Consider the following 57005-nt stretch of genomic DNA (forward strand, 5'->3'; position numbering starts at 1 on the left):
ACTTGAATTTGTGGCCTTCCTCTTAGGCGGAATCAACTTCATCACGACCACCATGAACAGCCGTGCGCCGGGCATGAAGTGGTATGACATTCCCATTGTGGTCTGGATGATCGTCATCGCGAGCATCCTCTTCATGCTGTCGGTGGGGCCGCTTCTTGCCGGTGCAGTGATGCTACTGTTCGACCAGACGCTGGGGACTGGGTTCTACGATCCGGCCCGGGGCGGTGACCCGATCCTCTGGCAGCATCTCTTCTGGTTCTTCGGTCACCCGGAAGTGTATGTCGTGCTCCTTCCGGCAATCGGCATCACGGTCGAGGTCATGGCGACCTTCGCCCGGAAGAAGATCTTCGGATACAAGCTGGTTCTGTACACAGCCGTCGCGACGGGTGTACTGAGCTTCTTTGTCTGGGCCCACCATCAGTTCATCGCCGGCATCGACCCGCGCATGGCGAACGTCTTCACGATCACCACGCTTCTGATTTCCGTGCCGATCGCAGAGATGCTCTTCGTGATGATCGCGACGTTGTACGGAGGTTCGATCAGGTTGACTACCCCGATGCTCTGGGCGCTCGCCTTCATGGCCGAGTTCCTCATTGGAGGCGTGACGGGAATCTTCCTCGGTGCCAGCGGCGCGGATATCTACTTCCACGACACCTATTTCGTTCTGGCGCACTTCCACTACACGTTCTTCCCGATCGCGATTATCGGATCGTTCTGCGCCTTCACGTATTGGTTCCCGAAGATGTTCGGGAAGATGATGAACGATACCCTGGGCAAGATTCACTTCTGGGGTACGGTCATTCCGTTCAACTTCATCTTCATCCCGCTTTTCGTGCTCGGGATGGGTGGCCAGCACCGTCGCATCTACAACTATCAGCACTTCCCAGAGCTCGCGTCTGCGGAGATGTACAACCTCCGTGAGATCGCGACCTACGCTCTGTTGGTCATGCTCACCTTCCAGCTGGTCTTCTTCTTCAACTGCATCAAGAGTTGGATGAACGGAAAAGCGGCGGGTAGGAACCCATGGCAGTCCAACACATTGGAGTGGACCACCGAATCGCCACCGCCGCACGGCAACTGGCCAGTCGATGAGATGCCGAATGTGTACCGGGGCCCGTACGAGTACGCGCATCCGGATCGTGAAGAGGATTACTGGCCCCAGAACGAACCATCCTGATGAAACCCATCGCAACTACCCGTAGCGCGACAGGCGTTCCGACAGGTCGTTTGGCTGTCTGGTGGCTACTCGCCTCAGAAGTCGTGATTTTTGGTGGTCTGCTCGGTGCCTATCTCATGATGAGATTAGGACATCCCGAGTGGGCAGACGCCGCGATGCACACGAACACATGGATCGGGGCTACCAACACCTTCGTGCTGCTTACGTCCAGCTTTACGGCGGTGCTTGCGCACCAAGCCGCGGAGAAAGGCGACGGTAAGAAGGCAGCTGGGCTGCTCGTCCTGACGATCGGGGGGGCGCTGACCTTCCTGGCCATCAAGTCGTTCGAGTGGTACACCGAGATCTCTCACGGCTACACGATCACGGCGAACAACTTTTGGTCGTTTTACTACACGGCTGCGGGCCTGCACGCGCTCCACGTGATCGCGGGTGCGATCATCATGGGCTTCGTGGCGTGGGATGCATTTCGTGGAAAAGAGCTGCAACGAGTCGAGTTGATCGGGATCTATTGGCACTTCGTCGATGTGGTCTGGATCTTCCTGTTCCCACTTCTCTACATCGCGAAGTAGGGGGCCGATATGTCTGAAGAAAACCAGAACCAAGGTGACGACGGCCAGCACGATGGGGGCCACCACGTCAACTACGCAAAGATCTATGTGATCTTGCTGATCCTCTTCGCGATTAGCGTCCTGGGTCCGTTCATTGGCGAGATCACGGGTATCACCCTGATCACACTCATCACGGCGTTCGGTATCGCGTTCGTGAAGGCGAATCTCGTCATCCAGAACTTCATGCATCTCCGTTGGGAGAAGAAAATCATGAAGTGGGTGCTCATGGCCTCGCTGGTGGTCATGGCGCTCTTCGTGGCCGGTGTGGCACCTGACGTGTACAACCACGAAGGGGACAACTGGGAGAATCTGGCTGCCAAAGCTGCCGTCGCGCGGGGTATTCCCGGCGGTGAACACGACGCGGAAGAAGAACATGAGGAAGAGGAGCCGGCTGCCGAGGTTGTTACCGCTGGCTTCAACGCTGCGGGCTCGTACGCGATGATCTGCGCATCCTGCCATGGTGCAACCGGTTCCGGTGACGGTGCGGCAGGTGTGCTGCTCGATCCATCGCCGGCAAACTTTACGGACCCGACTTTCTGGTCGACCCGTGATGACGCGAGCATCAAGACCGCCATTCGTGACGGTGGCGTTGCGGTGGGGGCCTCCGCGCTCATGGCGCCATGGGGCGCGCTTTATGACGACGAGCAGCTCGACGCGATGGTCGAGTATGTGAAATTGTTCAACCCCGGTGGTGAGTAGGTCCTAGATGTCCACGCAGGCAGCCACACTTCCAGTCGAGCAGCGTCCCGACCCAGTTAAGCGTCCCGAGATGATCGCGGATGGTGTATTGGGAATGCTGGTGTTCGTGTTCACAGAGATCATGCTCTTTGCGGGTATGATTTCGGCACACGCCATCGTGCGGTCCCAGACTGCCGGGCAGATGTGGCCTCCATACGGACAGCCGCGTCTTCCCGTTGAACAGACCGCCGTCAATACCGCGGCCCTTATCTTGAGCGGTGTCGTGTTGCTCCTGACGCAGTTCGCATACCGAAAGTCCTCTACGCGTGCGATGATGCCGCTCGTGATCGCGATGCTGCTCGGAGGCTTCTTCGTCTATTCGCAGGGCACGGAGTGGATTGCGTTGCTCAGTGAGGGACTGACCCTCACGTCGAGTGTGTACGGTAGTTTTTTCTATCTGATCGTGGGTGCGCATGCTCTGCATGCGGTTGCAGCGCTCCTCGGAATGGGATGGGCGACATACGAGTTAAAGGAAGGACGCCTGACGGCGGCTCAACTCGGCACTGTTGCGACCTTCTGGTACTTTGTAGTACTGGTGTGGCCGGTCCTTTACCTGAAGGTCTACCTATGAACCGTGCCTGGATCCCTGTTATCGCCCTAGTTCTGCTGGCTGTCGTTCCCGACGCAGCGGAAGCCTGCGCAGTGTGTTTCGACGCCAAGGACGAGAATCGCCAGGCCTTCCTGGCCACGACCGCGTTCATGTCCCTACTTCCGCTTAGCATGGTAGCCGGGGCCGGAATGTGGATGCGGAAGCGATCGAAAGAGATTGACCGGGAGTTGGAAGACCAGGACTAGGTCAGCTCTCTGAGCACGCCAGCAGGTTCAGGTCCCGGTCAGTACGGTCCGCAGTTCCATTCGAAGTCCGGTGATGGTGACCAGCACCCACGCCGGAAGTTCTCCGAGATCCAACGGAAGAAGGGCGCCCTCCGTGACGTCGACGCCCAGGATACAGACGTCCGTTTAAAGGCGATTCTAGCCTCCATACCCGGAGCGATCTTGGGCGGGGCGCTCGGGTACTTCTTGGCGGTCAAGTTCGGCTTCGGTCTATGGATCGTCCCAGTCTGCATCGTGGTGTTTGGGCTGACGATGACGCTCTCCACCCTGACCATCGTGTATCGGGCCGCCAAAGCCGGTCAGGTGATCTATGCGCCCTCCGGGAACTCCACGCCGAGAAAGAAGGAGTACTCCTACGCGGAGTCCCTCGGCATGCGTGGGGAGTATGAAGACGCGGTGTCGGCTTATGAGTTGATCATCCTGGAAGAGGATGCGTTGGATCCGACACCGTACCTTCGGATCGCTCGTATCTATCGTGACAAATTGGAGCGTTTTGAGGATTCAGCTCGCTGGTTCAATCGAGCGCTCCGTGAGTCGACGATGCGCGTGGGTCTTACCATGCTCACGCGGAAGGAGCTCGTCGAACTCTACCGCACGAAACTGAACCTTCCGCAAAGGGCCGCGCCCATGCTTGCTCGTATCGCTGAAGAAGCAGCGGGTACGCCGGAGGGAGAATGGGCGTCGGGAGAACTCGCCTTCGTTAAGGAGCAAATGCGCGCGGAGGAAGCCTCCTGAACATGACGGAGCAAAAGGACCCGATGAGCGCGGGCTTCTTTGCCAAATTCTACGCGCCTCTCATCGCGACCAGCTTTCTGCTGACCGCGACGAACCCATTGGTGGCGGCCGCCTTGGCGCGCACCTCGGACCCTGCGGCTTCTCTGGCAGGCTACGGCGTGGCGTTTGCCCTAATAGGAGTGTTGTACGCACCGCTGCTGGTTGTCCAGCAAGTCACGGCCGCGCGGCTCCTCGAAGGAGGGGATATTCGGCCGGTGAAACGCTTCGCCTACGGGATGGGCGTCATCATGTCCGGTGTGGCCGCGGCGGTGGCCTTCACGCCTCTTGGGGAGCTGATCCTAGAGGGTGTCGTCGGCGTCCGAGATGGGATTCTAGACGAAGCGATCTCGGCTATGACCGTGTTGTGGCCGGTCCCTTTCCTGACCGGGGTTCGAGCGTTGCATCAGGGGCGCCTCGTCGCTGGACATCGAACCCACCCCATCGCGACAGCGACCGGTGTTCGGACTGCGGTCCTGGCCGTTGTCGCGTTCGCTCTGACTACGACCCAGGCAGGTGCGTGGCTGGGTGGTTTAGCCTTTACCGCTGGAATCGTGTTCGAAGCGGGGATCGTCGCGTTCGCTCATGCCCCGCTTCCTGAGGTTCCAGAGAAGACAGCCACAGAGTCGAAGGGAGAAGATCGACTATTGTCGTTCTCCACGCCGCTCATGCTGAACGTGATGTTGTGGTGGAGCACACCGTTGATCATCACCTCGTTTCTCGCGCGCACGCCTGAGCCCGACTGCTCGATTGCGGCGTTCACGGTAGTCGAGGCGGTGGCGTGGTTCCTGACCGCTCCGGTAGGTCAGCTCCAACACGCTTCACTAGCATTGGTGGATTGTCAGGCCGCTCATAACAAGGTCCGGAGATATGCAGCGGGGCTGGCCGTGGGGGTGACGGTCCTACTCGTGGTCCTCTCCGTTCCGGCGATCCGTGAGTGGATCTTATGGACGGGCTTTCGGTTGGATCCGTCTCTACTGGAGCCAGCAGGCCTCGCGTTCCCTGTGGTGGCGCTCTACCCGGTCTTGTACGGGCACCGCCAGTATCATCAAGGACTGTTCGTACGTGCCGGCTGCACGGGGCTGGTTGGTCGGGGTGCCGTGCTTCGGGTCGTCGTGGTACTCGCAGCTGGCGCGATTCTGCTCGGCCCTATGGGGCCGAACGGTGCACGTATGGGCGTCACGATCGCGGTCGTTGGACTCTTGGCGGAAGTCGTCTTCTTGGATCTGATGAGTAGGCGGCGCGCACTGCCTCTACTCGAGAAGATCCGGCTGGGAGCCGCGGCCGACTAGTTGCCGGTCACGCTCCAGCCGGTGATTCGGATGTCGAGCCGGTGATTCGCTCGTAGCCCCGCGATCCCGTGCGGCCGAGCCTCGGACACGATCATCGAATGCGCCAACTGGCTATTGATGATGAAGTTGATCTGCCCGTCGGCGGCCTCGATGGTCATCGTGTTCTCGGGCTCGTCGCCCTCTGCCAAGACCTGCATGACCCCGTCGTGCGGTGTCCAGTCCACGATGGTCTCGGTGATTTCTCCGACCCTGCGCTTTATGAGGTAGTCACCGGTGGGGCGCACGAGAAAGTACGTGTATTCCAACTCGGGTCCGTCGAGCTCACGCCCGCCTACGAAGACGCCGTAGGCTTCACGGTACCCGAGGGGCGCCCCGTATTGAGTGAACGTTGCATCGATTCGGAAGTTGCCGCTGTTCACTGAATCGGCGGTGTGATATGCGATGCCCGCGGGTCCCGTCAGGATCCGAACGGCGTCATCCTCCTCCGTGACCTGAAAGTCGCCGAGGTCACTGCGCTGGCTATCGAGTCGGAACTGGTAGGCGGTTTCGTCCACGACCGTTTCGGCATCGGCTGCCTCCACATCGCCTTCACCACATGCCGCGATGACGAGGGCGAGCACGCATGTGCTCCACGTGATCGGACGCCTCACGACATCCTCCGGCGCTTGTTCTTCATGAAGTCCATCATGATGTGCTGACCTAGTGTCATGGTGTTGGTGAAATACGCCTTCCCGCGAGCGATTTCCGAGACCTTCTGTACGAACTCCACCAAATAGGGGTCACTTGCCAGCATGAAAGTGTTGATCAGGATGCCGGATTTCCGGCACGCTGCCACTTCCTGAAACGTCTGTGCCAGGATGTTGGGGTCCAGGCCACCCGAGTTGGTGTAGACCCGCCCGTCCGGGAGCGTCATGGCGCTCGGCTTCCCGTCTGTGATCATGATGATCTGTTTCATGTCCTTCTTTTGTGAGCCCAAGATCCGCCGCGCGATCTTGAGTCCTTCCGCAGTGTTCGTGTGGAACGGGCCAACCTGAGCCGTCCCGAGTTGAGACAGCGGAATCTCCTGTGCCGTGTCCCCGAAAGTGACCACTCGGAGCGAATCGCCCGGGAATTGGGTTCGGATCATATGTGACATCGCGAGGGCCACGCGCTTGGCGGGCGCGAACCGGTCTTCACCGTACAGCACCATGGAGTGGGAGATGTCGAGCATCAGCACCGTGGCGCACGAGGACCTGTACTCGGCCTGGTGCACCATCAAGTCACCGTAGTTGAGGTTCAACGGGACGTTCAGTCCTTCCCGCTCAATGGCGTTCTTGAGGGTCGCGGGAATGTCGAGGTTCATTGAGTCCCCGAACTCGTAGGGCTTCGAAGCGGCCTCTGCCTCGATACCTGTCGAGAGGTGTGGCGTGTCGTGGGATCCGGCGCTCGCCTTTCCGATGGCTGAGAGTAGGCTTTTGAGAGCTCGATATCCCAGGAAGTCCATTCCTTTCCCGGTCAGGTTGAATTGCACCTGTTGGGCGGCCTGTTTGGCCTCGTCGATGTTGCCCTGCCCGGTGACGTCGTAGGTCGAGCCGGGGATCTGGGGACTCCCGGTTTCCAAATTGATGTACCCCTCTTCGACCATCCTCTGCACCAGGTCGTCCAGGAGTTCAGCGACCTGCTTCTGGATCGCCTCGTCGCCTTGGCCCTCACCGCGTAGCTCGTCGATCATCTCGGGCGTGAGCTGTCCGCCCTCTACGAGGGCTTTGAGGAGCGCGTTCTTGAGCGCATCTGTCGAACTCTTGTCCTCGTCGCCCGACCAGCCCCAATAGGGGTGATAGTTTGGGCCGCCCGCGAATCCCCCGTCCATCAAGAAGTCGGACAGGTTTTCGAGCAGCGACTCGATGTTCAAGGCATCGAGCCATTTGCCCTTGTATTTGGAATAGGTCGTGAAGCGCATGATTGCTGGTTTGCGAGTGGCCTCCACACTACGCCCGGCCGTAGCTTCTCGCCATGAAATTAGAAGCCTGCTCGGCGCTGCTCGCTCACTATGATCGGGTTCAGCGTGATCTCCCATGGAGGGGGGAGACCGATCCTTACCGAATCCTCGTCTCGGAGGTCATGCTCCAGCAAACGCGGGTCGACACGGTGCTTAGATACTACGACCCGTGGCTCCGGCGGTTCCCGGATGTTGAGACGTTGGCCGTTGCCGATACAGACGAGGTCCTGAAGGAATGGGAAGGTCTCGGGTATTATCGCCGGGCCCGCAACCTACACGCGGCAGCGCAGGTGGTCCGCGCCCGAGGTGGCGAGTTTCCGCGCTCGTACGGTGCGTTGTTGAGGCTTCCCGGGGTCGGGGAGTACACCGCCGGGGCTGTTGCGAGTATAGCGTTTCAGGAACCCGTCCCGGCTGTAGATGGGAATGTTCGGCGTGTGTTGGCTCGATGGTACGACGAGGAACTGCCGACGGCAGCCTGGCTTCGGGAGAAAGCGACCGCCCTCGTGCATGTAGAGCGTCCCGGCGATTGGAATCAGTCACTCATGGAACTTGGGGCGACGATTTGTACGCCACGAGCACCGAAGTGTGCGGAGTGCCCAATGGCGAAATGGTGCGCGGCCAATACCGCTGGGACCCAAGCATTCCGTCCTGCTCCGGCCCGAAAGGCTCGGGCGAAACCGGCGTCCTTCTTGCTCGCCGTCCTGGAGGCGGATGGTGCCGTGCTACTGACACAAAGGCCGGATGAGGGCCTGTTGGCGGGCATGTGGGCGTTCCCTGAACGGTTACTTGTGGACGCACCGGAAGACCTCGGGGACCTCGACGCACTAACCGCCGAGGTGGCTGCAACGCTCGGTGCTGAACCGGTTGGGCCCGGTCGTGGCCTACAGACTGTTGGGCACCGTTTCTCACATATTCACGCTAGGTATAAACCCTGGGTTGTTTCGGTGCGAGCGCCCGTTCTACGGGACGGATATTCGTGGGTACGGCCGGGTCAGATTGATGGCCTCGCGGTCCCCGTCGCGCAGCGGAAGGTGCTTAGGCAACTGGAGATGGAGCTGGCATGAAGATCGCCGACATGACTTGGATGCAGGTCGAAAAGTACCTCGAGTCGGATGACCGCTGCGTACTGCCCCTTGGTAGTGTCGAACAGCACGCGTATCTGAGTCTTGCTGTGGACGCGATTCTTTCTGAGACCGTCGCAGTCGACGCGGCCGAACCCACGGGCGTGCCGGTATTTCCGGCTGTGGCCTACGGGCTGACGCCGTATTTCATGGGGTATCCCGGCACGGTCACTCTGACCCCGGATACGTATGGGCGCGTGCTTCGAGAGATTCTGAATAGTCTGGAGCATCACGGCTTTCGCCGAATCGTTGTAGTGAATGGCCATGGCGGAAACCGGGACGGCAGACCCGCGGTGGACGAATGGGCTGGGGAACGTCCCCACGTGTCGCTGCGTTGGCACGACTGGTGGGCCGCGGCAGACACGATGGCTTCCGTGCGTGCCATCGACTCTGAGGCGTCGCATGCGTCCTGGATGGAGGGCTTCGCGTGGACGCAGGTTGAGGGGGTTGAACCACCTACCGGACACAAGGCGGCCGTCGACCTGTCCGACCGTGAGGGCCTCTCGGCTTCACAGCTCCGTGAACGGCTCGGTGATGGTTCGTTCGGCGGCTACTACACGAGGCCGGAGGAGGACCTTCAGCGCGTCTGGTCCGTTGCGGTAGCCGAAACTCGACAAGTGATTGAGGGGAACTGGTAATGGAGATCGGATTCGCTGGGCAGACAGTTCTTGTTACAGGTGCCGCGCATGGCTTCGGTCGCGCGATTGCTGGGGCCTTTGGGTCACGCGGCGCCACGGTCTTCGTGTGTGACCTAGAGGCCGACGGACTGACGCAGACCGTCAATCTGGTGGGGGACAACTGCCACGGTGCTGTGGTCGATGTCAGCGACCGGAAGGCGGTTGGGGAGTGGGTCGGTGCCGCGGCGAGCATGACCGGGCGTATCGACGTGCTGGTGAATAATGCCGGGGGCGTGCTCGGGCAGGTCGGTCAGCCGCTGGAGCAGGTCACTACCGAGGAATGGCAGGCGATTCTGGCGGTCAATCAAACCGCTTCGTTTTGGACGTCACAGGCGGTCGCGCCACACATGAAGGAAGCCGGTCGCGGACGCATCGTGAACATTTCCAGCGGTGCAGGCCTGGGGGTGAGTAAGACAGGCATCCAGGCCTATGCGTCTGCCAAGGCCGGACAGATTGGATTGACCCGGCAGCTCGCGCACGAACTCGGGCCGTGGGGCATCACCGTGAACAATATTGCGCCCGGCTTCGTTCGGTCGAATCCGACCACGGAGCGTCAGTGGGACTCGTACGGTCAGGCCGGCCAGGAAGATCTCATTTCAGAGGTCGCCTTGAGGCGTTTGGGCACGCCGGCGGATATTGCCCACTCGGTGCTGTTCCTGTCGTCCGAGTACGCCAGCTGGATCACTGGTGCGGTGCTACAGGTGGACGGCGGGAAGTGATACTTCCCGCGGGGCCGCGCTAGGCCTCTTCGGAGAGGTCAGGCCAGACCGCCTTCTTTGTCGCACGAAAGAGTAGGGATGTCTCGACGCGCGCGACCTCAGGGAGGCTGGTGATTGCATCCAGCGTGAAGTCTCTCAGATGGTCCATGTCCTGTGCCACTGCGTGTGCGAGGTAGTCGTTCCTTCCAGTCAGGTGGTAGAGCGCCACTACCTGGGGCAACCGAATGGCGGTCTCTTCAAAGTGCGCGACGGCTGCGCGTGTATGCCGCTTCAGCTGCACGGAGACGAACGCCTGTACACCGATCCCAAAGGCTGCTGGGTCGACCGCGGCATGTGCCCCCATCAGAATTCCGCGGTCGGACAGCCTGCGCACTCTCTCGAGGCAAGCGGATTGTGAGAGCCCGACGGCTCCGGCCAATTCTTTGTTGCTGGTCCGCGCATCTTCGGCGAGGAGGGTCAGAATGTGTCTGTCGATTCGGTCTGCCATGGAGACTGAGCCTTGTGGCCGAATAAAATGCGGACAAATACCTATCTCTAAACATAATGCACATAATTACTCCACGATAACGGAATCATATGCCATCGTCCTGGTCTTTCGATCGGGCGCTACGGATGGCATTGGCTGACATTGGAGGGTTGATATGAGGCTCGAGACTCGCGCGGTGAGAGCCGCGCGCGGCCAGGTTGTAACGGAGTCGCCGTTTGAGAAGGGTCAGCCGCATGTGCCTCTCATCGACCTTTCAACGACGTACACTTTCGAGAGGTCGTCGGCAGTTGCCGAATCAATGGACGCGCTGATCGAAGGGGCGGGTGAAGCACCCAACCCGGTTTACGCGCGTTTGCGGAACCCGACCGTTGCCGGCTTCGAGAACGCCCTCGCGGATCTAGAGAGCGCAGAAGCTGCGGTGGCCTTCGCGAGTGGCATGGCCGCGATCACGGCGATGGTGCTGGCGGCCGGTTCTGAAGCCGCTCCCGACGGGTGGGCGAGAGGTAGGCACATCGTGGCGATCCGGCCCATCTACGGCGGCACGGATCATCTTCTCGCTACCGGAATACTTGGTACCGAGGTGACGTGGGCAGAGCCGGACGAGGTCGCCGAATCACTGCGGGAGGACACGTGCCTCGTCCTCCTTGAGACGCCGGCTAACCCGACGCTAGCCATGGTAGACATCGCAGGCGTCGTGTCCCAGGTGCGAGCGACAGAGAAACGTTTCGGATATCGGATCGCGGTGGCGGTGGACAACACTTTTGCCACCCCGATCCTTCAGCGCCCGCTGGAACTCGGTGCAGATCTGGTCGTGCACAGCGCCACAAAATTCCTTGGCGGTCATGGGGACGTGATGGGTGGTGTGGTAGCGAGTTCGGAAGATTGGGCGAAGCCGCTTCGGCAGACCCGCATGATCACGGGCGGCGTACTGCATCCGTTGGCAGGATATCTCCTCCACCGGGGGCTTCAGACTCTCCCGGTCCGCGTCGCTGCACAGCAGACGTCCGCCGGCATCATCGCTGCGAGACTGGCTGGGCACCCGGAAGTTACCGAGGTCCATTACCCGGGTTTGAACGGTGACCGATCTGAGGAGCGACTTCTCCGGACACAACAAAAAGGCTCAGGCTCGTTGCTCGCGTTCCGCGTTCGTGGAGGTCGAGAGGCGTCCGAGAGGGTGATGGAGTCCCTCGACTTGATCTCCCGCGCAGTGTCGCTGGGGTCTGTTGATACCCTCATCCAAGCACCGGCAGCGCTCACGCATCGGGTGGTTGACCCTGAGAGCCGCGAGGCAGCCGGGGTGCCGGAGGATCTACTGAGACTGTCTGTAGGCCTCGAAGCTGTGGACGACCTCTGGTTCGACCTGCATCAGGCACTCGAACAGGTGCGCCGTGAAAGGCCGCACTGGGAGTCGTCCATGCCACAGTCCGAATCGGGGATTTCCGAGGGAGTGGGCGCCTAGTCTAGAGCGGTTGCCCGCTGAACGTCTACGATCCAAGCAGGCGTGTCGTCGAGGTACATCTTCAAGGCCGGGATTCGGACCTTGTAGAAGCGTGCGTTCAGACCTTGGAAGATCAGGGTCCCAATGATTACGGCGACGTAAACCAACTGTGTGAGCTCCTGAACTAGCTGGCCGGTATCCGAGCCGAGTAGGTCTGTGAGCTCCGCCATCTGGGGGTCGGGCCTGGCGGTCACGCTGTAGATGCTCCAAAGGCAGTAGCCGACGATCAGCACCAAGAAGCCGATCTGATTCCGCCACAGGAGTTCGAGTCCCTCGACGTCGAGTGCCCGTACAGCGGTGCGTCCCTTGAACTCGTTCCGAGCGACCACAGCGAGTCCGACGCCTATGATCAGGCTCGTGAGGCTGAAGAGCCCAAACAGCAAAGAGACACCGGCGAATAAGCCGATCGACCATCCGTTGAATGCGGCGACCTTCGCGGCCTTCATCACATGTTTGATCTGTTCACCGGCCTCCTGAAGCGCCTTCTGTTCTTCAGGCCCAATCGGATTGTGGTCGACCATCGCTACAGGTCCAAGCCGCCCATCGGATCGAACCCCTGATAGCCCGGCCCTGGCTCGGGCGAGCGGTGTGGAGCCCGAACGTATCCACCGCTGTTGCGGCTGATCCGTCGTTGGGCGACGAGTGCCTCTAGCACGAGTTCACACGCGGCGGCTCGTACTCCGTCACTCACAGCTGTCGGGGCGAGCCCGACGTTTTCGATCATCTGCAGAAGCCCTGGGACGGTTTCGAACCCTTTGACACACGCGGAGCCCGACGAGTCCTCTCCGATCTGCAATGCGCCACCGGTCTCGAAGTATTCGACGATGTCGTCTACGTCGGCGCCACCCGCGCGTACATCGAACGTGTGTGAGGACGCCTGTTGAATGAGCTCTCGGGCGATCTTGTCCGCGCCGTGGAGCTCGCCCTCGTACTCGAGCTCCAACTTCCCTGTGATGGCCGGCAGTGCAGCATAAAGGTCGGACACGCGCGGGACGGCCACGTCTTCACCATGGCGCAGCGCCCGCCGCTCCGCATTCGAAACGATGGTCTCCATCACAGTGATGGGCAGGCGCTGACTCACTCCGCTTCGGTGATCGATGCGTTTGTCGTCGCGCGCCAGGAAGGCGACCCGTTCGACCGTCTCTTCGAGGAAGTCCGGGATCTCGACACAGGAGTCGGCGCGAGCCAACCATGCTTCCTGCCGCGTGATGGCGATGCCCGTCTCGAGTTCCTGCGGATAGTGCGTGCGCACCTCGGCGCCGATCCGGTCCTTCAGCGGTGTGATGATCTTTCCGCGGGCCGTGTAATCCTCCGGATTGGCGGTGAAGACCATCATGACATCGAGCGCCAGACGGACGGGGTACCCCTTCACCTGCACGTCCCCCTCCTGGAGGATGTTGAAGAGGCCGACCTGGATCTTGCCCGCGAGGTCCGGAAGTTCGTTGATGGCGAAGACACCACGGTTGGCGCGAGGCAGGAGCCCGTAGTGGATCGTCATCTCGTCGCCCAGAATATGTCCGCCGCGAGCCGCCTTAATGGGATCCACGTCGCCGATCATGTCGGCAATGGTCACGTCCGGAGTGGCGAGTTTCTCCACGTATCGGTTGTCGCGTCCTACCCACTCGATGGGCGTCCGGTCCCCATGTTCTTCAATGAGTAGGCGTCCATACTTCGAGATAGGCGCGAGCGGATCATCGTTCACCTCGCTGCCTTCGAGGATTGGCACTTCCTCGTCTAGGAGCGTGACGAGCTGACGCAGAATCCGACTCTTCGCTTGGCCTCGCAGACCGAGGAGGATGAAGTCGTGTCGCGCGAGTACTGCGTTCACGATCTGAGGGACGACGGAGTCTGTGTATCCCTGAATTCCAGGGAAGAGTTCTTCGCCGGAGCGCAGCTTCCGGACCAGGTTCGACCGCATTTCGTCCTTGGTCGTCCGGGTCTGGTAGTTCTGCGCCTTGAGTTCACCGAGCGTCGTAGCCCGATCGCTCATGGAATGCTCCTGGTCTGTTCGGAGGGTCAAGCGAACACCAACGGTAGATGTATCCCCGCTTCTTGGCGACAGGTCCGTCAGGCCCTCTCCTATACGGTGTGCTCACCGACCTCCGTCTTCGCGAGAGTTCCGGGCATCAGGCGCTGGACCAGGCGGGTCAGGCCATGGCGGGCTGATCCGCCTTTTTGTTGAGCTGCATTTGTTGCCTTCACGGTGGCACGGGCATTTGCGATCTTCCGGTGCTAGCCAGGTATCCTGCTTTCACGGAGCACAGCATGTCCGAGGGCACCAGCGTCCTCCGCACGACCGTCCGTCCTGCCAACCATCAGCCGCCGCTTCCGCGGGATCGTTTCATTGTCGAGGAGCAGCCAGACGAAGAAGCTGTCCCAATGGACGTGGTATTCGTGGGCGGCGGACCGGCGGGTCTTGCCGGCGCCATCGAGCTGACTCGGCTCGTCCAGAAGGACAACGAGGACGGCGGCAGCCTCGGAGAGATCGAGATCGGCGTGCTCGAGAAGGCGGGCACTCTGGGAGAGCACAACCTCTCAGGTGCCGTGGTCAACCCGAGTGCCTTCAAGGAGCTCTTCCCAGAGCTCTCCATGGAGGACTTCCCGCTCCGGAGGCCGGTCACCAAGGAGTCGGTTTACGTGATGACCGAGTCCAAGGCATTCAGGATCCCGACGCCTCCGACCATGAAGAATCACGGCAACTACATCGCTTCGATCAGCGAGATCGTGCGCTGGATGGGTGAGAAGGCCGAGGGATTGGGCATCAACGTCTTCCCGGGCTTCCCGGTGGACTCGCTGCTCGTGGAAGGTGACAAGGTCATCGGTGTGCGGACCACCCCAGCCGGACTCGATCGAAATGGCGAGCCGTCGGGGGCGGACGCGATGCCGGCCATGGATCTGACAGCTCAGGTCACTGTCCTGGCTGAAGGCACACGTGGTCCGCTCTCACAGGCCTGGCTCGATTGGCAGGGGGTGACATCGGAAAATCCCCAGATCTTCGCGCTTGGTGTGAAGGAGGTATGGGAGGTCAAGAAACCCCTCGACCGGATCATACACACCATGGCGTGGCCGCTCCCGAGCGATGCGTTCGGTGGGTCGTTCATGTATCCGCTCTCGGACACCGAGATCGCAGTGGGACTCGTGGTTGGCTTGGACTACCGCGATGGAAGGTTCGATGTCCACAACGAACTCCAACGCATGAAACTCCATCCGCTCTTCCGTCAGTATCTCGAAGGCGGAGAGATGGTGGAGTGGGGCGCGAAGACTATCCCAGAGGGCGGTTACTACTCTGTCCCGAAGCGACGACATGGCGACGGTGTCATTCTCGTCGGAGATGCCGCGGGCTACGTGGAGGTCTCCTCGCTGAAGGGCATCCACTACGCGATGCACTCGGGAATCATGGCCGCACGGCAGATTTTCGTGGCGCTAAAGAAGGGTGACACGTCCGAGGCGGCGCTGGCCGGATACACCACTGCCGTCGATCAGAGTGTGATCATGAAGGACCTGAAAGAGCGCCGGAACATGCGCCTCGCCTTCAAGGGCGGCTTCTTGTCGGGTGGTGTGAAGGCGACGCTCATGTCGCTGACCAAAGGGGCGCTTCCCGGTGGCAAGATCTCGATCGAAGAGGATGCTGCTGACACCAAGCGACTCGGAGCTGCTGCCGACAAGGTGGTCCCGGACGGGAAGTTGACTTTTTCGAAGGTCGATGCCGTCTACAAGTCCGGGAATCAGACCCGGGACGATATTCCGTCGCATCTTCTCGTAGGGGAGGATGTCGATGCGGAGACTGCGGAGATGCTCGAGCATCTCTGTCCGGCTGGCGTCTATGAGCGGGATGGCGACAAACTCGTCGTGAATGCGCCGAACTGCGTCGACTGCAAGGCGACCGACGTCCTCGGGCCGCGTTGGACACCTAGGGAGGGTGGAAGTGGGCCGGGCTATCGGAAGATGTAGGGCGATCTAGCCGATCATCTCTCCGGGCAATTCGGTTTCGACGATCTGCCCGTCCTGCATCTCCACATAGAAGCTCCTCGCTTCCTCGCGCGTCTTCACGACGCGGCGGACTTCGTTGTCCACGAAGAAGATCCCGGCGTCGTTGTCGCACGCGTAGCCAGGCATGAGTTCACCAGATTGAATCAATCGATGGTACGTTGGGCGCCGCACGGCTTCAGAGTCATAGTGCGGGGAGTGGCTACCCTTCAGGAATCCAAGACACTTGATCTTGGAGACCGCAATGGGGCGAGAGTCGGTCGTGCCCTCTTCGAACCAGCACAACGAGCCGGCGCTGGCACCGCCAAGAACGATCCCGCGATCCCAGGCTTCGCGGAGCAGTTCGTCGATGCCTTGGGCACGCCAAACCGCCTGCTGATTGAGGGTGTTGCCGCCTGAGACCACGATTCCGTCTGCCGAGAGGATCACGTCCTCCCAGCTCCGGTCCATGCTGTAGCTACTGATGTACATGGACTGGGCTGACGGCTCGACGTCCAGTGGCGCACAGTTTTCGTACCATCGGATCACACTGGAGTCACGGTTCGATGACGCCGTGGGCAAGTAGAGGAGCTTGGGGCGTTCCTTTCCGGTTAGCTCGGCTAGGTACCCGATGAACTTGGTCCCGAAGCCGCCCCCAGCGATCAGGATCCTTCGCGTGGCGACTTGGTCCGCGGAGAGCCCTTCTGCGGATGCAGGAAGGCCTGTAAGACCGAGACCTGCTCCTGCGGCGGCGGATGACACCAGGAAGTCCTTTCTGTTCATAGCGCTTGGCTCTCGTGCGGCAGCGTGGGTGGGGTATCGGATACTCTGTCAGGTCGAGCGGGGTGGCAAGCGGGGGTGTCGACCCTGTCATGCCCGGTTCATCTTCTGGCATGAATCTCGATCCAATCATCGTTTGGGGAGCCGGAGCCATGGGCGGCTCCATTGGCGCTTGGCTCATTCGTGCCGGACACGATGTTGTCTTGGTCGACACCGATGCGGCTCACGCCGCAGCGATCCGCGAGAACGGCTTGAGGATCACGGGTCCGGTCGACGAGTTCACGGTTGAGGCCTACTGCACGGACCCGCTCCGCTTGGACCCCGGGTTCAAGACAGTCCTACTCTGTGTAAAGGCGCACCATACGTCCGTTGCGCTCAATGTGATTGGGCAATTGCTCCATGAGGACGGCTTCGTCGTCTCAGTTCAGAATGGTCTCAACGAGCGAGGGATCGCGGGTGCCGTCGGACCGGAGCGGACCGTTGGGTGTTTCGTGAACTTCGGTGCCGACGTTCTCGAGCCAGGCGTGATCATGCGGGGAAACCGTGGCGCGGTGGTCGTCGGCGAGTTGGACGGAGTCCGCACGGATCGAATCTCCGCAGTGCACGCGCTCTTTCAGGACTTCGATCCGGATGCGGTGCTCACGGAGAACATCTGGGGCTATCTGTGGGGCAAACTGGCGTACGGCTCCATGCTCTTTGCCACCGCCTTGGCGGATGCTTCAATCGCAGACGTCTTGGAGTCGGCTGCGCACCGGCCAGGGATCATCGGGTTGGCGAGGGAAGCGATGGCTGTCGCGGCTGCGCGTGGCGTGAAGCCTGAACCCTTCGACGGTTTTGATCCCGGCGCTTTTGGACCCGAGGCGAGTGAGGCGGACGCTGATGCCAGCTTGGACCGGCTGGTCTCGTTCAACCGTGGGTCAGCGAAGAGTCACAGCGGCGTGTGGCGCGACTTGGCTGTCCGGAAACGAAAGACCGAAGTCGACGCGCAAATCGCGCCGATTGCGGAACTAGGCGCAGAGCTGTGTGTGGACACGCCGCTGACGCGGCGACTCGTGGAACTCATCCACGACGTGGAAGAGGGTCGTCGCAGTCAGAGCTGGGAGACCCTGGGTGCGCTGGCTGGGTAGGGGAGCGCCCACCCTCGCCGTTGCTAACGTGCCAAGGCGTCGAACGTAGCGTTCTGAATCCGATACTCACGCCACGTGTTGTGGTCGAAGTGCCACCACTCAGCCTCGTATACCGTGAATCCCTCCGCCTCCATCACACGCCGTAACAATTCACGCTGCCAGCGCTGCTGACTGTTCCCTCCCGGATAGTCAGGGAAGGACCTGGGCGAGAATTCGTCGTACGTGCCTACCATGTCGACCGGCTCACCGGTCCGCAGGTCGTAGAGGTTGAGGTCGATGGCGGAGCCCCGGTTGTGGCGGGACCCGTTGGCCGGGTTGGCCACGAAGATCTTCTCGGACTCTGGTGTCGCATCCCAGAACATCTTGGTCACGTACCACGGGCGGTATCCGTCGTGGAGAAGGAGGCCGTATCCGTATTCCGCGAGTGCTCGGTGAGCGCGGGCGACAGCCTCAGCGGCTGGTCTCTGGAGAAACAAGCGCTCTTCATCGTAGAAGACAGACGACATGAAGTTGTTCGTAGACGCATAACGCATGTCGAGAAGGACGCCCGGTTCGATCGTGCGAACCTCGACTAAGTCGGAGTCGCGGAAGATGCCGGATTCGTCTGGCGGTGAGGCTGCGAGCGCTTCAGTGCGTAGGTCCGTGACCGGCCGCACCGGGTCGATGCGGAACGTTCCCCCTGCTTCCGTACCGACTTCCCGCCTCTCGAATACAACAGAGGCTGCCTCGACCGAAGAAGCCCGCCCGCGGGCGCTTCGGGTGAAGACGAGCTGCTCCCCGTGGTACAAACCCCAGTCCGGGAACGCGTATACGTCCTGGGAGATCTCTGAGAGCGGATAGAGGAAGAACCACTCGATGAGTGCGTAGAGGCGTCCTTCGCGCTCCAAGACGTAGAGCACGTTGTGATCCCATCCGTATTCCCCAATGAGGCCGTTCCAATGGGCAGGCGGTACCGCCGGCATGCCACTGACGGGCTGTCGCTCGAGTGTGGCTGTCGTTGCTCCGAGCCGAAGGAGGTCATTACCGTCCGGCAGCAGGCGCATCCCGTAAGAAACGCGGTCGTCCACAACCAGGGTGTCGCCGCGCGCACGCGTCTCCATGATCGCTCCGCCACGTGCGGGCGTGACGAACAGTCGGCCATTTCTTTCGTCGAGCTCGAGAGCGGCATCCCCTTCTCCATAGACGCCTTCAAGTTGGAGCGCGAGATCCGGGTCCACCGAGTCCGTTCCCTGAAGGGGCCCCTCGGGGACCGGCTCACCGCGACTGGCGGCGAGCATGAGTGCGAGAGCCGCGTCTGCGATTCTGCCGGTGACCGTATTGGTCCCGTCGACCGCGGACACGACTGCCACCCCTAATCCGGCTTCCGGAAGGAAACCGAGTTGCGTCGAGAAGCCATAGATCGCTCCACCGTGGCCGAGCCATCGCTCACCGTCCCGCTCATCGACAGCGAATCCGAATCCATACCCGGACGTGGCGCCTGGCTCTGCGAATTGGGGCACCCACATCGCCTCGAGCGTCTCTGTGTCGAGCACGCGGTCCAGTTCACCGAGCCCGCCTCGGAAGACCGCCGACATGAAACGCGACAGATCCAACACCGTCGAGTACATGCTTCCGGCAGGAGCCATGCCCAGCTCGAAAGTGGGCGCGGCGAACAGATCACGATCAAAGCCCCACATGTAAGCGTCGGCGAGGTCGTCGACGATATCCGGATCCGGCGTAAACGCACTCGTCTTCATGCCGAGTGGGTCTAGAACGGACCGTTTCACATAGTCGGCGAAGGGTTCGCCTTGAGTCTTCTCCAGTGTGTACCCGACTACCGCGATTCCAGCATTCGAATACTTGTTCCGTGCCGTAGGTTCGTAGATCTGAGGCGTCCCAGCCATGCTGAGGACGGTCGTTTCCAGATCTGTGCCGGTATCGTCGAAGTAGTGGCCTGCGGGAGGCTCTCGGATGATCCCCGCCCGGTGTGACATGAGTTGCCGGAGTGTGATGGGGGTGTCCGTGTTGTTCGTTGGGGTGAACTCGGGCACGTACTCGTGGATTGGCGCATCGATGTCGATGTCGCCTCGCTCGACGAGCTGCATGATCGCGATGTCCGTGAACATCTTCGATACCGATCCCACTCGATACACGGTCTCGGCGGTGGCTGGGACACCTTCAGACTGCTCGCCGAAGCCCGCTGCCCACACGATGTCGTTTCCGTCTACTAGAGCGATCGAGAGGGCGCGCAGCCCTTTCTGGTCCCGCTCACGCTCGATCATGTCTTCGAGCGCTGACGCGATCGCTTCGTATTCGGGTCGTGCCTCCACTTCGGTGATCGGGATGTTCCGGACGTCCGCGCAGGCAGCCAGAAGGAACACTGTGCCCATGGTGCTGAGGACAGCGGAGATTCGTGAAAGAGTTGAGGTCGGCACTAGGTGCCTCCGTCGAGGCTGAGTGAGCAGTCCGCCCACTCTAAGTCGAGCTGGATTGCCTCGACAGTTCTTCCATCAGTTGTCGAACCGCTCGACGGTTCTTGAGTCGGTAGAAATTCACATGCGGCGCGTCAGCAATTCGTCGCAGCACCTTGGGCCTGGAGCGCCATCTGTACGAGATGATCCACCAAAGGAATTGCCAGCCGGGAAGCTGCTCGGCGCAGCCTTCAGGGAAGTCGGGCTGTGTCTGGTCCCAGAAAAGAACGGCTCGTTTGAAGACTCCCCACAGGCAGAGCCAGGTCGGAAAAGCGAGCACGACGACGACTTGGGCTCGAAGGAGTCGATGATGCAGCGTGCGGCTGTAGTTGCCGTCCATCACCCCATCGAATTCGGTGTCCGGCGTCTCGATCCAAGCAGGATTCCAAAAGTGCTCGTCCAGAATGGACGAGGGGGAGGAGGGGGTCGGCCATCTCCCTCGCGAGCGTGCGCTTACCGGCCCGCTGCACCCGGCGATCATCCATCGCTGTGCGGCGCAAAGGTCGGGCTTGGAGGTCTACTCAGCGCCCGGGGTCATCGATCTCGATGATTTGGCCACCGGGCAGCTCGATACGGGAGCCGAGTTGGAGCAGGAGCAGGGCAGTGTCCGTGTAGTCCGCGGCTCTAATGATCCGGTCACCTTCCATCTCAATGACGGTCACACCGTTGAGAACGATCTCTCGGCCTGTCCCCTCCGGAATGTGGTCGTCGAGTGGGCGGTTCTGGACGGCCGAGAAGACCCATTCCCCCACGGCTCCCGTCAGGGTCAAATGGATCCGTCCCATGTTCATGTAGACGTCATCGCCCCAGGTGTGCGTGCTCATGACGTATGCGACGATCTCTTGAATGCCCTGGTGACTCTGCTGGTTCGCGAAGTCGTCATAGGTGGCTTCGGGCCAGAAGATATTGAGCACCGTTGCTGTGTCGGCGTTCGCGATCGCTTGGGCGAGAAGCTGGATCGTCAATTCGCCTTGCGTGGGGCCAGCGGTTTGTTCGCCAGCGCCCGAGCATGCGGTGGAGCCGGCCAGTACGAGCAGCCCCCATAAACGCCTCATCGTCATGTCGATACTCGCACGAGATCTCCCGGCCGTTCCAAACGAACTCAGTTCGGCGAATCTAACCTTGAACGAAGTAGCCGGACCCTGACTTCGTACTGCGAGCGTGGGGCGGCCTAAGCCCCGGGCTCGTAGTTCGCGAAGTGCATGTGCACGATCCGATACCCTTCCGGCGTCGGTATCAACACGATCGTCATCGGTCCTCGTCCGGCATCTTCGGGGGCCTCGCGGTTTCCGAAGTACCACACACCCCCGACAACCGCGGTCGCGCCCAGGTCTTTCATTACGGGCCTTTCCACCCACAACTCGGCCGATGGTTCGGTGCCTCCTGGAACGAATCCGAATCCGCGGTGGTGTTCGATGACGGCGTCAAAGCCCTCGATCACTCCCTCGAACTCGGACGAGAAGTACGTGAGTCGGTCGTCTTGGACGAAGAGATCATCGACCCAGTCGAGGTTGTAACTTTGCCACATCGAGACCCACGACTGGAGCATTGCGGCTGGGGTCGACGTGTCCATTTCGGAGCCACTCGAGGACTCCGCAGCAGTTACTTGAGCAGGCACGAAGTCAGTACGGGTGAAGCGTGCCGCGTTTTTCCATACCTCCCGCACCGTGCGGAGGTTGCTGATGTCTTCGATTGGGTCGGCATCGAGTAGGACGAAGTTCACGTCCTTACCCGGCTCGAGCGTCCCAATTGCCTCGTCGACACCCAGGGCCCGGGCTGCCGTTGCGGTCGCCGCGGTGAGGGCTTCGAGAGCGGTGAAGCCCGCGTGAGCAACGAGTTCTTCCAGCTCCTTGTGGAGCGCTGGGAAAGGGTCGTTGGCAGGAGTGGAAAAATCTGTGCCCGCGACTATATCCACACCCATGGCGTGGGCGCCTCGGACGAGGTCTCGCGCGAAGTCTACGTCGCATTGGGGCGGCGCGGGATTCCGGCTGCCCCGGCTTTCGCGCAGCAACATGCGCTCATCGAATTCGGTGTACAGCGCGAGCGTGGCATCGAGGATGGTGCCCCGCTGTTTCATCTCTTCGAACAACTCGGTGAAGACATTCGCCTCTGCCGAGAGCCTGTCGAAATCCGGCCGCTGATTGTGATGGTATTCACTGGGTGTCTCAGCCATGCCTTCCCAGGCCAGCCGACACACGTGCGACACCACGTCGACACCTGAACGGACCACATCGATCGGGCGTGTCGGGAAGACCATGGTGTGCGCCCAAACCCTCATTCCCTGTCGATGGGCCTCGTAGGTGATCCGGTTCACCTCCTCAGGCTCGAGATTAGCGTAGATCTTGATGCCCTGAGCGTACGTGCCTTTTGCTGCCGCGACCGTCTCCACGATGTCTGTGTCCGGCGTGACCGCCTGCATCCAAGGGACCTTTCCGGCTACCTCCCCGGCAGCTGAAGCCTGGGGTCGCGGGTCATCGAAGAACGAGGGCCCAGCCATGAGCGCAGAGTAGTAGATGTCTGGGGACTGGATCTCCCCCAGGCGGGCATCCCTCGCGAGCGAAGCCAGGGCACGTCCATCACCTGCCATATCCCGGACAGCGGTTACCCCGGAGTAGAGTAGACGCCGAAGCTCAGCTTCAGCATTCTCGCGGTTCGGGGCGGTCGCCAGATGAATGTGTGCGTCGATCAACCCCGGCACGACAAAGCCGCCACCAAGATCGACCGAGATCACGTTCGGATCGTTGGCCCACTGCGCCTGAAGCTCGTGGTGCGTTCCGACCTCCATAATGGTGTGCCCTCGAATGGAGAGCGCCGCGTCCTTTACAGGTTGCCCGCCCAGGCCGTCGATCAGCGTAAATCCGTGCAAGATTTCGAGCGGCGCGCCGTCAGATTGCTCTTCCTGCGAAGATGCAGGACTGGTCAGTGCCATCATGACCACGAGTGCGATAGCTGCACGAAAGAGACCCGATGCGGCTAGACGAAGGACCTGCGCCGTCCTCATGATCCGATGTCGTCTTCGGCCTGGCTCTCACCGTCCATATCCATTCCGATCCCGGTTGGGGTGATGACCAGGGTTGGCATGATCGTCCGCACGGATTGTCTCGCTAGGTCACCGAGTGCGTCGTCGGTGGACGCGTGATCTCGAAGCTTCTCCAAGGTCTTGATGGTGGGGAAGACCATGGGAAGCGTTCCTTCGTTGTTCCTGAGGAGCGCCGCCTGGGGCGTGATCCACACCGCGTCCGTCATCTCTCTCGGGTCCACGATCGGGAGCGCGCCCTCGCGTACCTTAGCCGCGAAAAAGCGAGTGTCGTACCGTCGTGGCTCTGGCTTCGGCGTGATCCAGTGGGCTAGATACTCGATGGCTTCTCCATCGATGCGGCAGCCCATGCGGTCCAGCGTGTCGGCGAATGAGATACGATCTTCCATCAAGTCATCGCGAAGGGCGTTGACGCTCTCGTCTTCTGCTGCGGTGGCGGGTTCGCCTCCTTCCGTGTCGTGTGCGACCAGGATGCCCGTTTCCTCAAAGGCCTCGCGCAATGCGGCGAGGTAGTACGCGATCGCGGGTGGCGTCACGTCGTTCAGGTCGAGGCGGTCGGCCGCGCGTGCTTGAGTGAGCCCGTCGATCCGCTGCAGCATTTCATCGGTCCCGTCTGATCCATCCACGCGGCCACCCGGGAACACATATGCTCCCGGCACGAAGCCGGCGCTTCTGCTCCGCTTCATCAGGAGGATCTCCATGCCGTGGTCGCCGTCGCGCATGAGTACGATCGTCGCAGCAGGGCGAGGGGCGACCGGCTCGAACGGCGGGTTCTCGAGGCTCTCTGCGAACTTTTCAGGGAGTCGGTCGAACGGGATGACGGAGTCGGGATCGATCATTGAGAGGTGTCGCCTTCGGAGTCTGTATTAGCCGGATGCGCAGGCCGCGATCGCAGCCCTTAAGAGAACGCGTTTTCTAACCAGCGGCGATGCTTTTGAGCGTCAGCTCCCAGGATATGAGCGTTCTAGAGCCAATCCAGGTTCTTCACGCGCGCCATTGCAGTCGACTCTCCCTCGAAAGCCCGAGTCGACCGGGAGCATTTAGGCGGCGGCTATCGCATATGTAAAGGCGACTCCCATGGCGTCGGGGAATTGGACCGTACGTCTTCCAACGTCAACACGCGATCTGTCTCCCAGGGGTGTGGTGTCTCGTTCTCCGGAGGGAGCCGGATCACTTCTTTAGCTCGATGGGCACGATGGTGTCCACGCCGACTCGGAGAACCATCGCCCGATCAATTCGTGAAGTCTCGGGTCATGCTCCAAGAGCTCTTCGCGGGTGTTCACGTGGTTGTGAATGCCCTTCTGCTCGACTTGGTTCGCGCCGAACCACGATTGCACGCCTTCGGCCCAATATTCCTGGCGGCTCTCGTTGGAGTAGGTGTCGGTCCACAGCCCTTCGCCTCGCGCTTGCCAGAACAGCGCGTCCAGTTCGGCATCGAAGGCAGGGTCGATCATGGCGATCACCAGCACGTGCAGTGTGTGCGCGAACTCGTGCACGAGAATGCTCTCTCCGGAATAGGAGTCACCGGACGAGCACAGGAGGTTCTCTTCGCCAACAGTAGTGAGCGGCAGCGCTAGCGTGGCTCCTCGTCCGCGCGCCCGGGAGTCCCAGTCGATATCCGGATCGTCACTAAGGAACTTGTGCTCAGGGATATCCGTCGTGACCTCATTCTCCGACATGACCGCGATGAACGCCTTCGCTTCGACGAGGAAAGCCCACCATAGCGTGCGGTCTTCGATCATGCCTTCGGCGACCTCCACGGCCAACTCGAGCGCGCGATCTTGGACCTCATGAGATCCGACGATCGCGACCTGATTCGTGGCGATGATCTTCCTGTAGAACCCGTGCATGGCGTAGATGCCGAGCAGCGACGGGTGGCAGTACGGTCCCTCACACGGCGCGACCACGACGGAGTCCTCTCCGGGTACAAGAACGGAAGGTGGAGCTGCCGCATCACCATTGCAGCTAAGCGCGAACAGAATCAGCGCCCAGAGGGGTGCCGAGCTGAGGAGCTGCGCGCCGGGTCGGAGGGGTCTGCTGACGTGACCGCCGCTTGAGCGGCCTGAGTTGGGGCTAGTGCCCTGCAGCCATCCCATCTTTTCTCGGGTCGGAGGCCGCAGCCCATCCCTTGGGTAGCTTGAGCACCATCTGGCCGCCACCAAAAGCGACACCCCGCCATTCACGTAGGGTGTGGCCGAGTCCCTCGAGCGAGGCCGTCATTGCGTCGTCGATGTTTTCGACCGCGACAGATGTGCCGTTGAAGTGCCGGAAGCGCGCCGCATCGATGGCTTCCTGCGGGTCCATCCCGAACTCGACGACGTTGAGCATGACCTGTACGTGACCCTGAGGTTGCATGGCGCCACCCATCACTCCGTAAGACATGTACGGCTCCCCGTCTTTGGTGACGAACGCCGGGATGATGGTGTGGAAAGGCCGCTTGTTCGGGGCGATCTGGTTGGGGTGGCCTTCTTCCATCGTGAAGCCGGAGCCGCGGTTCTGGAGCATCAGGCCCGTCCCGGGAATGACGGTTCGAGATCCGAAGTACCCGTAAATCGAGTTGATGAACGAGATCATGTTGCCGTACTGGTCGGCGATTGTGAGATAGATCGTCTCCGAGGCGGTGTACGGCTGGCCCGGCTCCGGGCGATCCGCTGCATGCATCGGGTCGATCAGTTCGGCACGGCCCGCGAGGTAGGCGTCGTCCAGGAGCGCTTCTGGTTGCACGTCCATGTGGTCTGGATCAGCGACGTATCGGGCCAGGTCCGCGTGGGCGAGCTTCTTGGCCTCGATCAGAGTGTGCAGGTACTGGGCACTGTTGTGACCCATCCCGAGCAGATCGTACCCCTCGAGCATCTTGAGCATCTGCAGGGCCGCGACCCCCTGACCGGCTGGCGGCAACTCATGAAGGGTGTACCCCTTGTAGTCCACGCTCATGGGCTCGACCCAGCGGTACTCGTGGTTCCGCAGATCGTCGATGGTGAGGAAACCGCCCAACTCATCCAGCCCCGTGATGATTTGCTGACCGAGTTCACCGCCATAAAACGTCTCGATGCCGTGTTCGGCGACGCGGCGGAACGTCCGAGCAAGATCTGGATTCCTGAACCAGTCACCCGGCTTCGGAGCCTCGTCGTTGATCAAAAACGTGGCGGCTGCCCCGGCGTCACCTCGTAAGCCGTTCACTGTGCCTGCCCAATCCTGCGCGATGATGGGAGAGACCGGGAAGCCTTCGTCGGCAATGCGGATTGCAGGAGCTAAGGCGTCGGCCAGCGAGATCGTGCCGTGGTGTTCGATCAGGGCGTTCCAGCCAGAGAAGGCACCAGGAACCGTGACCGAGCGCGCTCCGCTCCCGGGCACTCGTTCAGTGCCGTCGGCAATGAGCTGCGCCAAGTCGATCTTCGAACCGGATCTGCCGCTGGCGTCTAACCCGATCAGGCGGCCTTCCTCGGCAGACCACAGGATGGCGAACATGTCACCGCCCGCGCCGGTCATGTGTGGTTCGACCACGTTCAGCACCGCCGCCGCAGTCACCGCAGCATCGATCGCGTTGCCGCCCGCTTGAAGGACCTCGAGTGCCGCACTGGTGGCTAAGGGATGACTCGTCGCCGCCGTGCCGCGCGGTGAGTAGACCGTGGAGCGTCCCGAGTTCTTGGCAGGGCTCTGGACCGGACCGTTCAACTGGGCCGCCAGAGGTTGGGCCGCGAGAGCCAGAGCGAGAAGTGCGGTGATGGTGCGCATGGGTCCGCCTTGAGAGTTGCTATGTAGTTAAAAAGAATGGGCTTCACCTGCGCGTTCCAATATGAGGACCTCTCCCGAGAAGAGGTCATTGAGCCGCTCAATATGTTCGAGTGTGCCGTACTTCTCATCCCAGTGAATAGGGATGATCGTCGATGCGCCGCAGGCGTCGCCCGCCCGGGCGGCATCTTCTACGCCCATCGTGTAGTGGCCGCCGCAGGGGAGAAAAGCCACATCACATCGAATACCGAACATCGATGGGATGAAATCGGTATCTCCGGCGTGGTAGAACGTCGTGCCTCCGATATTGAAGACGTACCCCAGCCATCCCTCTTCTGGCGGATGAAATTTGCTGTCGACGTTGTGGGCAGGTACGGCGAGCACGTCGACCTCACCAATCTGGAGCATGTCGCCGGGCCGCATGAAATGGTCCGCGTCCGCCAACTGATGTTTCATGCTGGTGGGCGCCACGATCACCGTCTCTGGGGTCCGGACCCTCGCGATGTCATCCTCGGAGAAGTTGTCGTAATGAGGATGAGTGAGGAGGACGAAATCAGCCTTTGAGCCGTCCGGTACATGGAGGGGATCCACGTGGATCTCCAGGCCCAGCTGCTTGATGCAGACAGACGAACCTTGGAACCATGTGATACCGCTGAGCAGTTCGCTCATAGTAGATCCCCGACCGGTGGCGCGGAGAGTAACGAGGTGCCAACCTAACTCTCGCCGTCTAGGTGAAAAAGTGGCGCGGTACGTATGCCTGTCACCGCCACATTGGCAGGATTTCATGCGGTCCGGGCACGAATAAGGAGGTTTGGCGTGGCAAGAAACCTGCACCAAGCTCCGTACTGCCTCGGCTCGCGGACTCATGCATACGGTCCGGGGAGACGACCCTGACCGATATAGAAATGCCTGACGCCAAAGGCGCGGGCGAAGAGAGAGAGGATTCCATGGGCGAGCGTTTCACGCTTCCAGTGCTACCGCTACGGGACACCGTCGTGTACCCGGGCGTAGCTGTGCCCATTTCGGCTGGTCGACCTGGCACGGTCGAAGCCGTCCAAGCAGCTTTGGACGGAGACCGCCGCATGTTCGCTGTTGCACAACGAGAAAACGTCGACGATCCGCTTCCTGAGTACCTGTACAATGTGGGTACCGTGGTCCGGATCATTCAGACTCACCGGGTTCGTGGAGGCGTGCAGCTCCTAGTGCAGGGCGAAGGCCGTGCGCAGGCGTTGTCGTATCACGACGAGGGTGAGTCGATGATGCACGCGGTGCTCCTAGATATGGAGAGCCAGGAACCCCGCAATGAGGCGGATCCGGCCTTCCAAGCGCTGGACCGCGAGTTGCGGGACCGCGCCGCGGAGCTGGGTACCCGTCGGGGCGTCCCAGCAGAAGCGTTGAATCAGCTGATTCAGGGGGTCGACGAGCCAGGTCCGTTCGCGGATCTGGTGGCGTTCTACCTGGAGCTCGAGACGTCCGACAAACAGGATTTACTCGAAACGCTCGACGATGAAGACCGGATGCGTTCTTGCCTCGTCGCGGTGGAGCGTGAACTCGCCCGTATCGACGCTCAAGAAGACATCCAGGCCAAGGTGCAGACCGAGTTGGGTGAACGTCAGCGCGAGATGCTCCTGCGTGAGCAGCTGAAGGCGATCCAGAAAGAACTGGGTGAAGAAGAGGAGCGCGATGACGTCGAGGAGATGCGAACTCGCATTGCCGAACTCGATCTCAGCGAAGAACAGCGCACCGAAGTCGATCGTGAACTCAGGCGCCTAGAGCGTACGAGCGCGCAGTCGGCTGAGTATCAAGTCATCCGTACGTTTCTGGAGTGGGTCACAGAGCTTCCGTGGAGCGAACGTACAGAGGAGAAGATCGACCTTTCGAAAGCTCAGCAGATTCTGGAAGACGACCACCATGGCCTCGAAGATGTGAAGGATCGAATCGTCGAGTTCCTGGCGGTGCGCAAGCTCCAGCTGGATCGTGCCGAAGAAGCGGAGAAAGGTGCCTCAGGTAATGATGCAGCTGGAAGCGAGCCGCATTCGGGCCGAGGTCCTATTCTACTGTTCGTCGGACCACCTGGTGTGGGTAAGACGTCGATCGCTCAGTCGATCGCGCGGTCCTTAGGCCGGAAGTACGTGCGCATCTCATTGGGTGGCGCGCGCGACGAAGCGGACATCCGCGGGCATCGGCGCACCTATGTAGGTGCCATGCCAGGACGGATTATCCAGGGCATGCGTTCGGCGAAGAGCAAAAACCCGGTCTTTCTATTGGACGAAGTCGACAAACTCGGCGTCTCCTTCCAGGGAGACCCGAGTTCGGCGCTGCTCGAGGTGCTGGATCCCGCCCAGAATTCAACGTTTGTGGATCACTATCTCGGCATCCCGTTCGATCTTTCGGAAGTTCTCTTCATTGCGACGGCGAACTACCTAGACCGCATTCCAGGCCCGTTGCTCGACCGTATGGAGCGCGTTGACTTCGCCGGGTACACCGAGCGCGAGAAGCTTCAGATCGCCAAGAAGTACCTGCTGCCACGTCAGCTGAAGGAGAACAGCCTCACTGCGGGCGAACTCCAGATGACGGACAAGGCGGTTCTCAGTGTTGTGCAGAAGTACACACGGGAGTCCGGAGTGCGTCAGCTCGAGCGCGAGGTCGGCAAATTCGCGCGGAAGGTGGCGAGGAAAATCGCCGCCGGCACCATGAAGAAGATCAAGGCGACTGGGGACGACGTTCGCGACCTGCTCGGACGTCCACGCGTGCACCCCGAAACGTTGGCAGCCGAGGATGTAGTCGGCGTTGCTACGGGGATGTTCTACACGCCCATGGGTGGTGACATCATGTTCGTGGAAGCGAGCGTGATGCCGGGTGAGGGTACCGGCGGCTTCTTGCTCACTGGTCAGCTTGGCGACGTCATGAAGGAGTCCGGTCGGGCGGCACTGTCGTACACGAAGGCACACTGGGAGGGGCTGGGGATTCCTGAGGAGTCATTGAAGGGTCGTGAGATTCACATCCATGTCCCGGCAGGAGCGATTCCCAAGGATGGCCCATCAGCGGGTGTCACCATGGCGACCGCACTCGTGTCGGCCGTGTCGGGCAGGAAGGTCCGCCGCGACGTGTCGATGACTGGTGAGCTCACGCTCACGGGGCGGGTGCTCCCGATTGGTGGAGTCAAAGAGAAGGTGCTCGGTGCGGTTCGGGCGGGGATCAAGCAGATCATCGTGCCTATCGACAATGAGGCCGACTTGGACGACATCCCGGATGAGGTGAGGAAGAAGATCACGTTCCACCTCGCTGAGACGCTCGACGACGTGCTGGCCGTGGCACTTCGCGGCGGCTTGAAGAAGCCTGCGGCGAAGAAGGAGCTGGCTAAGAAGGCTGCGCCGAAAAAGAAGGCGGCCGCGAAGAAGAAGGCATCCGGAGGCACCGTTCGGGCTTAGATCCCTAAGTCGACCGAAGGTCCAGCGGGCCGCTTTACCTTTGGGGGTAGAGCGGCCCGTTTTTTTAACTAGGCCTCGACTCTGATCTTCCCGGGTTCACCTTCAGTAACTTCACCGATCACCGCAGTCACAGGTGCCTGTCCGTATAGGTCGGCCATGAGTGGTGCCAATATGTCAGGCTTCACACACATGAGCATGCCGCCAGACGTCTGCGCGTCGGCGAGCAGCACCCGCTTGATCTCGTCGACCTCGCCAGAGAAGGTCACGTCGGCTGCCACGTCTTCCAGATTGCGCTTCGATCCTCCGGAAATATGACCGCCGATAGCGAGCTCTCTCGCACCGTGCATGACAGGGATGTCGCTGGATCGCAGGTTAGCCGCGGTGCCGGATGCCCTCATCATACCGCGGAGGTGCCCGAGTAGGCCGAAGCCGGTGACGTCTGTGGCCGCGAGCACGCCTCCGTTCACCATGGCCGCCGCCGCCCCGGCGTTGAGCGTCGCCATGATATCCACAGCGTTCGCGATCACATCATCCGGCGCCTCGCCTTTCTTGATCGCTGTCGCGATCACTCCGGAGCCGATGGGCTTGGTGAGGACCAGCAAGTCACCGGGCTTCGCGCCGGTGTTGGTCACCATGTGGTTCGGGTCGACTTCTCCGATCGCGACGAGCCCGTACTTCGGCTCGGCGTCATCGATCGTGTGCCCGCCCAAGGTCGGTATGCCGAGGCCGCGCGTGACATCGCTTCCGCCCCGCAGGATCTCATCAAGGATGCCCTCGGACAGCAGCGCACGAGGGAAGCCCACCAGGTTGAGCACGAACATGGGCTTCGCCCCCATGGCGTAGATGTCCGACAACGCGTTCGTGGCGGCTATGCGGCCAAAGTCGTAGGGGTCATCGACTATGGGCGTGAAGAAATCAGCCGTTACGACCAAGGCACGGTCGTCGGTTAACCGATACACAGCAGCATCGTCGCCGGTCGTATGACCGACGAGGGCGTTCGGATCTTCCACCGGCAGGACGTGACGCAGAACCTGCGCCAACTCGGACATCCCGAGCTTACATGCTCAACCGGCTCCGTGACTGAGCTGGGACAGCCGAATCTTCGGCCTCTGGTCCCTTGGCTCGTTCGCCATGGTCTCCTCTCGGGATGGGGGAAGTAAAGTCGAGCGTCCACGAAGTTGGGGGTGGAAGCCCGTGCTGGGAACCGCTTTCAGGGCAGTTGCCCCAGATAGATACGGCCGCGTTGACGAAATTCGACACATGCCGCGTCCCTTTATGTATGAACTCTCCCGTCAACGTTCCTGTCATGGCCGCGCTCTTTATCGCGATCGGATCGGTGCTCTCGCTCGTCGCGGTCGTTTCGATGTACCGCGAGGGCAGAATCTTGAAACGGCTGCGCGCTAGGCCGCTGAAGCCGGTGACGATCCTCAGTGTCCATTGGGCGCTGTGGTGCTCTACCCGATGATCGCGATCTCTGGGCTCTTCTTCCCTATCGAGGTCCTCAGTCTTCCGCTGCAGCTTGTGGCCTACTCACTTCCGACAACGAATGCCAGTGCCTTAATGACCGGGATCTGGGACGGAGCAGGGTGCGGTGCCCATGGGTGGAACGTGCTTGGTTTGGTCGCAGCCATGGCGTCGTCGCTCGCGTTGTCTGCCAGGGTGTTTCGCTGGGAGTAAGGCCGCGGCGGAAACCAACACGGACGGAAGTGTACCCATGGGTCCTGTCACGATGTGTGCCGCGCAATCCACCTTCTGACCCAGCAGAGGCCATTGGCCACTCCGACTCTCGACACACGCCAACTCCTCGCGAAGGAGCTGTCTCGGACGGAACCCGAGATGGACCTCGCGCGAGCGTTTCTGTTGGTGGCGAAGGAAGAGTATCCCCAGCTCTCTGTGGAGCTGTATCTGGCCCGGCTGGATCAACTCGCTGAAGAAGTCAAAGATCGACTCGCTGACGAAACGGCGCCGCTCATTGTTCTCTCCGAGGTGGTCGATACGCTGTATCGTCGGCGAAAATTCAACGGCAATCGGGAGGCCTACTACGACCCCAGGAATTCGTTTCTCAACGACGTACTCGATCGCGGCACGGGGGTCCCGTTGACCTTAGGGGTCGTCCTGCTCGAAGTAGGCTGGCGTCTGGGCCTCCCTCTCGAGGGGGTGAGTTTTCCCGGCCACTTTCTCATTCGATTCAACGGTGAAGCGATGGACCTGCTGCTCGACCCCTTCGATGGAGGGAAGGCCCGCTTCGAGGACGAAGCGCAGGAACTCCTAGATCGGGTTTACGGCGGCATGGTCCGCCTCCAAGATGCGTTTATGAAGACGGCCGATCGGCGCAACATGATCGTGCGACTGCTTACAAATTTGAAGGGTGTCTACGTGAACGTTGGAGACAACAAACGGGCGCTCGCCGCCGTTGAGAGGATCCTCATGGTGACGCCGACGGCGCCCGCGGAGAACAGGACACGTGGTGTGCTTTTGGCACGGCTGGGTCGGCGCGATGAGGCTGCGGAGCAGCTCGAACGGTATCTCCGGGTTTCCCCTAGCGCCGCAGACTCCCAGACCGTGAGCGCGATGTTGAAGGATCTCCGGGAAGGCCGAGATCTGTCGAACGACGTGGGGGCCGTATGACGCCGAGCAGCATATGGACAGATATGGAAGCCGCAGGAGGGATCGCCTCCGACTATCACGGACGCTCTCTCATGCGACACTTCGGAGACCCGGCGGGCGAGTATCAGGCTGCGACGATGAAGGTCGCTGTCTTCGATCGTAGTCATCGAGCTCGGCTGGCGATCACGGGACGTTCTCCGTCCCAGATGCTGAATGGCATTCTTACGGGGCGGCTACCGTCCGCGCCTGGTGCGGCCGGAGAGGGCGTCATAGGCGGGGCTGCCACGTACAGCACCGTCCTGACCCCGAAGGGTAAGATGCTCACTGATTTGTGGGCGATCTCCCAGGGAGACGATGACGCTGAACAGCTTCTGCTCGATGTCCCGGTCGCGGGGGTCGAGGCACTGATTGAGAATTTCAAGAAATACCTACCACCTCGATTCGCGGCGGTTGCAGACGTGACTCCGGACACGGGGATGATCACAGTGGTTGGCCCGGAGTCAGCTGCGGTCCTGTCGCGACTTGCCCTCGGACTCCGGGTCGGCATTGATGACCTCACCGCGCTCCAAGAGGGCGAGTGGCGGTCGGCTGGAGAGTCAGCGGTGGATGGACTTCTGGTCATCAAGACCGAAGAGGTCTGGCCTGACGCGTACACGGTCGTGGGTCCAGCTGAACCCGTGGCCGCGCTCTGGCGCGCTCTGGTTTCGGGGGGTGCTCAGCCCGCGGGCCTCGGCGTCTGGTCCACACTGCGTGTGGAAGGCGGTCGACCCGTGTTCGGAACCGACATGGATGAGAACACCATTCCGATCGAAGCTGGTATTCACGACAGAGCGATCGATTACCAGAAAGGGTGTTACACAGGGCAGGAGGTCATCATCCGTATTCGAGACCGCGGTAGGGTGAATCGCCACCTACGCCAACTGCACCTCGGTGATGTACCGACCCCAGCCAAGGGCACCGAACTCCTCTCTACAGATGGGTCTGAGAAAGCAGTCGGGTGGATCACTTCGGCGGTTCAATCGCCCAAGTATGGCGAGACGCTTGCGTTGGGGTACGTACGAAGGGGCGTGGAAAGCCTCCTTCTCAACGGAAACGAAATCGGGGTCCCGACCGAGTAGCCGAGACCCCGAACCATCGTTGCGACGTGGTGCCCTCTACATCCCTTCGAGCTCCGCGAGTGCTGCCAGGATGTCCTCGTTCTCCGGCCGGACCCGGTAGTTCACCTCGGTGAATTTCCAGTGCACGCGGCCCTCCTTGTCGATCACATAGGCCGTTGGATGCGGAATCGCGCGTCCTTTGCCGTCTTCGCTGTTGAAGAGCCCGTACCGATTGATGATCGTCGCGTCCGGGTCGGACAACAGCGCGAAGTCGATCATGTAGCCGTCGTTTTCTTCGGCCACCCGATCGACCATCATTTGGAGCATTTCCGGACCGTCTGAAGAAAGTGCGAGGATCTCAGTCCCTTCGCGCTGTTCCGGGGTCATGAAGTCTTGCAGCTCACCGAGCTGCTTAGCGCAGTAGGGTCACCAGTGGCCTCGGTAGAAGAGCAGCACAACGTTCTTTTCCCCGCGGAAACTCGAGAGCGTGGCGACCGGCCCGGCCAGTGTATTGGCGGAAAAGTCGGGTGCCATATCCCCGGCTTGGACCCGCTCGAGGTCCACACCGAGTAGGTCGAGCCCGTCCACGGGGCCCAACACGATTTCCTTCATCTCTTCCACCACGGCTTCGGCTGTCTCATCTGCCACCCCACATCCGCCCATCCCGACAACGCCCGCTGCGATGAGTGAGAATGCGTAACGTCGCATTCGGTTCTCCACAGTTGCGTGAGTCCAGCAGTCCATATTCTTCGACACCCTATAGAGTCTTCTTGCTGAGCGCCAAGCCGTAGGAGTCGGTAGTGGTTCCTCGTGTTTCCGGATTCGTTTGACGGGACCGTACTCGGTCTCGACTTTCCTCAGCCTACATGCATGCGGTCAATCACGTCGATGGGCCCAGAACATTAAGGAGTGAACCCGATGCCCGGTTCGCGTCTCGTCCGACTTTTCTTCGTCTTTCTTGCTGCCGGTTCGTCTGTGCCGACCACTGTGGTGGCTCAGGAAGACACTCCAGTCGTCAATCAGTCCGACAATGTTTTGCTTCGGCCTATGGTATGGCGTTCGATCGGCCCCATCGGACAGGGCGGACGAGTTGACGACATCGCGGTCCGTTCGGACGATCCGTTCACCTACTATGTGGGCTTTGCCACGGGTGGGCTCTGGAAGACCGTAAACAACGGGACGACGTTCGAGCCGATCTTCGACGAATACGAGACGCACTCGGTCGGAGCGCTCGGTATATCCATGTCGGATCCCGACGTGCTTTACGTGGGCACTGGAGAGTCGAACAATCGACAAAGTTCTTCCTTCGGCGCGGGCATGTACAAGACAACGAACGGAGGTGAGACCTTCACCTTCGTCGGTCTTCGCGAGACCCAGTCGATCTCGCGGGTCATCGTGCATCCCACGGACCCCAACACGGTCTGGGTTGCGGCGAACGGCGCTCTCTTCAGCGCCAGCTCTGAACGCGGCGTGTTTAAGACGACTGACGGTGGCGCGACATGGGACCATGTGCTGTCCATCGACGAGAACACCGGCGCCACGGACCTCATCATCAAGCCGAACGATCCTGATCACCTGATGGCGGCAACCTACCAACGCCGCCGCAGTGCCTGTTGCTTCGTGGGTGGTGGTGAAGGAAGCGGGATCTGGGCTTCTGGTGACGCCGGAGATACGTGGAGCAGAGTGGAGGGGAATGGTCTGCCGAACGGCACGATGGGCCGAATCGCACTGGCGACGACCCCCGCGAACCCGGATATGATCTACGCCCAGATCGAGGTCGCCGCGGACAACGAGCGCGAACTCAACGACGATGAACGTTCGGCTTGGCAGACGCTCATTCGTGAACAGAACCCACCGGACGATCAGCAGTGGAACGGGGTGTGGCGCTCTATGGACGGAGGCCAGAGCTGGCAATTCCGCAGCAATGAGAACGGGCGGCCGATGTACTTCAGCCAGATTCGTGTCTCGCCGACAGACCCCGAACTTCTCTACACGGTAGACCAGCAGGTCGCGAAGTCCCGTGACGGAGGACGCACGTGGGAGACTCTCACGGGCTTCGGACACGTGGATCAGCACGCGTTGTGGATCAACCCTGCCAATCACGATCACATCATGATCGGGAACGATGGCTCCATCGACGTCTCTTACGATCAGGGTGAGAACTGGGAGTCGATTCGCACGTGGGCTGTAGGCCAGCCCTATCATGCGTCAGTCGATATGCAGCGGCCGTACAACGTTTGCACGGGCCTACAGGACAATGGGACCTGGTGCGGACCCAGCTCGGTCCGCGCTGGCAACATCCTGCCCCAAGACTGGTTCAACGCCGGGGGAGGAGATGGCTTCTATACCCAAATCGACCCCACCAACCCGGACATCATCTACTCCGAGTCTCAGAACGGGAACGTGCGGCGCATCAACCTGGCGACCGGTGAGCAGCCGAGCATTCGTCCCCGTGGAACGGGTGGCCGTGGCGGTGGGGGTCCGAACATTGTCCCGGCGCCTTCAGCCACGGATCAGATCCGCTGGAACTGGAACACGCCCATTCTCCTCTCCCCGCACAATCCGAGCACGGTCTATGTTGCCGGGAATCGCTTCTTCATCTCCCGTGATCGAGGTGATACATGGACCATGTCAGAGGACCTTTCCAAGAACATCGATCGTGACGAGATCGACCTGATGGGTGTGCAGAACGATGTGCCGCGCTGTGCACAGCTCAATCGTGGTATCGAGTGCAACCTCTCCCGCAACGATGGTGTGACGATGTGGAGCGCTGGTGTCACCGTTGCGGAGTCGCCTATCCAGCCAGGCGTTCTTTGGATGGGCACGGACGACGGCAACATCCAAGTCAGTCAGAACGGTGGCGCGACGTGGACCGAGGTGAGCCGCAATCTCCCGGGTGGGACCACGCAGTACTACGTGTCTCGGGTGGAGGCTTCTCATCACGATGTGGCAACGGCCTATGTCTCCATTGACGGGCACAAGTCAGGTGACCTCAAACCGTATGTCTACGTGACGCGCGACTACGGGCAGACTTGGCAGGATATCAAGTCCAATCTCCCGGACTTCGGGAATGTGAATACGATCCGTCAGGATCCGCGCAACGCGAACATTCTATACGCGGGCACCGAGTTCGGCTTCTTCATCTCGGGTGACGACGGGCAAGAATGGCACAGGTTCATGAACGGCCTGCCGGTTGTCCGGATCGACGATGTGCTGGTGCATCCTAGAGACAACGATCTCGTGCTGTCGACCCATGGCCGGTCCATCTACGTCATGGATGACATCACCGCTCTCCAGGATGTTACGACGGAGATTCTCGAAGAGGAGTTTCACCTTTTCGAACCACGTGAGTCGGTCCAGTGGAAGTTGGACCGACGCTCGAACCGGTCGGTCACGGGTGACAAGAACTGGGAGGGTGAGAACGCACCGGTGGGCTCCGCGATCCACTACTACCTGGAGGACGCTGCAAGCGGTGACGTCACGATCACGATTACGGATGCCGTGACGGGGGAGGTCTTCCGGTCCATAGAAGGCACCGGTGTTGCCGGCCTGAACCGTGTGCAGTGGGACCTACGGAGTAATCCGCCCGAGAACGGTCGTGGCGGCGGTGGCGGCTTCGGCCGGAACCGTGGTCAGCCAGCGACCCCGGGCGTCTACCGCGTGACCGTTTCGGTGAACGGCGATGACTACACTACGACCGTCCGTGTCCTCGAAGACCTGTGGATGAACTGATGACATGATGAGCTTTAAAATGAAGCGATTGGCTCGAGGACTCGGTGCGCTAGCCCTCGTCGCGCTCCTTGCGGCGTGTAGCGAGCGATACCCGCCACCGCCGGACGCACGGATTGATCCGGTAGTGGACGTCATCCAGGGCATCGAGTTCGTCGACAACTACAGATGGCTCGAGGATCAGGAATCGGCGGAGACCCGCTCCTGGATCGACGCTCAAAATGCCTACGCGGAGACCATCGTGGGGCAGGGGCCCGTCCGTGAGCATCTCCGCGCGATTCTGAGGGATCGCCTCGACGAGGACAACGTCGGTGGGACAAGGAAGATCGGCGACTTCGAGTACTTCACCATGAGGCGGCAGGGCGAAGAGGTTCCGGTGATCTATCGCAGGCCAGCCCCGGCGGACGACGACGAAGCCGAGGAGCCCACGGTGGATGAGGAGTACGAGGTCTTCATGGACCCGGTGGACCTAGATCCCACGTATCGAACGTTGATCGAGATGATGGGTGCGTCACCGGATCAGACGCTGATGCTCTATTCAATCCGACAGGGCGGCGCGGACGAGTTAGAGATCCGCATCAGAAATCTCGAGACGGGTGAGGACCTTCCCGATTATCTCCCCAACGCTCTATACGGTGGTGTGCAGTTCGACGAAGAGGGCACGGGCTTCTACTACACGCACAGGTCACGCGTCGATGGGCCGCGCGTCCGCCATCACACGCTGGGTGAGGACTCGTCCGAGGACGAGGAAATTTGGGGTGAGGGTTATGGCCCGGAGGTGTTTGCTAGTATGAATCGAGTGGGAGGGGGCCGGTATCGGCTCTATTCGGCGCAACACGGCTGGGCCCGCAGTGATCACTTTATTCAGACCGGCGATGGCGCGATACGTACCATCGTTGAAGGCGTCCCGGCACACTTTCAAGTCCGCTTTCGGGGCGGTCAGCTTTTCATCCGGACGGACCATGAAGCATCTAATTTTCGACTCGTTGTAGCCGATCCAGACAACCCGACCCCCGATGCTTGGTCCGAACTGATCCCTGAGAGCGAGGATCTTCTCGAGAGCTACCAGTTTGTGGGAGACAAGATCGTCGCGATCTACCTGCACGAAGTGGAAAACCGTGTGCGGGTCTTTGAGATGGACGGCACGCCCGTTGGTGAGGTCTCCGTACCGGAACAGTCGACCGTCTCTGTCAGAGGCGCAGGTGACGGAAAGGCGACACTCACAGTGGTCGGATACCTGACGCCTGCCACGGAGTATGAGGTCGATCTGGAGACTTTGGAGGTCGAAATGACGGAGCCTCCGGAAGGTTCTCCAGAGGGATTCGAAGTCACTAAGCTCTGGTTCACTTCGACTGGGGGTGCACGAGCTCCGGTGTATGTGATGCATCGCGCCGGAATCGCACTCGACGGAAGCCACCCGACAATCTTGAACGGCTACGGTGGTTTCACATCGAACATCAAGCCGAGCTTCTCGACGACACGCATGGCGTGGCTGGAGATGGGTGGGGTCTACGCGGTGGCAACGCTCCGGGGCGGGACCGAATTCGGGGAAGCGTGGCACCAAGACGGCATGCTCGAGAACAAGCAGCACGTCTTCGACGACTTCATCGCCGCCGCGGAGATGCTGATCGACGAAGGGTACACGACCCCTGACCATCTCGGCAGCAACGGTGGCAGCAACGGTGGACTGCTCGTGGCTGCTGCGATGACGCAGCGACCGGATCTCTTCCGGGCCGTGTTATGCACCTATCCTGATCTGGACATGGTTCGGTTCTATGCATTCCAGGAGACGAACAACATGCCGGCACTGCTCGAATACGGTGATTCTCGTATTCCCGAACACTTCGACGTGATCCGTCAGTACTCACCCTATCAGGCGGTACGGGACGGGGCCGACTATCCGGCAGTCATGTTGGCTACCGGCGACCTCGACACCCGAGTGCCACCGCTGCAAGCCCGACGGATGACTGCGCGACTCCAAGCAGCGACCGCGTCCGGGCTTCCCGTGATCCTCTGGTACGACGCCCGCGGTGGGCATGCGGCAGGGCGTGGTCGCCCGATGACCCTACGGATCGAGGATACGGCCCGGGAGCTAACCTTTATGGCGCAGCAGCTGGGTCTTGAGGCTCCCAACTAACGTTTCGCGAGCAGGTCCGCCACGATCAAACTGCCGTGCTGTCGGCCGTTTTCGATGAAGACCTTGTTGGCGTTGTGACCGGCAGCAATAACCCCCGCGATATAGAGACCGGGAGTGTTCGTCTCCATGGTCTCTAAATCGTGATGCGGTTTGCCGGTCTCGTCGTCGATCTCGACGCCGAGACCGCGAAGTGTGGAGTGGTCTGCCCGCCATCCCGTCATTGCAACGACGAAATCGTTGGAGATCTCGGTTGTGTCGCCTGAAGCATCACTACGGATCACCACTGACGTTGGCTTGATTTCCGTAATACGACTGTGCCAGTGCACGCCGATCTCGCCCTTTTCGAGGCGATTGGTGATATCGGGCACGACCCACGGCTTCACCCCGCGATCGATCGTGTCCATGAAGTGCACAAGCGTGACGCGTGAGCCGTTCCGGTACATCTCGAGTGCCGATTCTACCGCGGAGTTTCCGGCGCCCACGACGAGCACGTCCTGGGCGTAATATGCGTACGGTTCGTGGTAGTAGTGGTGGACCTTGTCCAACTCCTCACCGGGTACTTCGAGAAAGTTGGGGTGATGGAAACCACCGGTCGCGAACACAACCGATTTGGCACTGAAGATCTCCTGGGTCCCGTCTCGTTTGGACGTGCGTACCGTGAAATCACCTTCGCTTCCTGAGATCTCGTCCACGTTCTGGTACTGACGGACGTCCACGTCCCAGTGTTCGACAACGCGCCGGTAGTATACGAGCGCCTCACGACGGGTCGGCTTCGACTCGGGGATGGTGAAGGGTACATCTCCCACCTCGAGCATGAACGCCGTACTAAAGAAGGTCATGTAGTACGGGTAGTTCGTGAGCGACTGGGTGATGCAGCCTCGATCGAAGAGGACACATGACACACCGGCCTTCTTTGCAGCGGCGCCTACGGCGATGCCGCAGGGGCCAGCGCCGACCACCAAAAGTTCAAGTTTATTGCTCATGCTTGAGACTCTACCTAATCGCCTGTGCGGGTTCCAGTCACCCGAGCTGGGCCGGGCGATTGCCGTGGGTTGTGCTGCCGCGCACCTTGAAAATTCACGGCGAGAGAACCATCCCGACCTCCACGACATATGACGACTGCTGAGACCGAAGCGCGGAAGGCGCTAAATCGCCTCAGGCGCGCAACCGAGAAAGCAGAGCGAGAGCTCGAGACGCTGACCGGGGCGCTCCGGCACGCGGAGGGTGGCGATTTTCCTGCGGAGGTTTACGAAGAAGTGGAAGCAGCCGTCCGGCGCGTGCTCGATTTCACCGACGAGGAAGGAGTCCGGCTGCAGGAGAAGATCCTGCATGCTGGCGGTCTCGAGCCGGGGAGAGTGCGACGTGGGTAAGGACATGAATCGTCGCACCTTCGTGCGAGCGTCGGCCGTAGCGGGGGCCGGGTCCTTGATTGCTCCCGAGCTCGTGTGCGGCGCGCGACGGGCTGACTTGGTTCTCCGTGGGGCGACAGTGTTCGACGGAACGGGTCGGGCAGGTCGAGAGGTCGACGTGGGACTCACTGGGGATCGGATCACTGAGATCGGTACGAATGTGGCCGCCGGCTCGAACGAGATCGACCTCCGTGGACTCGCACTGGCGCCCGGCTTCATCGATGTGCACTCGCACGCGGATATGTCGCTCCTCATCAACAACAACGCCGAGAGCCGCATTCGACAGGGAATCACGCTCGAAGTTGTAGGACAAGACGGAGGTTCCGTCGGGCCCTGGTCCGACGCGGGGTTCGAAGCCACTCGTGATCGGTACGACCGACAGTATGGAATCGACATCGACTTCCGGGATCCGGTCGGCTTTCTCGCTCGAATGGATCGCGAGGGAGCGGCGGTCAACGTTGCTACGATGGTCGGCAACGGTGCATTGCGTGGCTTCGTGGTCGGCAACGAAGACCGGCCGGCGACGGACGCTGAACTCGCCCGGATGAAGGAGATCCTCAGGGAGCAAATAGCGGGCGGCTGTGTCGGCTTGTCCTCCGGTCTCGAATATGCGCCGAGCGGATTTGCCGACTCGGCAGAACTCGTCGAACTGGCCACCGTCCTGCGCGGGACGGGCTATCCGTATGCCTCGCACATGAGGAACGAGGACGACCGGCTGCTTGCCGCGGTTGAGGAAGCGCTCCATGTCGGCCGTCTGGCGGGAGTGCCGGTCCAGATATCGCACCTGAAGGCTCAAGGCCAACGCAACTACTGGAAAGCAGATGCGGCGCTCCGGCTCATTGAGCAAGCACGGGCGGATGGGGTCGATGTGCACTTCGACCGCTATCCCTACACCGCCTATTCGACCGGCCTCTCGAATCTATTTCCGTCGTCGTCTCGGTCGGGTGGAAATCAAGCGTTCCTGGCCCGCCTGAGAGATACCGCCACTGCAGGTCGACTCGAGGCGCAGGGCCGGGACAAGGTTGCCCTGCTTGGCGATTGGAATTCGGTCCAGATCACCAGCACGAACGAAGCAACATCGTGGGCGCGCGGTCGGCGAATGGGCGACCTCGCGCAGGAGCGAGGAGTGGAGCCCTATGCTCTGACCCTCGAGTTGCTCGAAGCGAACGGGGGTGGCGTCGGCATGATCGGACATGGAATGGGGGAGGAGAATACCGCGAGGATCCTCGCCCACCCGCTCGGCATGATGTGTTCGGATGGGGGTGCATATGCCCCGTATGGCCCGCTCTCGACAGCTTCTCCGCACCCCAGAGGATACGGTTCTTTTCCTCGGTTGCTCGGCCACTATGTGAGAGACACCTTGGCGCTCACGCTCGAGTCCGCCATCCATAAGGTCACGCAGATGCCGGCGCAGAAACTCAAGCTTGACGGACGAGGTGTCATCGAGGTCGGAGCGTTCGCGGATCTAGTCTCGTTCGATCCCGCCACCGTGGCCGATCGTGCGACATTTGAGGACCCTCATCAGTACCCGGACGGCATTCCGGTCGTGGTTGTGAATGGAGTGGTGACACTGCGCGACGGTGAACACACGGGCGACCGTGCTGGGCGCGGAGTGAGGGGTGGTGGAAGCGTGTGATGACGCACACAAGGAGGCCGGCTACCGGCTGATGTGATGAAGTCCTTCTTCGACTTCTCTGAGCGCTTTGGCGCTCGTACCGGCGGCTACCGCGATCTGATGAGCCGCCAGGTCCACCATGTTATGCTCGTGTCGTCACTGTACGAGTCCTTCATCCTCGCCGAAGATGGCCAGCTCCACGAGCAGGTCCTTAGGAAGTTCATAGAGGCCTCGCCCCGTGAGCCCCCCGCACTGACGCGGGTATCCTCCGGACGGGAGGCGTTGAAGATCCTCGAGTCGGGTCACCGCCGAGTCGATCTCATTGTCACGAGCCCGGACATCGGGGACATGAGCGCGACGGATCTCGCCCAGTCGGTCACAGACGGCGGGTACGACGTCCCGCTCGCCATCCTCGCGTACGATCGCGAGGAGCTACGTGGCATCGAGGAGACCGGAGGGCACCCTAACATCTTGGGGCGCTTCTTATATCAGGGGGACGCCGGGATCCTGCTGGCGATCGTGCAGTTGGTAGAGGATCGCCTCAATGTAGAGCGCGACACGCGCATTGGGGTGCCTGTGTTCCTCGTAGTCGAGGACAATGTCCGCTTCTACTCGGCGTTCATGCCGCTGATCTATACGGAGCTGCAGAATCTCTCCGATGCGGTTCAGCTGGAAGCTGGTAATCGTGTGCAACAGATTATGCGTGCCCGCGCTCGTCCGAAGGTGCTGCTCGCTACGACGTACGAACGTGCGTTCGATGTTTTCGATCAGTACAAGTCGTCCATTATGGGTGTCCTCTCAGACATGCGGTTTCCAAGAAATGGCGTGACCAGCGATACGGCAGGAGAGGACCTGCTGCAGGCGATGCGGGCGCTCGATTCGGAAGTTCCGGTAGCTCTCCAGTCGTCCCATGAGGGCAACCGGGAGGTCGCTAAGGAACTCGGCGTCGGCTTCATGCTGAAGGGCTCTCCTGACTTCCTTGGACAGGTCAGATCCTATCTGTCGTCTCATCTCTTCTTTGGCGATTTCGTCTTCCGGGACAGCTCTGGGGCCGAGATCGAACGTGCGCCCGATTTGAAGAGTCTGGTGGGACTCCTGAGCACGGTGCCCGGCGACAGCGTCGCGTTCCACGCACGACGGCACGATTTCTCTCGCTGGTTGCGCGCTCGCGGGGAGTTCGGCCTAGCGGGTAAGCTGCGTCCCAGGGCGGTCGGTGATTTCGAGTCGGTTGAAGAGCTGAGACTGAGCTTGGTCGATGACATCGATCGGTATCGTCGGGAGCGGAATAGAGGGTCCGTAGTTCCGTTCCGATCGGAGCTGTTCGATGGAGAAGAGGGGCTGGTACAAATCGGGGGTGGGTCTCTCGGGGGTAAAGGGCGTGGGTTGGCTTTCGCGAGTCGACTCATAGATGAGGTGCGGATCACGGATCGTTTCCCTGGCGTGCGGGTCACCGTGCCCGCCGCCGTCGTTCTAGGCACCGAGGTGTTCAACCGATTCCTGGACGAGAACGAGCTTCGGGCCTTCGCTCTGCAATGCGAAGACGAAGACCAGATCCGGGCCCGTTTTCTGGCGGCGGAGCTTCCTGAGGACGTGGTGGAAAAGTTGCATCGAGTGATGGAGGTGGTGCAGACCCCTATCGCGGTGCGTTCGTCGAGCCTGCTTGAGGACTCGCCCCAGCAACCGCTGGCCGGAGTCTACGGCACGTGGCTCCTACCCAACGATCACGCCGACATCGATGTCCGTCTCGAGCAGTTGCTCGATGCGGTGAAGCGCGTATATGCGACCACGTATGCGTCGAACGCTCAGTCGTTCATCGAGGCAAGCCAGTACCGCCTCGAAGAGGAGGCGATGGCCGTAATCATTCAACGCGTGGTGGGGGAAAGACATCAGGATCGGTTCTACCCGCATTTCGCAGGTGTCGCACGTTCCCACAACTACTACCCCACGCCTCCAGCTCGCCCAGAAGACGGGATCGCGGCCGTGGCATTGGGGCTGGGAAAGACCGTCGCTGAGGGTGAGCCGTGCCTTCGCTTTGCGCCGCCCCATCCGGGTCACATTCTCGAACACTCGTCCGTGGAGGACATCCTCGAACACTCGCAGCGGGTCTTCTACGGCCTCCAGTTGGGGGAGCCACCCCCGGCCGGCGGCTGGGAGCGTGATGGGCCGATTATCCAGTTCCCCATCAAGGTTGCGGTGGAAGATGGAACATTGCTCTCCATCGGGTCGACTTACTCCGCTGAGAACAATGTGGTCTACGACGGGCTGGGTCGGCCGGGGGTCCCGCTCGTGAGTTTCGCCCCGATTCTTAAACACGGGGTCTTTCCGTTGGCGGAGATCATTCGGGAGCTTCTGATCCTTGGGATGGCGGGCACACGCTCTCCGGTGGAAATCGAGTTCGCCGTGACGTTACGGACTGGTGAGGACGCGCCCTCGGAACTGGCCTTCCTGCAGTTGAGGCCGCTCGCGGTGACGCGGGAGGAGGGGGATGTCCGCCTAGGTGACATTGGAGACCGGAGTATAGTCGTGGAGAGCCCGGCGGTTCTGGGTCACGGGCGCATCGACAACCTCCGGGACATCGTGGTGGTCGACCGTAATCGATTCGACCGAAGTAGGAGTGCCGAGTGCGCCGAAGGAGTGGCTCGAATGAATGCGCGACTCAAGTCCGAGGGTCGTAACTATGCTCTGATCGGCGTGGGTAGGTGGGGTTCGACTCACCCATGGCTGGGGATTCCTGTAGGGTGGGAGGATATCTCTGGCGCGCGCGTCATCGTAGAGGCTGGCTTCCGGGATTTCCGCGTCACGCCGTCTCAAGGAACCCACTTCTATCAGAACATCACCTCCCTTGGAATCGGCTTCCTGACCGTCAACGATAGTGTCGACGAAGGTGTTGTAGAATGGGAGCGGTTAGCGGAACTTCCAGAGGTAGAAAGTGACGGAGTCGTTCGACTTCTGCGTTTTGACGAACCGATCCTGGCTGTAGTCAACGGCCGCGAAAGAAAGGGCATTCTGGCTATTCCAAACGCGACTGCGTCGGTCTGAGCCGAACTCCGCAAAGTCCCTCCCCGACATTCTGATCCTCGAACGAGAAAAGGTCCGATTCCATGGCTGCGTATGCGACGAGTCTGATGGAAGACGTGAAGGCTAGGAACCCAGCTGAGCCGGAATTCCACCAAGCGGTAGAGGAGGTGGCTGAGTCCCTAGAGTTAGTTCTCCGCCGCCGCCCAGAATACGGCTCCGCTAAGATCCTAGAACGCATGATCGAGCCAGAGCGGGTCATCATGTTCCGCGTGCCTTGGGTCGATGACCAAGGAGGCGTGCAGGTCAATCGAGGGTTCCGCGTCGAAATGAACAGCGCGATCGGTCCCTACAAAGGCGGCCTCCGGTTCCACGCCTCCGTGACCCTTGGGATGTTGAAGTTCCTGGCGTTCGAGCAGGTGCTGAAGAATGCGTTGACCACGCTCCCCTTGGGTGGTGGAAAAGGCGGGTCGGACTTCGACCCCAAGGGGAAGAGCGATGGCGAGGTCATGCGCTTCTGTCAGAGCTTCATGACCGAGCTGTACCGCCACATCGGGCAGAACACCGACGTACCAGCCGGTGACATTGGTGTTGGAGGACGGGAGATCGGTTTCCTCTTCGGTCAGTACAAGCGACTCGCCAACGAGTTCACGGGTGTCCTCACGGGCAAAGGCCTGAATTGGGGCGGCTCGCTGATTCGTCCCGAAGCAACCGGATACGGGTCGGTCTACTTCGCCGCCGAGATGCTTCAGACACGCGGCGACACGCTTGAGGGCAAACGGTGCCTGGTGTCGGGTAGTGGGAACGTGGCGCAGTACACGGCGGAGAAGCTCCTTGACCTCGGGGCGACCGTACTTACGCTTTCCGATTCGGGCGGCTGCATCTACGACGAAGAAGGCATCGATCGAGAGAAGCTCGCGTTCGTCATGGAGTTGAAGAACGAGCGTCGGGGCCGCATCGAGGAGTATGCTGACAAGTATCCGTCCGCAGTCTATTCGCCACTCGCACCTGAACCCGGCCGGCGCGCCGATGTAATTTGGACGTACGATGCCGACTGTGCGTTCCCGTCTGCCACGCAGAACGAGATTAACGCGACGGATGCTCAGAACCTTCTGAACAGTGGTGTTTGTGTCGTCTCGGAAGGGGCGAACATGCCGACCACGGCTGACGGCGTCGTGCTTTTTGTCGACGCTGGGATTCTCTACGGCCCGGGGAAGGCTGCGAACGCCGGTGGTGTCGCAGTGTCCGGGTTGGAGATGGCGCAAAACAGTATGCGCTACAGCTGGACCCGCGAAGAAGTCGATCAGAAGCTCCAATCCATCATGAAGAGCATCCACTCCGAGTGCGTGGAGGTGGCTGAGGACTTTGGGACGCCTGGGAACTATGTGAATGGGGCGAACATTGGTGGCTTTTTGAAAGTTGCTGATGCGATGCTTGATCAGGGCGTGGTTTAGAGGCGGGTGCTGTTTGGTGCCGAAGGCGCCGGAGTACCTCTCTCTTCGCGGTCGCTGCGCCTAGCTGCCTGTTGTGCGTGGCGACCTGGGTGCCGCTTGCTTAGCGGGGTCGGGTCGGCCGAGTCCCCTACCCTGATATCGCTGCTAGAGAGGCACTCCGGCGCCGTCAGCGCCAAATAGGTGGGGCCGGCCTCGTTCTTCGGGGTGTTACCTGGAACTAGAACCGATAGGTGTAGTTCAACTTGATCGACCCGCCACGCGACAGCGTGATCAGATCTGGGTTGTCCAAGATCCCCGCGCTCAGATTCTGCCAGTTGTGCGTGTACACGAGGTAGATGTCGTTCCCTGGCTTCACGATCCAACGCAGTCGCGCGAAGAGACCCAAGAGTTGACTCTGGTCGTCGTACTGGAACTGCGACGTTGCCGATACCCAAGGCGTTGGGTTCCACTGCGTTTCGAGTTCGTAGACGTTGGCGCTGAAGTCCCCCTGCGGGAGCTCGACGGCGTTGTACTGCACATTGAGTGAGGTGCTGATTCCGGGGTTTGGTCGGAGGGTCGCTCTGGCGAAAATGCTCTTCCGATCACCGTTCCAGAATCCGCTCCATCCGCCGCCACCAAAGAGTGAGATCTTCCGTTTGGACGCAGTGCTGCCCCGGATGGAATACTCCCAGTTCGTATACTCACCCTGCGGGATCTGGATGCCGTCGCTGATCTGGAAATTGTAGTCTAGGAACTCGTAGACGCGCTTCACGTTGACATCGAAGTTGTCGCCGCTCTCGAAGTCGACGCCGAGCACGTTGAAGTCCCACTCGCGTTCCTCGAGAATGCCGGTCCCAAGCTCGGTCAGGTTTCTGAACTGAACTGAGAAATCCAGTTTCCGGATCCAGTCGATATCAGGACGCGGGGAGAACCCGATCCGTGGTTCGATACGCCGAAAGTCGTTGCGAGCCACGAAACCGAGCGTCGGCCGGTAGTCGTCGCCGAATTCGCGGTACGAGAGGTGGCCCGTGTATCTGTCGTTCGGAAAGTTGATTCGGAATCCTCGAGCGGAGAGGTCTCCTGTCGTGAGATCCTGGGTCGGGTCCGGATTCGAGTTCCAGACGAAGAACGCCTCCATATCCGCGTTCTTGCCGGTCCCCATGAAGTCGCGGGTGTTCAGTGACATGTCCACACCGGCCGTGTGCCCGATCTCCGGAACGAAGCCCGTAGCATCCGGCGAAGCTGAACGTCGTGTATAGATGGCCCCGATTGTCGACTGCTCCCAGAATGGCTGGCGCACTCGTGCTACGGTGAACTGTTCCGACGGGAGCAAGACGTCCATCTGGTCGTCTTCGTCGAAGAACGTTGCTTGGCCCGTCCCGACTTGGAAGAAGCCGACTTCGGTGCCGCCAACCTGGCCCGTCACGCGCGTCCCGTATTGGATCGGGACCTGCTGTCCGGACGAGATGCCGATGTTCCGTGAGAAGAATGGATCCGGTCCACTTCGCGGCGCGAACGAGAAGATCCCTGAGCCTTCCAGGAAGAAGCCGCGGCGTTCAGGAAATCGAAGCGAGAATCGCGTGAGGTTCACACGTCGGTTGTCACTTTCTACTTCTGCGAAATCGGTGTTGATGGAGAGTGAGGCCCTGAGGCTCGAGGTCACCGAGTAGTTCAAATCGAGCGACATGTCGCGAGGGTATATCGTCGGATCCGTGTTCGTCGGGATGTTCTTCCAGCCCGCGATTGCGGACGGCACGGCTTCAAGCCCGATGCCCTGAGACATGCCCTCAAGTCCGGCCAAAGTTCCAGCGAACACCGGGCGTTGCAGTCCCTCGGTACGCCGCCAGCCACGCCACATGATCTCTTCGTTGTCACGCTTGATGGTGCGCTGGAAGTTGATGCCCCACTCGTCCGACTCGGGATCGAAGTTGAGGGTTTGGAAGGGGATCTCGATCTCGAGCGACCAGCCGTCTGGGCGGATAAACGTCCGGACGTCCCAGATGCCGTCCCAGGCCCGACCACCACCACCACCGCCGAAACCGCCGCGGCCGCCGCCACCACCCGTGAGCAGAGCGTCGCTGAGTACGCCGGCAGGATTGGTTTCGAAGAAATACCCCGTCCGTCCGTCCTTGAACGTGTCCAAGATCCACATGAAACGATCGTCTGTGCTCAAGTAGCCGTCGCGCTGTTTTTGGTGCGCGAGGATACCCTCGGGATCGTCATACATGACGGCGCCGATGTAGAGCCGGTCGGAGTCGTACGCGACCCATATCTCCGTATCACGGGAGGGCGTTCCTCCTTCAACGGGCTCTGTCTGCGTGAAGTCCCGGATCGGCACAGCCTGTGACCACACGTCTTCCGTGATGCGGCCGTCCAACTCGATCGTCTGACCGTCGGGAATTCGGTAGGCCTGAAGGGCGGGACCATCGTCTTGTGCAGCCGAGGCGATAGGTAGCATGAAGGCTGCCAGCGCAAAGAAAGACATCGGCACGGCGATGTGCGCCGGTCGACTCATATTGTTTCGCTCCATTTACGATTCACCCGGGGAGCCAGGCGGTACCCAGGGACATAACCGAGACACATTCCGCCTCCGGTATGTTGGTGTTCTCAACGGCGGGCTCTTCGGGAAACGGTACATTGTACGAATGATTTTAGAAGAGAGGGACCAAACTGCATTCCACTCCCTTGCGGCGCGGCTCGAGGTGCTATTTGGCCGGGCCCCGGACCAGGCGTGGACTGACGAGGAGTTCGGGGCTTTGGCCCTCGAGGTCTTCGAAGTGCAGTTCACCTCGAATGTGGTGTACCGGGGCTTCTGCGAGGGCCGGGGGGTCACCAGTGCTTCTGTCGACGACTGGAGAGAGATTCCGGCAGTTCCGACCCGCGCTTTCAAGCATCTGGATCTCCTGTCCGCATCGCCTGCCGAGGCGACGTTCCAGACGAGCGGAACCACGTCCGACCTGGGGCTTCGCGGCCGACATCTGATTCCCAGGGTGTCACTGTATGAGGCCTCCCTACTCCCATGTTTTTCAGCGCATCTCATGCCGGAAGGGAAGTCGCTCCGTTTTATCTCGTTGATTCCTGACCCGGAGGATGCACGGGGCTCGTCGCTATCCTACATGGTGGGCGCCGCCGCGAGGCGCTTCGCGAGCCGGACCGACTACGTCGTGGACGGGTCCGGGGTGGTCGACCATGGGGTCCTCGCGGCCGCACTCGCGGACGCGCAGGCCGCCGCGGAAGCTGTTTTGATGCTCGGGACCGCCTTCGCTTTTATGAACGTGATGGAGCATTCGGATGTCTGCCTTGGACCGCTCCCACAAGGAAGCCGCATCATGGAGACGGGGGGCTTCAAGGGTCGCGGGCGCGCAGTTCCGCGGGACGAGCTGTACGAGGCGATGTCACGAGCGACATCGGTGCCTGTCGAGCGTATCGTCAACGAGTACGGCATGACGGAATTGTTGTCCCAGCTGTACGAGCCGGTCCTGACCGGTGAATCGCTGGGATGCGGTCACATAGCGCCGCCTTGGCTCCAAGTGCGCGCCGTCGACCCGACCACCCTCCGTGAGCTGCCGGAAGGCGAGGCTGGTCTTCTGACCTTCTTTGATCTCGCGAATGCCGGGTCCGTCGCTCACATCCTCACGGAGGACTTCGGGGCCGTTCGGGACGGCCGTGTGTTCCTGGAGGGCCGAGCTGCTGGAGCAGAGCCTCGGGGTTGTTCCAGGGCCATGGATGAGCTGATGGCGGTGGCGCGGTGAGTCGGCCGTTCTCAGCTTGGGCACTGCCTTCGTCGGTCCAGGCGGCCGTGCTGTCCACCGTCTCGCTCGACGGCGGACGAGGTGCGGGAGAAGACGGAGACATCCGGGTCGAGTACCCTGCGGGAGCGCCGGACTGGATTGCGAGTGTCGTGGATGCCCTCGAAGTCTCTCGCTCGAGTTTGGTGCGGCGTTCGGCTGAAGGGATCGCGGAACTTCTTGGTGCTGTCGGATTTCGTTTTATGAGCCCCGGCGACCCCATCCGCGAGGAAGCTCTCAGGTTGTTGCCTGGTACCGCAGGTGTCTCGGCCGAGATGGCTGAGACGATTCTGGACGGCATGGCTGCCGACTGGACCCCGGCTCGTCTCGCTGCGTTGCTTGGGGAGGAGTTCGGCGCGCCCGGGATGCTGGACGAGTTCACCGAGGGCAGGGGGCAGCGGTCGATGCCGGTCGGCCCTCGCCTCACCGCCCAGTTCGTGAGTGGGAGCGTCCCAGGAGTGAGTGTGAACGCTTTAATCCGAGCGCTTCTGGTGAAGAGCCCCACGCTCGTGAAGCCTGGGCTTGGGGACGTCGTGCTCCCTGTGCTGTTCGTCCGTGCCCTGCGGGAGGCCGATGCGGCTCTCGCAGACGCGGTCGCAGTTGTGTATTGGCCGGGGGGCAGCGTTTCGAGCGAGGACATCGTGCTCGGTCGGGCTGAGATGGTCACCGCATATGGAGGAGACGACACGGTGGCAGCACTGCGTGCTCGTGTTCCGGTTTCGACCCGCTTCCGGGCGTACCATCACCGGACAAGTATTGGGGTTGTGGGCCGGGGGGCACTTGGGCCCGCTGCCGTGTCGACTACGACGGACGACCTAGCGCGTGCGGTAGCCGTCTTCGATCAGAGAGGCTGTGTTTCGCCGCAGGTCGTGTTCGTCGAAGAGGGCGGCGAGATGAGTCCGGCGGCGTTTGCCGATGCGCTTGCGGTCTCATTCGAAGCACTCGAGGACGACCTTCCCGGAGGAGCACTCGATGCCGCTGAGGCCTCAACACTGCAACAGTTGAGGGGCACAGCAGAGATGATGCGTGCGGCAGGCTCGGGGGTGGAGTGCACCCACGGAGGTACCGCTTCTTGGACCGTGATCTTCGATCCGGACGCCCAGTTGTCCTCGGCGTGCGTGGGGCGCGTCGTCCGTGTCCGCCCGATTTTGTCGGCACAGGACCTGCCTGCCCTTCTCGAGCCCGTAGCCGCTCACCTTCAAACGGTGGGTGTCGCCGGGTTAGGCGAGAAGCTGGACGGTTTGGCAGAACGACTCGGGCGCTTGGGCGCCTCGAGGGTGGTACCCTTCGCTCAGGTGCCGTTTCCGCCTGCATGGTGGCACCACGATGGGGGCGGTCCTCTCAGGGACCTTGTTCGCTACATCGATCTCAGTAGTTAGAACTGCTGGATCTAGTCTTGATCGTCGGGCTGTTGTTCGGCGCGCCAGATAACCATCTGACGACCACCCTTTGGATTTTCCTCGACCCGGACCGTGAGGGAATTGCCCTCGTCGATGCCGAGATCCTCCCGCATGTTCTGCGGGATCGTAACACGCCCACCGACGCCGACTGAAACGTCTGTGTAGTAGAGTGTCCGATAGATGGCCATTCAGCCTCCTGTGTAGCGATATAGAGCCGAATAAGGTAAGCAAAGTACGCGCTCTTTTGTACGGATGTCCGGATGGTGAAGACACTTGCACCGAATTCCGTAGTGCGGGAGTACCTTATTGGAGCTGTAATGGCATGGTTTCTCCCCTTTTTACAGAGCGTACTGCATGAGCGACAACGGATACGCCATTCGGCTCGAGGGCGTCACAAAACGCTTCGGGAAGCACACGGCAGTGTCTGGATTCGATTTTGAGGTGCCCCGTGGGGTCATCTGCGGCCTACTTGGGCCGAACGGATCCGGTAAGACGACCAGCATTCGCATGATCATGGGAATCCTGAACCCAGATGAGGGCTCGGTAAGCTTGTTTGGTGAAGATCCAGATAAGACTCGTCGGGAAAAGGTCGGGTACCTGCCGGAGGAGCGCGGCATCTACAAGAAGATGAGGGTCATCGAGTTGTTGACCTTCTTCGCTGAGATCCGCGGTGTGAAAAGGTCGGAGGGCCGCAAGAAGGCTGGTGTCTGGCTCGAGCGACTTGGCCTCAGCGCGTGGGGTGACAAGAGAGCCGACGATCTGTCCAAGGGTATGCAGCAGAAAGTCCAGTTCATTGGGACGGTTCTGCACGATCCGGAACTGCTGATTCTGGACGAGCCCTTCAGTGGACTCGATCCCATCAACCAAGATGTGCTCGAGGAGATCGTGCGGGACTTTCATGCGAAGGGGACCACGATCCTATTCTCCACGCACCTCATGCATCAAGCCGAACAGCTTTGCGAACGCGTCTGCCTCATCTCGAACGCTAAGAAAGTGCTCGACGCCGACCTGAAGGCTCTGAAGGCCTCAGAAAGGAAAGGCATCGTAGCCGTTGAGTTCGAGGGCCCCGACGATTGGATCAGGGGCCCTGAAGTCGATCACACGGAAGAGATCGACAACGGCTTGCACCTCATTCTCAGGGATGGGGCGGATTATCAGGCGATCCTGAAACGTGGCGTCGACTCGGAGGCTCGCATTCTTCGCTTCGATCTGGTCGAGCCAAAGCTCCACGAGATCTTTGTACGTCACGCGGGTGCTGGCTCGGTCGGAGACGCTGGAATGCCGGCAGGTGCTCACCCGGGAGGTGTGTCATGAGCAACGTCTGGGCAGTGATTCGGCGCGAGTACTTACAACGCGTCCGCTCCAAGTGGTTCGTCATTGCGACGATTGGTGGCCCGATCTTCATGATCGGGATCACCGTGCTCCCTGCGTATTTTATGGTGCAAAACGAGAGCGACTCTCGGATCGTCGCCATCGTAGATGGCACTGGCGTTTTGTACGACCGAGTCGCCCCGCGCTTCGAGGCGGCTGGGTACGACGTGCGGGAGGAAGAGTGGAATGTCGACATCCAGACGGAGCTCCGCCAACGCACCACGGAGGGTGACCTCGGCGGTTTCCTGATGATGGACGATCTGACTCTCGAGACGGGTGACGCCACGTTCTACGTAACGGACCGGCCGTCATCCATCCGAAGCCTCTCGCTGCAAAGCGCGGTGACTCGGTCGGCGCTCGAGTATCAGCTCACCCAGCGGGGCGTCGACGCAGACGTGATGCTGCAGGGTGGTGGGCTGAACATCGAGATGCTGTCGGATGAGGGGGCCAATGAGAACGAGCCTGCATTTTTTGTGGCATACATCGGCGCGTTCTTCCTCTATATGGTCATCCTTCTCTATTCGGTCGCGGTTATGCGCGCGACGCTCGAAGAAAAAACCAACCGGGTCGTCGAGGTCATCATCTCATCGATGAAGCCGTGGCACCTCATGCTCGGGAAGATCGTCGGCGTGGGTGCGGTGGGCCTTACTCAGATGGCAGTTTGGCTCGCATCGGGGGCGTTGCTTGCCGGGGCGGGGATTCCTGCCTTAGTGGCGGCTCGACCGGAAATGGTAGGGCTGGAGAGCATCAAGGAGGTTCTCCCAGGGCTCGGAATGCTGGGGCTCTTCCTGTGCTTCTTCATTCTCGGCTTCTTCATGTTCTCCGGGCTGTATGCGGCGGTTGGCGCCATGTGCAACTCAGATGAAGAAGCTCAACAGGCGCAGTTCCCAGTGATCATGTTGCTGATCGTCCCCATCATTTTCGTGATGCAGGTCATTCAGGATCCCATGTCGACGCTCGCCACGACGTTGTCGCTGATCCCGATCTTCTCGCCGATTCTCATGTGGGCGCGAGTGGCCGGCGGCGGCGTACCCGCGTGGCAGGTCGGTCTGTCCTTTGTCCTGATGACGATCACGGTTTTCGCGATTGCTTGGTTGGCCGGCCGAATCTACAAGGTCGGCATTCTGATGGCAGGAAAGCGGCCGACGCTGCCCGAACTGTGGCGTTGGGTCAGAGAAGCGTAGGGCCGGCGCTGCATCCGTCCTTGCCGATCTAGCGGGATCAGTCGCGTGCGTTAGCCGGGTCTTGAACCGTCGCCCAGACGGTTTGGGACCCGGCTTTCGCGAATAACAAAGTCACCTCGACGGAGTCTCCCACGGCTAAGGCGGAAGTGAGGCCCTCCAGCATTCCGTGCAATCCTCCAGGTGCCAACGAAACGGTAGATCCGACGGGGATCACCAGATACTCGATTGGCGACATGCGCATCATACCGCCCTCAATGGCCATCTCGTGCAGGGAGGATTCTTCAGCCGCTGGTGAGGAGATGGAGATCAGCGTGTCGGGCATCGAGCCAGGATTTGCGACGTCTGCGTAGAGCGCGGTTCGCTCGGGACTCGACGGGGCCAGCACTCGTGCCGCGGTGACTTCAACGTCACGAGGTGCTAGGGGCGCTCCACCTACTGGGCCCTCTGGCTCAGCATCACCGCACGCGGCGACGGCCACCAGCAGGGCAGCGGTCAGGCTCCGTCTTGCCACCAGGCTTGGCTCAGCACGGTGAGGTCTTGGGCGATCTGTTCAGGTGTCGTCTCATGGCCCAGACCGAAACGCCCTAAGCGCTCGGGGGTGAACACGAAGAGCGACGCTGGGTGTGGGACCTCGTAGAAGCCTTCTGCCGGGATCTCGTACGGCGGCATGACAAACCCCAGTCCTTCCAGCGTCTGATCCAACTGCTCCTGGGTGCCCGTTACGCCCACGAAGGCAGGGTCGAACGTGCTAAGCCATTCCTTCACGCGACCCGGGTCGTCGCGGTTCGCATCGAGCGAGACGAACAGCACACCGACGTGGGACCGTATCTCAGGCTCGAGCAGGCTCACGGCCCGGGCAACACTTGCCATTGTGATCGGGCAGATGTCTGGGCAGCTCGTGTATCCGAAGAAGAGGACAGTGATTTGATCGCGCGTATCGAGCCGGAGGTCGAATGCCTCGCCGTCCTGGTCGGTCAGCGTCACCGCAGGCATGTCGTAGGGCTGTATGAACTGCGTTGCGGACATCTGGTTCGCGGCGCGTTCGATGGGGTTGCTGGATCCGCCACACGCTGTTGACGCGAACAGGGATAGTGCCGCGAGGACAGGATGAGGTCTCATCATGATCACAGGAGTCCCGGCAGCTAGGCGGCCGAACCGTCGGGGAGTGCTGACCGGAGAAGGCCTTCGAGCGACCGTTCGTCGAAGCGCCGGGCCTTCGCCACGGCTTCCTCGTAGCTCTCTTCGATGATGATCACAGTCGTGCGGGGCTTGGGATCCTCGAAATCAGTGGAATCAGCCGGGTCGAAGCGGACTCGGCCGCGATAGACGTTCGGTCGGTGGGGGTCGTCGTCGAACTCGAGGTAGGCGTCCCATATACGACCCGCGTGCGCGATTGTCGCGATGTGGAGGCCGGGGGCAGGACTTTGACTGTTCGTCATGCTTGGACGATACAGAAGGAAGAGGTTCCAGTCACGCTCTCGCCTTAAGCGTCTTTCTCGCCACACCCAGCGCTTCGTGCACTTCGCGGAGGTCGGACTCACTGAGGACCTCGCGCCCGTACCGGGATCGTAGGTACAGGTCGACGATTCGCTCCGCTGCCCGAGCCGCAGAGGACCGTTCTTCTCGGACGCGTGCCACCAAGGCCAAGGGCGTCAGCCCCGGCGTGATCGAGAGTCCCGCTCGCGCGCAGTTTTCGCGCAATGCGATGTACGCCTTGGTCTCGGGCGGCATGGGCGGCCCGCCACCGCGCGCCCAGAAGTACCCGCCCACGAGCAACGCTACCAGAAGCAGGGCACC

53 protein-coding genes (1 of these 53 running past the window's edge) are annotated in these 57005 nt (G+C 60.9%); 29 read left to right on the top strand and 24 right to left on the bottom strand.

Annotated elements, in window-relative coordinates:
* From P8L30_15115 to P8L30_15145, 7 genes are all read left to right on the top strand, one after another.
* On the top strand, positions 1-1177 hold a 1177-nt coding region (locus P8L30_15115), incomplete at its 5' end, for a cbb3-type cytochrome c oxidase subunit I (protein MDG2241534.1).
* Positions 1177-1746, top strand: coding sequence for a cytochrome c oxidase subunit 3 (locus P8L30_15120; GenBank protein ID MDG2241535.1), 570 nt, complete (start codon positions 1177-1179; stop codon positions 1744-1746). The genes P8L30_15115 and P8L30_15120, both read left to right, overlap by 1 nt.
* 9 nt (positions 1747-1755) lie before the next feature.
* Positions 1756-2484, top strand: a complete 729-nt coding sequence (locus tag P8L30_15125; GenBank protein ID MDG2241536.1) for a c-type cytochrome — start codon at positions 1756-1758, stop codon at positions 2482-2484.
* Positions 2485-2491: 7 nt separating this feature from the next.
* On the top strand, positions 2492-3094 hold the full coding sequence (locus tag P8L30_15130) for a cytochrome c oxidase subunit 3 (GenBank protein ID MDG2241537.1): 603 nt from the start codon (positions 2492-2494) through the stop codon (positions 3092-3094).
* Positions 3091-3318: a hypothetical protein gene (locus P8L30_15135; protein ID MDG2241538.1), complete on the top strand. Its 228-nt coding sequence runs from the start codon at positions 3091-3093 to the stop codon at positions 3316-3318. The genes P8L30_15130 and P8L30_15135 overlap by 4 nt, the downstream gene beginning before the upstream one ends.
* Positions 3319-3519: 201 nt before the next feature.
* Positions 3520-4092, top strand: coding sequence for a hypothetical protein (locus P8L30_15140; protein ID MDG2241539.1), 573 nt, complete (start codon positions 3520-3522; stop codon positions 4090-4092).
* A 2-nt stretch (positions 4093-4094) separates the two neighbouring features.
* The gene (locus P8L30_15145; protein ID MDG2241540.1) at positions 4095-5420 is read left to right on the top strand and encodes a hypothetical protein; all 1326 of its coding nucleotides are present in this window, start codon (positions 4095-4097) and stop codon (positions 5418-5420) included.
* Here the strand turns inward: P8L30_15145 and P8L30_15150 are convergent.
* Both P8L30_15150 and P8L30_15155 read right to left on the bottom strand, forming a co-directional pair.
* Positions 5417-6070, bottom strand: a complete 654-nt coding sequence (locus tag P8L30_15150) for a hypothetical protein (protein ID MDG2241541.1) — start codon at positions 6068-6070, stop codon at positions 5417-5419. The two genes, P8L30_15145 and P8L30_15150, sit on opposite strands and share 4 nt — an antisense overlap.
* Positions 6067-7359, bottom strand: coding sequence for a VWA domain-containing protein (locus tag P8L30_15155; GenBank protein ID MDG2241542.1), 1293 nt, complete (start codon positions 7357-7359; stop codon positions 6067-6069). The genes P8L30_15150 and P8L30_15155 overlap by 4 nt, the downstream gene beginning before the upstream one ends.
* A gap of 53 nt (positions 7360-7412) precedes the next feature.
* Between P8L30_15155 and mutY the strand changes: the two genes are divergently transcribed.
* From mutY to P8L30_15170, 3 genes are read left to right on the top strand one after another with little or no spacing between them, the layout of a single operon-like run.
* Entirely contained in the window at positions 7413-8462 is a 1050-nt protein-coding gene (gene mutY, locus P8L30_15160) for an A/G-specific adenine glycosylase (protein MDG2241543.1), read from the top strand.
* Positions 8459-9157: a creatininase family protein gene (locus P8L30_15165; protein MDG2241544.1), complete on the top strand. Its 699-nt coding sequence runs from the start codon at positions 8459-8461 to the stop codon at positions 9155-9157. Before mutY ends, P8L30_15165 begins: the two co-directional genes overlap by 4 nt.
* Entirely contained in the window at positions 9157-9915 is a 759-nt protein-coding gene (locus tag P8L30_15170) for an SDR family NAD(P)-dependent oxidoreductase (GenBank protein MDG2241545.1), read from the top strand. Before P8L30_15165 ends, P8L30_15170 begins: the two co-directional genes overlap by 1 nt.
* A 19-nt stretch (positions 9916-9934) precedes the next feature.
* On the opposite strand, the gene P8L30_15175 is transcribed toward P8L30_15170, so the two are convergent.
* Entirely contained in the window at positions 9935-10402 is a 468-nt protein-coding gene (locus tag P8L30_15175) for an Lrp/AsnC family transcriptional regulator (protein MDG2241546.1), read from the bottom strand.
* A 154-nt stretch (positions 10403-10556) separates the two neighbouring features.
* Between P8L30_15175 and P8L30_15180 the strand changes: the two genes are divergently transcribed.
* Entirely contained in the window at positions 10557-11861 is a 1305-nt protein-coding gene (locus P8L30_15180; protein ID MDG2241547.1) for an aminotransferase class I/II-fold pyridoxal phosphate-dependent enzyme, read from the top strand.
* Here P8L30_15180 and P8L30_15185 read toward each other — a convergent pair.
* Entirely contained in the window at positions 11858-12421 is a 564-nt protein-coding gene (locus P8L30_15185; GenBank protein MDG2241548.1) for a hypothetical protein, read from the bottom strand. The genes P8L30_15180 and P8L30_15185 overlap by 4 nt on opposite strands.
* A 2-nt stretch (positions 12422-12423) precedes the next feature.
* On the bottom strand, positions 12424-13890 hold the full coding sequence (locus P8L30_15190) for a hypothetical protein (GenBank protein ID MDG2241549.1): 1467 nt from the start codon (positions 13888-13890) through the stop codon (positions 12424-12426).
* Between the two features lie 47 nt (positions 13891-13937).
* Between P8L30_15190 and P8L30_15195 the strand changes: the two genes are divergently transcribed.
* Complete coding sequence (locus P8L30_15195; GenBank protein MDG2241550.1) at positions 13938-14066, top strand: hypothetical protein; 129 nt, start codon at positions 13938-13940, stop codon at positions 14064-14066.
* Between the two features lie 99 nt (positions 14067-14165).
* Complete coding sequence (locus tag P8L30_15200; GenBank protein ID MDG2241551.1) at positions 14166-15851, top strand: electron-transfer flavoprotein:ubiquinone oxidoreductase; 1686 nt, start codon at positions 14166-14168, stop codon at positions 15849-15851.
* 6 nt (positions 15852-15857) lie between these two features.
* Here P8L30_15200 and P8L30_15205 read toward each other — a convergent pair whose 3' ends face one another.
* A complete protein-coding gene (locus P8L30_15205) occupies positions 15858-16649 on the bottom strand; it encodes a peptidase E (GenBank protein MDG2241552.1) in 792 nt (263 codons plus the stop codon).
* Positions 16650-16759: 110 nt separating this feature from the next.
* Here P8L30_15205 and P8L30_15210 point away from each other — a divergent pair, with 110 nt between their 5' ends.
* Positions 16760-17773 carry a 2-dehydropantoate 2-reductase gene (locus tag P8L30_15210; protein ID MDG2241553.1) on the top strand — a complete coding sequence of 338 codons (1014 nt, stop codon included), beginning with the start codon at positions 16760-16762 and terminating at the stop codon, positions 17771-17773.
* Between the two features lie 23 nt (positions 17774-17796).
* Here the strand turns inward: P8L30_15210 and P8L30_15215 are convergent, their stop codons facing one another.
* The 8 genes from P8L30_15215 to P8L30_15250 form a co-directional block, all read right to left on the bottom strand.
* Positions 17797-20187: a serine hydrolase gene (locus P8L30_15215; GenBank protein MDG2241554.1), complete on the bottom strand. Its 2391-nt coding sequence runs from the start codon at positions 20185-20187 to the stop codon at positions 17797-17799.
* Positions 20188-20227: 40 nt separating this feature from the next.
* A complete protein-coding gene (locus P8L30_15220) occupies positions 20228-20704 on the bottom strand; it encodes a hypothetical protein (protein ID MDG2241555.1) in 477 nt (158 codons plus the stop codon).
* Positions 20705-20744: 40 nt separating this feature from the next.
* A complete protein-coding gene (locus tag P8L30_15225) occupies positions 20745-21284 on the bottom strand; it encodes a hypothetical protein (GenBank protein ID MDG2241556.1) in 540 nt (179 codons plus the stop codon).
* Between the two features lie 110 nt (positions 21285-21394).
* Positions 21395-23224 (bottom strand): amidohydrolase family protein, encoded by a 1830-nt coding sequence (locus P8L30_15230; protein ID MDG2241557.1) that lies wholly within the window; start codon positions 23222-23224, stop codon positions 21395-21397.
* A complete protein-coding gene (locus P8L30_15235; protein MDG2241558.1) occupies positions 23221-24099 on the bottom strand; it encodes a hypothetical protein in 879 nt (292 codons plus the stop codon). The genes P8L30_15230 and P8L30_15235 overlap by 4 nt, the downstream gene beginning before the upstream one ends.
* Before the next feature lie 339 nt (positions 24100-24438).
* A complete protein-coding gene (locus tag P8L30_15240; GenBank protein ID MDG2241559.1) occupies positions 24439-25167 on the bottom strand; it encodes a hypothetical protein in 729 nt (242 codons plus the stop codon).
* Positions 25168-25333: 166 nt separating this feature from the next.
* Entirely contained in the window at positions 25334-26995 is a 1662-nt protein-coding gene (ggt, locus tag P8L30_15245; GenBank protein MDG2241560.1) for a gamma-glutamyltransferase, read from the bottom strand.
* Positions 26996-27022: 27 nt separating this feature from the next.
* Positions 27023-27661, bottom strand: coding sequence for an MBL fold metallo-hydrolase (locus tag P8L30_15250; GenBank protein ID MDG2241561.1), 639 nt, complete (start codon positions 27659-27661; stop codon positions 27023-27025).
* A gap of 236 nt (positions 27662-27897) precedes the next feature.
* Here P8L30_15250 and lon point away from each other — a divergent pair, with 236 nt between their 5' ends.
* On the top strand, positions 27898-30423 hold the full coding sequence (lon, locus tag P8L30_15255; GenBank protein MDG2241562.1) for an endopeptidase La: 2526 nt from the start codon (positions 27898-27900) through the stop codon (positions 30421-30423).
* Between the two features lie 68 nt (positions 30424-30491).
* Here lon and selD read toward each other — a convergent pair whose 3' ends face one another.
* A complete protein-coding gene (gene selD / locus P8L30_15260; protein ID MDG2241563.1) occupies positions 30492-31556 on the bottom strand; it encodes a selenide, water dikinase SelD in 1065 nt (354 codons plus the stop codon).
* 173 nt (positions 31557-31729) lie between these two features.
* On the opposite strand from selD, the gene P8L30_15265 reads away from it, so the two are divergent.
* From P8L30_15265 to P8L30_15280, 4 genes are all read left to right on the top strand, one after another.
* Complete coding sequence (locus tag P8L30_15265) at positions 31730-31888, top strand: hypothetical protein (GenBank protein ID MDG2241564.1); 159 nt, start codon at positions 31730-31732, stop codon at positions 31886-31888.
* Positions 31885-32100, top strand: coding sequence for a hypothetical protein (locus P8L30_15270; protein ID MDG2241565.1), 216 nt, complete (start codon positions 31885-31887; stop codon positions 32098-32100). Before P8L30_15265 ends, P8L30_15270 begins: the two co-directional genes overlap by 4 nt.
* 93 nt (positions 32101-32193) lie before the next feature.
* Positions 32194-33051 (top strand): tetratricopeptide repeat protein, encoded by an 858-nt coding sequence (locus tag P8L30_15275; GenBank protein MDG2241566.1) that lies wholly within the window; start codon positions 32194-32196, stop codon positions 33049-33051.
* Entirely contained in the window at positions 33048-34148 is a 1101-nt protein-coding gene (locus tag P8L30_15280; GenBank protein ID MDG2241567.1) for a glycine cleavage T C-terminal barrel domain-containing protein, read from the top strand. The genes P8L30_15275 and P8L30_15280 overlap by 4 nt, the downstream gene beginning before the upstream one ends.
* 36 nt (positions 34149-34184) lie before the next feature.
* Here P8L30_15280 and P8L30_15285 read toward each other — a convergent pair whose 3' ends face one another.
* Together P8L30_15285 and P8L30_15290 are read right to left on the bottom strand one after the other, a co-directional pair.
* Positions 34185-34661: a peroxiredoxin family protein gene (locus P8L30_15285; protein MDG2241568.1), complete on the bottom strand. Its 477-nt coding sequence runs from the start codon at positions 34659-34661 to the stop codon at positions 34185-34187.
* Positions 34554-34835, bottom strand: coding sequence for a redoxin domain-containing protein (locus P8L30_15290; GenBank protein MDG2241569.1), 282 nt, complete (start codon positions 34833-34835; stop codon positions 34554-34556). The genes P8L30_15285 and P8L30_15290 overlap by 108 nt, the downstream gene beginning before the upstream one ends.
* Before the next feature lie 210 nt (positions 34836-35045).
* On the opposite strand from P8L30_15290, the gene P8L30_15295 reads away from it, so the two are divergent.
* Both P8L30_15295 and P8L30_15300 read left to right on the top strand, forming a co-directional pair.
* Positions 35046-37859: a hypothetical protein gene (locus P8L30_15295; GenBank protein MDG2241570.1), complete on the top strand. Its 2814-nt coding sequence runs from the start codon at positions 35046-35048 to the stop codon at positions 37857-37859.
* A gap of 4 nt (positions 37860-37863) precedes the next feature.
* A complete protein-coding gene (locus tag P8L30_15300; protein ID MDG2241571.1) occupies positions 37864-39993 on the top strand; it encodes a prolyl oligopeptidase family serine peptidase in 2130 nt (709 codons plus the stop codon).
* Here P8L30_15300 and P8L30_15305 read toward each other — a convergent pair.
* Positions 39990-40976, bottom strand: coding sequence for a YpdA family putative bacillithiol disulfide reductase (locus P8L30_15305; protein ID MDG2241572.1), 987 nt, complete (start codon positions 40974-40976; stop codon positions 39990-39992). The two genes, P8L30_15300 and P8L30_15305, sit on opposite strands and share 4 nt — an antisense overlap.
* Before the next feature lie 129 nt (positions 40977-41105).
* Between P8L30_15305 and P8L30_15310 the strand changes: the two genes are divergently transcribed.
* The 4 genes from P8L30_15310 (at position 41106) to gdhA (ending at position 47486) form a co-directional block, all read left to right on the top strand.
* Positions 41106-41363, top strand: coding sequence for a hypothetical protein (locus P8L30_15310; GenBank protein ID MDG2241573.1), 258 nt, complete (start codon positions 41106-41108; stop codon positions 41361-41363).
* A gap of 4 nt (positions 41364-41367) precedes the next feature.
* On the top strand, positions 41368-43038 hold the full coding sequence (locus tag P8L30_15315) for a D-aminoacylase (protein ID MDG2241574.1): 1671 nt from the start codon (positions 41368-41370) through the stop codon (positions 43036-43038).
* 36 nt (positions 43039-43074) lie between these two features.
* The gene (locus tag P8L30_15320; GenBank protein MDG2241575.1) at positions 43075-46056 is read left to right on the top strand and encodes a PEP/pyruvate-binding domain-containing protein; all 2982 of its coding nucleotides are present in this window, start codon (positions 43075-43077) and stop codon (positions 46054-46056) included.
* 62 nt (positions 46057-46118) lie between these two features.
* Positions 46119-47486, top strand: a complete 1368-nt coding sequence (gene gdhA / locus P8L30_15325) for an NADP-specific glutamate dehydrogenase (GenBank protein MDG2241576.1) — start codon at positions 46119-46121, stop codon at positions 47484-47486.
* 217 nt (positions 47487-47703) lie between these two features.
* Here the strand turns inward: gdhA and P8L30_15330 are convergent, their stop codons facing one another.
* Entirely contained in the window at positions 47704-49980 is a 2277-nt protein-coding gene (locus P8L30_15330; GenBank protein ID MDG2241577.1) for a DUF5916 domain-containing protein, read from the bottom strand.
* Between the two features lie 130 nt (positions 49981-50110).
* Here P8L30_15330 and P8L30_15335 point away from each other — a divergent pair, with 130 nt between their 5' ends.
* Positions 50111-51217, top strand: a complete 1107-nt coding sequence (locus P8L30_15335; protein MDG2241578.1) for a hypothetical protein — start codon at positions 50111-50113, stop codon at positions 51215-51217.
* Positions 51214-52632 carry an acyl-CoA reductase gene (locus P8L30_15340; GenBank protein MDG2241579.1) on the top strand — a complete coding sequence of 473 codons (1419 nt, stop codon included), beginning with the start codon at positions 51214-51216 and terminating at the stop codon, positions 52630-52632. Before P8L30_15335 ends, P8L30_15340 begins: the two co-directional genes overlap by 4 nt.
* Before the next feature lie 11 nt (positions 52633-52643).
* On the opposite strand, the gene P8L30_15345 is transcribed toward P8L30_15340, so the two are convergent.
* On the bottom strand, positions 52644-52841 hold the full coding sequence (locus P8L30_15345) for an AbrB/MazE/SpoVT family DNA-binding domain-containing protein (protein MDG2241580.1): 198 nt from the start codon (positions 52839-52841) through the stop codon (positions 52644-52646).
* Positions 52842-53007: 166 nt separating this feature from the next.
* Between P8L30_15345 and P8L30_15350 the strand changes: the two genes are divergently transcribed.
* Both P8L30_15350 and P8L30_15355 read left to right on the top strand, forming a co-directional pair.
* Entirely contained in the window at positions 53008-53967 is a 960-nt protein-coding gene (locus P8L30_15350; protein ID MDG2241581.1) for an ATP-binding cassette domain-containing protein, read from the top strand.
* Positions 53964-55208: an ABC transporter permease gene (locus P8L30_15355; protein ID MDG2241582.1), complete on the top strand. Its 1245-nt coding sequence runs from the start codon at positions 53964-53966 to the stop codon at positions 55206-55208. Before P8L30_15350 ends, P8L30_15355 begins: the two co-directional genes overlap by 4 nt.
* Before the next feature lie 37 nt (positions 55209-55245).
* Here the strand turns inward: P8L30_15355 and P8L30_15360 are convergent, their stop codons facing one another.
* The 4 genes in view from P8L30_15360 to P8L30_15375 are tightly spaced (at most 31 nt apart) and all read right to left on the bottom strand, a layout consistent with a single transcriptional unit that may run on beyond the window.
* Positions 55246-55719 (bottom strand): copper chaperone PCu(A)C, encoded by a 474-nt coding sequence (locus P8L30_15360; protein ID MDG2241583.1) that lies wholly within the window; start codon positions 55717-55719, stop codon positions 55246-55248.
* On the bottom strand, positions 55701-56330 hold the full coding sequence (locus P8L30_15365; protein MDG2241584.1) for an SCO family protein: 630 nt from the start codon (positions 56328-56330) through the stop codon (positions 55701-55703). Before P8L30_15365 ends, P8L30_15360 begins: the two co-directional genes overlap by 19 nt.
* 20 nt (positions 56331-56350) lie before the next feature.
* On the bottom strand, positions 56351-56647 hold the full coding sequence (locus P8L30_15370) for a hypothetical protein (GenBank protein ID MDG2241585.1): 297 nt from the start codon (positions 56645-56647) through the stop codon (positions 56351-56353).
* Between the two features lie 31 nt (positions 56648-56678).
* Positions 56679-57005 carry the 3' portion of a transglutaminaseTgpA domain-containing protein gene (locus P8L30_15375; GenBank protein MDG2241586.1) on the bottom strand. Its footprint extends 1686 nt past the window's final position, so the window shows 327 of its 2013 coding nt (coding positions 1687-2013); its start codon lies off the right edge, out of view — the gene reads right to left on this strand; the stop codon is at positions 56679-56681.

This window comes from Longimicrobiales bacterium (genome assembly GCA_029245345.1).
In the GTDB taxonomy this organism is placed as follows: domain Bacteria; phylum Gemmatimonadota; class Gemmatimonadetes; order Longimicrobiales; family Gaopeijiaceae; genus CALFPJ01.

What these genes read in the sequence shown, in the direction of transcription:
- P8L30_15185 (MDG2241548.1), bottom strand. Translation starts at nt 12,421, where the DNA reads ATGGTCGACCACAATCCGATTGGGCCTGAAGAACAGAAGGCGCTTCAG.
- P8L30_15280 (MDG2241567.1), top strand. Translation starts at nt 33,048, where the DNA reads ATGACGCCGAGCAGCATATGGACAGATATGGAAGCCGCAGGAGGGATC.
- P8L30_15345 (MDG2241580.1), bottom strand. Translation starts at nt 52,841, where the DNA reads ATGGCCATCTATCGGACACTCTACTACACAGACGTTTCAGTCGGCGTC.
- P8L30_15335 (MDG2241578.1), top strand. Translation starts at nt 50,111, where the DNA reads ATGATTTTAGAAGAGAGGGACCAAACTGCATTCCACTCCCTTGCGGCG.
- P8L30_15130 (MDG2241537.1), top strand. Translation starts at nt 2,492, where the DNA reads ATGTCCACGCAGGCAGCCACACTTCCAGTCGAGCAGCGTCCCGACCCA.
- mutY (MDG2241543.1), top strand. Translation starts at nt 7,413, where the DNA reads ATGAAATTAGAAGCCTGCTCGGCGCTGCTCGCTCACTATGATCGGGTT.
- P8L30_15370 (MDG2241585.1), bottom strand. Translation starts at nt 56,647, where the DNA reads ATGACGAACAGTCAAAGTCCTGCCCCCGGCCTCCACATCGCGACAATC.
- P8L30_15165 (MDG2241544.1), top strand. Translation starts at nt 8,459, where the DNA reads ATGAAGATCGCCGACATGACTTGGATGCAGGTCGAAAAGTACCTCGAG.
- P8L30_15355 (MDG2241582.1), top strand. Translation starts at nt 53,964, where the DNA reads ATGAGCAACGTCTGGGCAGTGATTCGGCGCGAGTACTTACAACGCGTC.
- P8L30_15210 (MDG2241553.1), top strand. Translation starts at nt 16,760, where the DNA reads ATGAATCTCGATCCAATCATCGTTTGGGGAGCCGGAGCCATGGGCGGC.
- P8L30_15200 (MDG2241551.1), top strand. Translation starts at nt 14,166, where the DNA reads ATGTCCGAGGGCACCAGCGTCCTCCGCACGACCGTCCGTCCTGCCAAC.
- P8L30_15295 (MDG2241570.1), top strand. Translation starts at nt 35,046, where the DNA reads ATGCCCGGTTCGCGTCTCGTCCGACTTTTCTTCGTCTTTCTTGCTGCC.
- P8L30_15120 (MDG2241535.1), top strand. Translation starts at nt 1,177, where the DNA reads ATGAAACCCATCGCAACTACCCGTAGCGCGACAGGCGTTCCGACAGGT.
- P8L30_15315 (MDG2241574.1), top strand. Translation starts at nt 41,368, where the DNA reads ATGAATCGTCGCACCTTCGTGCGAGCGTCGGCCGTAGCGGGGGCCGGG.
- P8L30_15300 (MDG2241571.1), top strand. Translation starts at nt 37,864, where the DNA reads ATGATGAGCTTTAAAATGAAGCGATTGGCTCGAGGACTCGGTGCGCTA.
- gdhA (MDG2241576.1), top strand. Translation starts at nt 46,119, where the DNA reads ATGGCTGCGTATGCGACGAGTCTGATGGAAGACGTGAAGGCTAGGAAC.
- P8L30_15125 (MDG2241536.1), top strand. Translation starts at nt 1,756, where the DNA reads ATGTCTGAAGAAAACCAGAACCAAGGTGACGACGGCCAGCACGATGGG.
- P8L30_15175 (MDG2241546.1), bottom strand. Translation starts at nt 10,402, where the DNA reads ATGGCAGACCGAATCGACAGACACATTCTGACCCTCCTCGCCGAAGAT.
- P8L30_15205 (MDG2241552.1), bottom strand. Translation starts at nt 16,649, where the DNA reads ATGAACAGAAAGGACTTCCTGGTGTCATCCGCCGCCGCAGGAGCAGGT.
- P8L30_15320 (MDG2241575.1), top strand. Translation starts at nt 43,075, where the DNA reads ATGAAGTCCTTCTTCGACTTCTCTGAGCGCTTTGGCGCTCGTACCGGC.
- P8L30_15365 (MDG2241584.1), bottom strand. Translation starts at nt 56,330, where the DNA reads ATGATGAGACCTCATCCTGTCCTCGCGGCACTATCCCTGTTCGCGTCA.
- P8L30_15170 (MDG2241545.1), top strand. Translation starts at nt 9,157, where the DNA reads ATGGAGATCGGATTCGCTGGGCAGACAGTTCTTGTTACAGGTGCCGCG.
- P8L30_15155 (MDG2241542.1), bottom strand. Translation starts at nt 7,359, where the DNA reads ATGCGCTTCACGACCTATTCCAAATACAAGGGCAAATGGCTCGATGCC.
- P8L30_15145 (MDG2241540.1), top strand. Translation starts at nt 4,095, where the DNA reads ATGACGGAGCAAAAGGACCCGATGAGCGCGGGCTTCTTTGCCAAATTC.
- P8L30_15190 (MDG2241549.1), bottom strand. Translation starts at nt 13,890, where the DNA reads ATGAGCGATCGGGCTACGACGCTCGGTGAACTCAAGGCGCAGAACTAC.
- P8L30_15195 (MDG2241550.1), top strand. Translation starts at nt 13,938, where the DNA reads ATGTATCCCCGCTTCTTGGCGACAGGTCCGTCAGGCCCTCTCCTATAC.
- P8L30_15225 (MDG2241556.1), bottom strand. Translation starts at nt 21,284, where the DNA reads ATGACGATGAGGCGTTTATGGGGGCTGCTCGTACTGGCCGGCTCCACC.
- P8L30_15330 (MDG2241577.1), bottom strand. Translation starts at nt 49,980, where the DNA reads ATGAGTCGACCGGCGCACATCGCCGTGCCGATGTCTTTCTTTGCGCTG.
- lon (MDG2241562.1), top strand. Translation starts at nt 27,898, where the DNA reads ATGCCTGACGCCAAAGGCGCGGGCGAAGAGAGAGAGGATTCCATGGGC.
- P8L30_15220 (MDG2241555.1), bottom strand. Translation starts at nt 20,704, where the DNA reads ATGATCGCCGGGTGCAGCGGGCCGGTAAGCGCACGCTCGCGAGGGAGA.
- P8L30_15310 (MDG2241573.1), top strand. Translation starts at nt 41,106, where the DNA reads ATGACGACTGCTGAGACCGAAGCGCGGAAGGCGCTAAATCGCCTCAGG.
- ggt (MDG2241560.1), bottom strand. Translation starts at nt 26,995, where the DNA reads ATGCGCACCATCACCGCACTTCTCGCTCTGGCTCTCGCGGCCCAACCT.
- P8L30_15230 (MDG2241557.1), bottom strand. Translation starts at nt 23,224, where the DNA reads ATGAGGACGGCGCAGGTCCTTCGTCTAGCCGCATCGGGTCTCTTTCGT.
- P8L30_15290 (MDG2241569.1), bottom strand. Translation starts at nt 34,835, where the DNA reads ATGCGACGTTACGCATTCTCACTCATCGCAGCGGGCGTTGTCGGGATG.
- P8L30_15270 (MDG2241565.1), top strand. Translation starts at nt 31,885, where the DNA reads ATGATCGCGATCTCTGGGCTCTTCTTCCCTATCGAGGTCCTCAGTCTT.
- P8L30_15350 (MDG2241581.1), top strand. Translation starts at nt 53,008, where the DNA reads ATGAGCGACAACGGATACGCCATTCGGCTCGAGGGCGTCACAAAACGC.
- P8L30_15265 (MDG2241564.1), top strand. Translation starts at nt 31,730, where the DNA reads ATGGCCGCGCTCTTTATCGCGATCGGATCGGTGCTCTCGCTCGTCGCG.
- P8L30_15135 (MDG2241538.1), top strand. Translation starts at nt 3,091, where the DNA reads ATGAACCGTGCCTGGATCCCTGTTATCGCCCTAGTTCTGCTGGCTGTC.
- P8L30_15250 (MDG2241561.1), bottom strand. Translation starts at nt 27,661, where the DNA reads ATGAGCGAACTGCTCAGCGGTATCACATGGTTCCAAGGTTCGTCTGTC.
- P8L30_15180 (MDG2241547.1), top strand. Translation starts at nt 10,557, where the DNA reads ATGAGGCTCGAGACTCGCGCGGTGAGAGCCGCGCGCGGCCAGGTTGTA.
- P8L30_15305 (MDG2241572.1), bottom strand. Translation starts at nt 40,976, where the DNA reads ATGAGCAATAAACTTGAACTTTTGGTGGTCGGCGCTGGCCCCTGCGGC.
- P8L30_15235 (MDG2241558.1), bottom strand. Translation starts at nt 24,099, where the DNA reads ATGATCGATCCCGACTCCGTCATCCCGTTCGACCGACTCCCTGAAAAG.